Origin of the sequence: Dokdonella sp. (genome assembly GCF_017744955.1) — a bacterium.
GTDB lineage: Bacteria > Pseudomonadota > Gammaproteobacteria > Xanthomonadales > Rhodanobacteraceae > Dokdonella_A.
The window spans coordinates 112,792-169,530 of sequence record NZ_JAGIAG010000001.1; the positions used below are offsets into that span (position 1 = coordinate 112,792).

Annotated in this window: 48 protein-coding genes and 1 pseudogene (1 of these 49 only partly in view); 32 read left to right on the forward strand and 17 right to left on the reverse strand. The window is 70.6% G+C overall.

The genetic code is table 11. The features are described 5' to 3' along the window. From J7520_RS00500 to J7520_RS00515, 4 genes are all read right to left on the reverse strand, one after another. Positions 1–1,359, reverse strand: partial view of a SulP family inorganic anion transporter gene (locus tag J7520_RS00500; protein WP_291182688.1) — the 5' portion only. It extends 348 nt beyond the left edge of the window; 1,359 of the gene's 1,707 nt are visible here — the first part of the coding sequence; the start codon lies at positions 1,357–1,359; its stop codon lies beyond the left edge, outside the window. A gap of 28 nt (positions 1,360–1,387) precedes the next feature. Beyond that, positions 1,388–1,813, reverse strand: a complete 426-nt coding sequence (locus tag J7520_RS00505; RefSeq protein WP_291182690.1) for a hypothetical protein — start codon at positions 1,811–1,813, stop codon at positions 1,388–1,390. Between the two features lie 47 nt (positions 1,814–1,860). After that, the gene (locus J7520_RS00510) at positions 1,861–2,340 is read right to left on the reverse strand and encodes a YiiD C-terminal domain-containing protein (RefSeq protein ID WP_291182692.1); all 480 of its coding nucleotides are present in this window, start codon (positions 2,338–2,340) and stop codon (positions 1,861–1,863) included. Between the two features lie 89 nt (positions 2,341–2,429). Continuing rightward, positions 2,430–4,907 carry a carboxypeptidase regulatory-like domain-containing protein gene (locus tag J7520_RS00515; RefSeq protein WP_291182694.1) on the reverse strand — a complete coding sequence of 826 codons (2,478 nt, stop codon included), beginning with the start codon at positions 4,905–4,907 and terminating at the stop codon, positions 2,430–2,432. Here J7520_RS00515 and J7520_RS00520 point away from each other — a divergent pair, their 5' ends adjacent. The 4 genes from J7520_RS00520 to J7520_RS00535 are packed head-to-tail and all read left to right on the forward strand — an operon-like array spanning position 4,908 to position 8,952. Beyond that, positions 4,908–6,011 (forward strand): uroporphyrinogen-III synthase, encoded by a 1,104-nt coding sequence (locus tag J7520_RS00520; RefSeq protein WP_291182695.1) that lies wholly within the window; start codon positions 4,908–4,910, stop codon positions 6,009–6,011. Between the two features lie 58 nt (positions 6,012–6,069). Beyond that, positions 6,070–7,179 (forward strand): uroporphyrinogen-III C-methyltransferase, encoded by a 1,110-nt coding sequence (locus J7520_RS00525; RefSeq protein WP_291182697.1) that lies wholly within the window; start codon positions 6,070–6,072, stop codon positions 7,177–7,179. Further along, the gene (locus tag J7520_RS00530; protein WP_291182699.1) at positions 7,176–8,435 is read left to right on the forward strand and encodes a heme biosynthesis HemY N-terminal domain-containing protein; all 1,260 of its coding nucleotides are present in this window, start codon (positions 7,176–7,178) and stop codon (positions 8,433–8,435) included. Before J7520_RS00525 ends, J7520_RS00530 begins: the two co-directional genes overlap by 4 nt. A 25-nt stretch (positions 8,436–8,460) precedes the next feature. After that, complete coding sequence (locus J7520_RS00535) at positions 8,461–8,952, forward strand: DUF2314 domain-containing protein (protein ID WP_291182701.1); 492 nt, start codon at positions 8,461–8,463, stop codon at positions 8,950–8,952. Positions 8,953–8,971: 19 nt separating this feature from the next. On the opposite strand, the gene J7520_RS00540 is transcribed toward J7520_RS00535, so the two are convergent. Together J7520_RS00540 and J7520_RS00545 are read right to left on the reverse strand one after the other, a co-directional pair. Then, positions 8,972–9,538 (reverse strand): DUF2845 domain-containing protein, encoded by a 567-nt coding sequence (locus J7520_RS00540; RefSeq protein ID WP_291182703.1) that lies wholly within the window; start codon positions 9,536–9,538, stop codon positions 8,972–8,974. A gap of 70 nt (positions 9,539–9,608) precedes the next feature. Continuing rightward, the gene (locus tag J7520_RS00545) at positions 9,609–10,658 is read right to left on the reverse strand and encodes a CDP-6-deoxy-delta-3,4-glucoseen reductase (RefSeq protein ID WP_291182705.1); all 1,050 of its coding nucleotides are present in this window, start codon (positions 10,656–10,658) and stop codon (positions 9,609–9,611) included. A gap of 91 nt (positions 10,659–10,749) precedes the next feature. On the opposite strand from J7520_RS00545, the gene J7520_RS00550 reads away from it, so the two are divergent. The 5 genes from J7520_RS00550 to J7520_RS00570 all read left to right on the forward strand — a co-directional run bounded on the left by J7520_RS00550 (position 10,750) and on the right by J7520_RS00570 (position 15,777). Continuing rightward, positions 10,750–11,181 carry a hotdog fold thioesterase gene (locus J7520_RS00550; protein WP_291182707.1) on the forward strand — a complete coding sequence of 144 codons (432 nt, stop codon included), beginning with the start codon at positions 10,750–10,752 and terminating at the stop codon, positions 11,179–11,181. A gap of 13 nt (positions 11,182–11,194) precedes the next feature. Further along, positions 11,195–12,139: a serine/threonine protein kinase gene (locus J7520_RS00555; RefSeq protein WP_291182709.1), complete on the forward strand. Its 945-nt coding sequence runs from the start codon at positions 11,195–11,197 to the stop codon at positions 12,137–12,139. Positions 12,140–12,227: 88 nt separating this feature from the next. Further along, positions 12,228–13,868, forward strand: coding sequence for a Na+/H+ antiporter (locus tag J7520_RS00560; RefSeq protein ID WP_291182711.1), 1,641 nt, complete (start codon positions 12,228–12,230; stop codon positions 13,866–13,868). Between the two features lie 48 nt (positions 13,869–13,916). Continuing rightward, positions 13,917–14,723 carry a lysophospholipid acyltransferase family protein gene (locus tag J7520_RS00565; RefSeq protein WP_291182713.1) on the forward strand — a complete coding sequence of 269 codons (807 nt, stop codon included), beginning with the start codon at positions 13,917–13,919 and terminating at the stop codon, positions 14,721–14,723. Positions 14,724–14,787: 64 nt separating this feature from the next. After that, the gene (locus tag J7520_RS00570; RefSeq protein ID WP_291182715.1) at positions 14,788–15,777 is read left to right on the forward strand and encodes an alpha/beta fold hydrolase; all 990 of its coding nucleotides are present in this window, start codon (positions 14,788–14,790) and stop codon (positions 15,775–15,777) included. 1 nt (position 15,778) lies between these two features. Here the strand turns inward: J7520_RS00570 and J7520_RS00575 are convergent, their stop codons facing one another. Beyond that, positions 15,779–16,267 carry a hypothetical protein gene (locus J7520_RS00575; RefSeq protein ID WP_291182717.1) on the reverse strand — a complete coding sequence of 163 codons (489 nt, stop codon included), beginning with the start codon at positions 16,265–16,267 and terminating at the stop codon, positions 15,779–15,781. A gap of 27 nt (positions 16,268–16,294) precedes the next feature. Continuing rightward, positions 16,295–17,779, reverse strand: coding sequence for an AAA family ATPase (locus J7520_RS00580; RefSeq protein WP_291182718.1), 1,485 nt, complete (start codon positions 17,777–17,779; stop codon positions 16,295–16,297). A 169-nt stretch (positions 17,780–17,948) separates the two neighbouring features. On the opposite strand from J7520_RS00580, the gene J7520_RS00585 reads away from it, so the two are divergent. The 5 genes and pseudogenes from J7520_RS00585 (at position 17,949) to J7520_RS00600 (ending at position 23,124) form a co-directional block, all read left to right on the forward strand. After that, positions 17,949–20,033: a tetratricopeptide repeat protein gene (locus J7520_RS00585; RefSeq protein WP_291182720.1), complete on the forward strand. Its 2,085-nt coding sequence runs from the start codon at positions 17,949–17,951 to the stop codon at positions 20,031–20,033. 11 nt (positions 20,034–20,044) lie between these two features. Beyond that, on the forward strand, positions 20,045–21,154 hold the full coding sequence (locus J7520_RS00590; RefSeq protein WP_291182722.1) for a PQQ-dependent sugar dehydrogenase: 1,110 nt from the start codon (positions 20,045–20,047) through the stop codon (positions 21,152–21,154). Between the two features lie 2 nt (positions 21,155–21,156). Next, a complete protein-coding gene (locus tag J7520_RS00595; protein WP_291182724.1) occupies positions 21,157–21,789 on the forward strand; it encodes a YbhB/YbcL family Raf kinase inhibitor-like protein in 633 nt (210 codons plus the stop codon). A 15-nt stretch (positions 21,790–21,804) separates the two neighbouring features. After that, a pseudogene (locus tag J7520_RS19900) lies at positions 21,805–22,221 on the forward strand (tetratricopeptide repeat protein); the annotation flags it as partial. Then, positions 22,201–23,124 carry an aspartyl/asparaginyl beta-hydroxylase domain-containing protein gene (locus J7520_RS00600; protein WP_345776898.1) on the forward strand — a complete coding sequence of 308 codons (924 nt, stop codon included), beginning with the start codon at positions 22,201–22,203 and terminating at the stop codon, positions 23,122–23,124. The pseudogene J7520_RS19900 and the gene J7520_RS00600, both read left to right, overlap by 21 nt. Positions 23,125–23,149: 25 nt before the next feature. On the opposite strand, the gene J7520_RS00605 is transcribed toward J7520_RS00600, so the two are convergent. After that, a complete protein-coding gene (locus J7520_RS00605; protein ID WP_291182728.1) occupies positions 23,150–23,944 on the reverse strand; it encodes an undecaprenyl-diphosphate phosphatase in 795 nt (264 codons plus the stop codon). A 361-nt stretch (positions 23,945–24,305) separates the two neighbouring features. On the opposite strand from J7520_RS00605, the gene glnA reads away from it, so the two are divergent. From glnA to J7520_RS00640, 7 genes are all read left to right on the forward strand, one after another. After that, positions 24,306–25,715, forward strand: coding sequence for a type I glutamate--ammonia ligase (glnA, locus tag J7520_RS00610; RefSeq protein ID WP_291182730.1), 1,410 nt, complete (start codon positions 24,306–24,308; stop codon positions 25,713–25,715). A 177-nt stretch (positions 25,716–25,892) separates the two neighbouring features. After that, positions 25,893–26,231, forward strand: coding sequence for a P-II family nitrogen regulator (locus J7520_RS00615; protein ID WP_291182732.1), 339 nt, complete (start codon positions 25,893–25,895; stop codon positions 26,229–26,231). 18 nt (positions 26,232–26,249) lie between these two features. Further along, entirely contained in the window at positions 26,250–27,656 is a 1,407-nt protein-coding gene (amt, locus tag J7520_RS00620; RefSeq protein ID WP_291182734.1) for an ammonium transporter, read from the forward strand. Positions 27,657–27,727: 71 nt separating this feature from the next. Further along, complete coding sequence (locus J7520_RS00625; RefSeq protein ID WP_291182736.1) at positions 27,728–29,332, forward strand: tetratricopeptide repeat-containing sulfotransferase family protein; 1,605 nt, start codon at positions 27,728–27,730, stop codon at positions 29,330–29,332. 180 nt (positions 29,333–29,512) lie between these two features. After that, positions 29,513–29,764 (forward strand): PepSY domain-containing protein, encoded by a 252-nt coding sequence (locus J7520_RS00630; protein ID WP_291182738.1) that lies wholly within the window; start codon positions 29,513–29,515, stop codon positions 29,762–29,764. 96 nt (positions 29,765–29,860) lie between these two features. Next, on the forward strand, positions 29,861–30,574 hold the full coding sequence (locus J7520_RS00635; protein ID WP_291182740.1) for a response regulator transcription factor: 714 nt from the start codon (positions 29,861–29,863) through the stop codon (positions 30,572–30,574). Positions 30,575–30,579: 5 nt separating this feature from the next. Next, complete coding sequence (locus J7520_RS00640; RefSeq protein ID WP_291182742.1) at positions 30,580–31,968, forward strand: ATP-binding protein; 1,389 nt, start codon at positions 30,580–30,582, stop codon at positions 31,966–31,968. A 251-nt stretch (positions 31,969–32,219) separates the two neighbouring features. Here J7520_RS00640 and J7520_RS00645 read toward each other — a convergent pair whose 3' ends face one another. The 4 genes from J7520_RS00645 to J7520_RS00660 are packed head-to-tail and all read right to left on the reverse strand — an operon-like array spanning position 32,220 to position 36,962. Further along, the gene (locus J7520_RS00645; protein ID WP_291182743.1) at positions 32,220–33,395 is read right to left on the reverse strand and encodes a glycosyltransferase family 4 protein; all 1,176 of its coding nucleotides are present in this window, start codon (positions 33,393–33,395) and stop codon (positions 32,220–32,222) included. Then, positions 33,392–34,477, reverse strand: coding sequence for a glycosyltransferase family 4 protein (locus J7520_RS00650; protein ID WP_291182745.1), 1,086 nt, complete (start codon positions 34,475–34,477; stop codon positions 33,392–33,394). Before J7520_RS00650 ends, J7520_RS00645 begins: the two co-directional genes overlap by 4 nt. Further along, positions 34,474–35,556 carry a glycosyltransferase family 4 protein gene (locus J7520_RS00655; RefSeq protein WP_291182747.1) on the reverse strand — a complete coding sequence of 361 codons (1,083 nt, stop codon included), beginning with the start codon at positions 35,554–35,556 and terminating at the stop codon, positions 34,474–34,476. The genes J7520_RS00650 and J7520_RS00655 overlap by 4 nt, the downstream gene beginning before the upstream one ends. Next, positions 35,553–36,962 (reverse strand): methyltransferase domain-containing protein, encoded by a 1,410-nt coding sequence (locus tag J7520_RS00660; protein ID WP_291182749.1) that lies wholly within the window; start codon positions 36,960–36,962, stop codon positions 35,553–35,555. The genes J7520_RS00655 and J7520_RS00660 overlap by 4 nt, the downstream gene beginning before the upstream one ends. Positions 36,963–37,117: 155 nt before the next feature. Between J7520_RS00660 and J7520_RS00665 the strand changes: the two genes are divergently transcribed. The 8 genes from J7520_RS00665 (at position 37,118) to J7520_RS00700 (ending at position 46,148) form a co-directional block, all read left to right on the forward strand. Beyond that, the gene (locus J7520_RS00665; RefSeq protein WP_291182751.1) at positions 37,118–37,651 is read left to right on the forward strand and encodes a hypothetical protein; all 534 of its coding nucleotides are present in this window, start codon (positions 37,118–37,120) and stop codon (positions 37,649–37,651) included. Between the two features lie 19 nt (positions 37,652–37,670). After that, positions 37,671–39,056 (forward strand): hypothetical protein, encoded by a 1,386-nt coding sequence (locus J7520_RS00670; protein ID WP_291182753.1) that lies wholly within the window; start codon positions 37,671–37,673, stop codon positions 39,054–39,056. Between the two features lie 46 nt (positions 39,057–39,102). Beyond that, positions 39,103–39,864 carry an ABC transporter permease gene (locus J7520_RS00675; RefSeq protein WP_291182755.1) on the forward strand — a complete coding sequence of 254 codons (762 nt, stop codon included), beginning with the start codon at positions 39,103–39,105 and terminating at the stop codon, positions 39,862–39,864. Between the two features lies 1 nt (position 39,865). Continuing rightward, positions 39,866–40,576, forward strand: coding sequence for an ABC transporter ATP-binding protein (locus tag J7520_RS00680; protein WP_291182756.1), 711 nt, complete (start codon positions 39,866–39,868; stop codon positions 40,574–40,576). After that, entirely contained in the window at positions 40,573–40,839 is a 267-nt protein-coding gene (locus J7520_RS00685; RefSeq protein ID WP_291182758.1) for a hypothetical protein, read from the forward strand. The genes J7520_RS00680 and J7520_RS00685 overlap by 4 nt, the downstream gene beginning before the upstream one ends. A 2-nt stretch (positions 40,840–40,841) precedes the next feature. Beyond that, complete coding sequence (locus J7520_RS00690) at positions 40,842–43,487, forward strand: glycosyltransferase (protein WP_291182759.1); 2,646 nt, start codon at positions 40,842–40,844, stop codon at positions 43,485–43,487. Next, complete coding sequence (locus J7520_RS00695; protein ID WP_291182761.1) at positions 43,484–45,049, forward strand: glycosyltransferase; 1,566 nt, start codon at positions 43,484–43,486, stop codon at positions 45,047–45,049. Before J7520_RS00690 ends, J7520_RS00695 begins: the two co-directional genes overlap by 4 nt. A 64-nt stretch (positions 45,050–45,113) precedes the next feature. Then, the gene (locus tag J7520_RS00700) at positions 45,114–46,148 is read left to right on the forward strand and encodes a GDP-mannose 4,6-dehydratase (RefSeq protein ID WP_291182763.1); all 1,035 of its coding nucleotides are present in this window, start codon (positions 45,114–45,116) and stop codon (positions 46,146–46,148) included. Positions 46,149–46,310: 162 nt separating this feature from the next. Here the strand turns inward: J7520_RS00700 and J7520_RS00705 are convergent, their stop codons facing one another. Then, positions 46,311–48,404: a prolyl oligopeptidase family serine peptidase gene (locus J7520_RS00705; RefSeq protein WP_291182765.1), complete on the reverse strand. Its 2,094-nt coding sequence runs from the start codon at positions 48,402–48,404 to the stop codon at positions 46,311–46,313. A gap of 166 nt (positions 48,405–48,570) precedes the next feature. Here J7520_RS00705 and J7520_RS00710 point away from each other — a divergent pair, with 166 nt between their 5' ends. The 3 genes from J7520_RS00710 to J7520_RS00720 are packed head-to-tail and all read left to right on the forward strand — an operon-like array spanning position 48,571 to position 52,124. Continuing rightward, positions 48,571–49,731, forward strand: a complete 1,161-nt coding sequence (locus J7520_RS00710) for a glycosyltransferase family 1 protein (protein WP_291182767.1) — start codon at positions 48,571–48,573, stop codon at positions 49,729–49,731. Positions 49,732–49,779: 48 nt separating this feature from the next. Further along, the gene (locus J7520_RS00715) at positions 49,780–51,135 is read left to right on the forward strand and encodes a serine protease (protein ID WP_291182769.1); all 1,356 of its coding nucleotides are present in this window, start codon (positions 49,780–49,782) and stop codon (positions 51,133–51,135) included. Then, a complete protein-coding gene (locus J7520_RS00720; protein ID WP_291182770.1) occupies positions 51,123–52,124 on the forward strand; it encodes an FHA domain-containing protein in 1,002 nt (333 codons plus the stop codon). The genes J7520_RS00715 and J7520_RS00720 overlap by 13 nt, the downstream gene beginning before the upstream one ends. A 203-nt stretch (positions 52,125–52,327) precedes the next feature. On the opposite strand, the gene J7520_RS00725 is transcribed toward J7520_RS00720, so the two are convergent. The 3 genes from J7520_RS00725 to J7520_RS00735 form a co-directional block, all read right to left on the reverse strand. Then, positions 52,328–55,108, reverse strand: a complete 2,781-nt coding sequence (locus tag J7520_RS00725) for a C25 family cysteine peptidase (RefSeq protein ID WP_291182771.1) — start codon at positions 55,106–55,108, stop codon at positions 52,328–52,330. 62 nt (positions 55,109–55,170) lie between these two features. Continuing rightward, positions 55,171–55,965, reverse strand: coding sequence for a M90 family metallopeptidase (locus J7520_RS00730; RefSeq protein ID WP_291182773.1), 795 nt, complete (start codon positions 55,963–55,965; stop codon positions 55,171–55,173). Positions 55,966–56,084: 119 nt separating this feature from the next. Next, positions 56,085–56,471 (reverse strand): hypothetical protein, encoded by a 387-nt coding sequence (locus tag J7520_RS00735; protein ID WP_291182774.1) that lies wholly within the window; start codon positions 56,469–56,471, stop codon positions 56,085–56,087. Positions 56,472–56,739: the final 268 nt, after the last annotated feature.

Consider the following 56,739-nt stretch of genomic DNA (forward strand, 5'->3'; position numbering starts at 1 on the left):
TGCGCGCTGATCCGGCACCGCGTCGGAATCGGCCTCGTCGGAGTCGAGCAGGGACACGCCCGACTCCATCGCCACCACCTCGCTCATGCGATGCATGAACAGGAACGCGGCGAGCACGATGCCGACCTCGATCGCGACGGTCAGGTCGAACATCACCGTCAGCGCGAAGGTCAGCAGCAGCACGACGCGGTCGCCGACCGGACCGGTCATCAGATGGCGGAAGCTTTCGATCTCGGCCATGTTCCAGGCGACGATGACCAGCACCGCAGCGAGCGCGGCCAGCGGCACGTAGCTCATCAGCGGCGCCAGCACCAGCATGAACAGCAGCAGGAACAGCGCATGCGCGATCCCCGCCACCGGCGAGCGCGCACCGGCGCGCACGTTGGTCGCGGTGCGCGCCAGCGCGCCGGTCGCCGGCAGGCCGCCGAACAGCGCCGAACCGGCGTTGGCGACGCCCTGCGCGATCAGCTCGCCGTTCGAGCGATGCCGGCCGCCGATCATGCCGTCGGCGACCACCGCCGACAGCAACGACTCGACGCCGGCGAGGAAGGCGATCGTGAACGAGCTCGGGAACAGCTCCAGCGTGCGTTCGAACGGAATGTGCGGGATGTCGAACGTCGGCAGCGTCGCCGGAATGCCGCCGAAGCGCGTGCCGATCGTCTCGATCGGCAGATGGAACAGCGCGACCGCCAGCGCGCCGACCGCGACCGCGATCAGAAAGCCCGGCGCCGCCGGCTTCCAGCGCCGCAGGACGACGATCAGCACGACGCAGGCGAGCGCGAGCGCCGCAGCCGCCGGCGTGAGGCTCGGCAGGTGCTCGACGTAGGCCGACCAGCGCGCGAAGAACTCCACCGGCACCTTGTCCATGTGCAGGCCGAGCAGATCCTTGACCTGGCTGGAGAAGATGCTGACCGCGATGCCGGCGGTGAACCCGGTGATGACCGGCTTCGGGATGTATTTCATCAGCGTGCCGACGCGCAGCACGCCGGCCGCGATCAGCATCAGCCCGGCCAGCAGCGTGCACAGGATCAGGCCGCCGTAGCCGAACTTGTCGATGACGTTGAAGACCACCGGGATGAACGCCGCGGTCGGTCCGCCGATCTGCACGCGCGAGCCGCCGAACAGCGAGATCAGGAAGCCGGCGACGATCGCCGTGTGCAGGCCCTTCTCGGGCGTCGTGCCCGAGGCGATCGCCAATGCCATCGACAGCGGCAACGCGACGATCGCGACGGTGAGGCCGGCGAGCAGATCGTGGCGCAGGTCGGCCAGGCCGTAACCCTGGCGCAGCACGGTGTAGAGCTTGGGAACGTAGAGCTGTTGCCAGCTGGCTGCGGAACGGGTGGGATCGATCGCGTTCAAGTCGGAGGTCGTGCGCTGCCGCAGCGGCCTACTGCGCTTGCGTGATGACCGGCAAGCCGGTCATCAGCCACCAGCGCTTGGCTTCCTCGTCGTAGCGCCAGGTCTGACGGTCGATCACGCTGCGCGCGGCCTGCGTATTGACGTTGACGAGGCTGATCTCGACGGTCTGGCGCACCTCGTTGTCGCCGACGGGCAGCGCCGGCTGCTCGTTGTAGCCGGTGATCTGCACCTGCTTGAAGCGCTCCAGCTCCAGCGTGCTCGGCGGATGCTCGGCGAGCACCTTCGGATCGATGAAGGCTTGCGCGTTCTCGACGGCGCCCCAGCGGATCGTCGACGCATACGAACGCAGCGTGTCGGTCAGCAGGGTTTCCTTCGAACGCATCTTGTCGGTCGCGCACGAGGCGAGCAGAGCGCTCGCGGCGACCATCAGCAGGGCTTTGACGTGGCGGCGCATGGGGATCCTCCCTGGCCGCCGATTGTGCCGCAATCGCACGGCCGCCGTCAGCGCTTGACGAACGCGACGAAGCGCGCGTCGAGCGTCGCCGCCGCCGCGCCGTCGGCCAGCGGCACGACGCAATGCACGCTCATGCGCGCCTTGCCGCGTGCGGCCAGCGCGGCGAAGAAGTCGTCGAAGGATTCGCCCGCGGCCGGCCGCGCCACGGCGGCGAAGTCCTGCCAGATCGGCGCGAGATAGCGGATCGAGCTGTCCTGCACGTAGATGTCGCAGTCCAGCGCGCGCGCGTCGACGGCGAGCTTGATCAATCCCCAGCCGGCCAGGGTCATCAGGCTGGCCAGGCTGCCGCCGAACGCGCAGCCCTTGTCGTTGACGTTCGGCGCCAGCGGCGCGGCCAGGGTCAGCGAGTCGCCGTCGTAGGCGCTCGCCTTGAGCGCCATGGCGCGGGCGAGCGGGATGTCGGCGAGCAGTTCGCTTTCCAAAGCGGCAGCGAGCGCGGAGAAGGTCGCGCCAACGACGTTGATCATGTGGGGCTATGCATCTTCATCTCGATGCCAGTGTCTCCGAAGCAAATCGCAGACTCAACATGGCAATTCGCCCGCCTCGGATTTCGAACTCAGTTGTCGAAACCGTCGCGGAAGACGGTATGACTGCGCGGCCCTTGCAGCACGAAGTTCGCGATCGCGAAGCGGGTCGGCATGGGCGCCGCGATCGAGGTTCCCTGCACGATCGAGCACAAACCGAGGTAGGCGGAGCCTATCGGGCAGGCGATGCCGTCGTAGACCTGATCATCGTAGTCGGCGCTGCCGACGTCGGTGGAGGCACGGAAAGTTTGATTCGGGAAAGCTCCCCGGCTGCTCTGCACGTAGTAGTAGCCGTCGACGCTGCTGAAACCAACGCCCAGGTGATCGAAACCCGTGCCATCCCAGAGGTCGATTGCCACGCCCGGTATCGGCCGTCCCGTGGCGTCGATCACGCGACCGAAGAAGTAGTCGGTCGGGACGATATTGAAATTGATTCCTATAGCCTGTCCGCTCAGACCCAATGGTATCGGCGTTCCGCTGATCGCGTCGCAGGAATCGTCGGTTCCACACTCGATGCCCGAATAGATTTGCGCGAATCCCTCGCTGGAGACGACTTTGGCGTAGTACGTTCCAGGCAGCAGATCGATCGCTTCGTAGTGACCGTCAGTGTCGGCCACCGTCGCCGTGGAGACAGTCCGACCTTGCGCATCGACGACCACCACGGTTGCGTATGGCGCGGGCAGGGGACCTGCCCCGGCCGGCGCACGCAAGGCGGCATGTCCCGAAATCGAGCCACCTTTCGTCAGCGCGAAGTCGATATTCGCTGCGTTGCCGTCGGGATAAGTCGTCGTAACGATGAGTGCGGCGCTCAAATCGCATCGAGAAATCTCGTACGACTGACAGAGCGAGCCGGGATAGACAGCGTCCAGATGCGTCGCACTGCCTGCCCAGACGTAGTAACGCCCCGGTGGCACGCCGGTGACCGTGTAGCGGCCGTCCTCGTCCGTGTAGCCGTTTCCGATCGAATGAGTGCTCGACGCTACGTCGACCAGCGCGACGTTCGCCCCGCTCAACGGCGCATGGGAAACGGCGTCCGTCACGCGACCGGATACCGTCAGCAATGGCCTGAAGGAGAAGCGGATCTCCGCCTGCCCGCCGCTACCGACAGTGATCGCAGTCGCCTGCGCCATGGTCGATGGGCAGTTCGGCAGACAGGCAATGTCGTTCCACCATTGCGAGAAGTATCCGTACGCGTAGCCCGTCGCGAAATAGGTTCCGGGCGCGAGCGGCCCACTGAATGCTTCGCCTCCGCCGTAACCGGACGACACGGAATTGCCACTGCTGTCGAAGATTTCCAGCCTCAAGTAAGGCAGATCTTCCACCGGATTGGTCGCAGTCGCATGGATCGTGGCCAATCGCGGCAAGTCGAAATCGATTCCCGCGGACAACTGGTCGCGCACGACGGCGATCGCGGTTCCCGTCAGCGGAGCACACGATTGCAGTACCGGCCCTGCACAGTCCTGATGTCGCCATAGCTGGCTTCCATAAGGATTTGCGCTGGCCTGCAGGTAGTAGTTGCCGCTGAGCAGCCCCTGGATCACATAGCGCCCTGCCGCGTCGGTCAGCACGTTATCCCATGGCGACGCATTGCTGCCGTCTTCGTTGAACAATCTCAAGGAAGCTCCCGGGAGGGGAACGGACGTCGCACGATCGCGAACCGTCCCGGCGATGCGACCGCCGATGTTCAGCGCAATATCGATGCCGTCGACACTCCCATTTGCAGCCACGGTCACCCGCTGCGCACCGCGATCGACGCAATCTTGGATGCGCAGAAAGATGAGACAGGGCGTATCCGGATACAGCTCGCCCACATACCCTCTAGAATTTGCATCGGCAAAGACGTAGTAGACCCCCGGATCGACCGTGAGCGCATAGCGACCGTCCTCCTCGGACCAAAAGGTAGAACCCCAACCGTCACCCTGCGCGATCGGTAGAATTGTCGTCGAAACCCCTGCACCGGTACGCTGATCGGTAATGCGGCCCCGGATTTCCGCCGCGACCTGCAGGGTTGCCGCCGCCGTTCCGGCCTGACCGTGATTGCGCAACCGCGCGAACCAGACGTCATTGGGTGCTTCGGCCTTGATGCCGACGGCTGCGGCGAGCCCGAATGCATCATCGTTGCGCGCGACCGCTTCGGCATCCGTCTGCGGACAGCGCTCCTTGAACAACGTTAACTCGGTATCGAGCGCCGATGCCGCGGTGGTGAGGCGGAGGACTTTCGCGCTCTCCGGCCGGATGCGAAGCCACAGCTCCGATCCGGGCAGCCCGACCTTGGCGAGCGGCGCATCGAGTTCGTATCCCGCTCGCAGGCTCAGCGCGCTGGAGCAAGCGTGACCAGGCTCGCCCGAGTTCGAGATCCGAATACGCCGTTCCGCCTCGAGCCGGCGTGGAAAGGATGGGACCGGCACGTTTTGCGACGCGGCCGACTGAGCGCGCTCGACGTGTTCGACCAGTCGGCGAACTTGCTGCCACTTGCGCGCGAACACCGCATCGTCGGAGAAGCCGCGCACATGCGCGTCGCGATTGATCCCATCGAGAGCGCGCCGAAGCTCAGCTGCCGAATTCGACGTGGAGACCGATGCCGTCGGGGATTCAACCGCCTCGGCAGCCGCGTAGCTGCGCACGGCCAAACGCTGCAGTTCCACGATGGCAGGCGCCGGATCGGCTATCGTGGCTTCGGCCGCAGCGGCCACGGACGCGAACGACAGGCACATCGTGAACAACACACGACGCGAAAACTTCATGGCAGCATCCCCCGAAACGAGTTTTTGCCCGAACTGGACGTATCCCTCGGCAAAAGCATCTCACCCGCTGGCCGCAGCGGCAACATGACCGGCAACGGGGCATCGCACGTGCCGCCGGCTTCGACGCTCGCCGAAATCGCCGTGGTCGTGACGCGGCCGGCGTCGACGTCCGGACCGCTGGCTCGACGAATCGGCCTGCTCCACGGCACGCCGATTCGATTGCCCGGTCTTTCCGTGCGCGCGGCGGCAGCGCCGAGATTCCAGGCCGACCGATTCGACGCCCTGATCTTCACCAGCCCGACTGCCGTGCGCTTCGCCTTCATCGCCGACCGGGCGATGCGAATTCCACGGCGCGCCCGGATCTTCGCCGTCGGCACCGGCACGCAACGCGCGCTGGCGCGCCGCGGCGTGACCAGCCTCGCGCCGAGCCGGCGCACCGACAGCGAAGGGCTGCTCGCGTTGCCGGAGCTCGCCGAGGTGCGCGGCCGGCGTTTCGGCATCGTCGGCGCGCCGGGTGGCCGCGACCTGATCACCGCGACGCTGCGTGCACGCGGCGCGCAGGTCGAGGCGATCCACGTCTACGAGCGCGGCCCGCCGCGCCTGACGCGGCGCCACTTCGACGCGCTGGCGCGCGCGCCCGATCCGCTGATCACGTTGATTTCCAGCGGCGAAGCGCTCGCCAACCTGGTCACGCGGCTGCCGCCCGAGGCGCTCGCGCGCCTGCGCCGGCAGATGCTGGTCGTCAGCAGTGCGCGGCTGGCCACGATGGCGCGGGCGAACGCGTTCGAGGACATCCACGTCGCGGCGTCGGCGCTGCCGGCGGACCTGCTCGCGGCCGCACAGCACGCCCTCGCGCGACACCGCTTGTGACATCCCGGCGGCGCCTGCGTGGCTGCCCTCGTCACGCAGTTCCGCTAGCATGCCGGTCATGAGCGACGACACCGATACCGCGCTGCACGCGCCCGCCGTCGAATCCCCTCCGTCCGCGCCGGAATCCCGCGGCGCATCCGGTACGCCGGCACCGCGCCGCGGCGGCGGAGGCGTCACCACCCTGGTCGCTCTGATCGCGCTCGCCGCCGCCGGCGGCGCGCTGTGGTTCGCCTATTCGCTCAAGCAGGGCCAGGCCGACGCGCAAGCCGCCTTGCGCGGCGACCTGCAGGCGCGCGTCGACGAACTCGCGCGCGGCGCCGAGCAGCGCAAGCGCGAATTCGACGCGCTGAAGGCACGCCTGGCCGACGCGGACGGCGTCAACAAGAGCGTGCGCGAGGAACTGCTGGGTTTGGGCGAACGCTCGCGCCATCTGGAAGACGCGGTCGCCAATCTGGCCGAGCAGCGCATGAGTGGCCGCGACGCGCTGGCGATGAACGAGGCCGAGTTCCTGCTGCAGCTCGCGCAGGAGCGGCTGACGCTGTTCCACGACGCGCAGGCGGCGATCGCCGCCTATCGCCTCGCCGATTCCGCGCTGGCGGCGGCGGAAGATCCGGTCTTCGCGTCGGTGCGGCAGTCGATCGGCGCCGAACGACAGGCGCTGGAGGCGAGCAAGCCGGCCGAGGTGCAGGCGACGCTGACCGCGCTCGAACGCCTGCGCGGCCAGCTGCCGGCACTGGCGAAACAGACCGCCGCCACGACCGATACCGCGCCGACTTCGCGCTGGCAGGGATTTCTCTCCCAGTTCGTGCGCGTCAGCCACAGCGGCGACGAAGCGAATGCCGCGCGCGACGTCGGCCTGACGCGCTCGCTGACCGCGCTCGACCTGCGCGAGGCCGAAGCGGCCCTGCTCGCCGGCGACGCCGGCGGCTACGCGGCCGCGCTCGAGCGCGCGCGCGGAGGGCTCGCCGCCGGCTTCGACGCCGACGCGGCGCCGACCAAGGAAGCCTTGGCCGAACTCGACCGGCTCCTGAAGCAGCCGCTGGCGCCGGCGCTGCCGGAGCTCGGCACCGCGCTGAAGGAGCTGCGCAATCTGCGCGCGACGCGCGCGCTCTCTCGACCGCCGGCCACGCCCGCGGTCGAGACTCCGCAGAACGAGGCCGGCACATGAAAGCCTGGCGCACGATAACGATTCTCCTGATCGTCGCGGTCGCCGCGGCGTTCGCCTGGCACTGGCTCGCCGCCGATCCGGGCTATGTGCAGATCCGCGTGCGCGGCACCACGATCGAGACCAGCGTGGTCGCCGCGATCGCGATGCTGATCGTGTTCTGGGCCGCCGTGTCGATCCTGTGGTGGCTCCTGCGCTTCCCGTTCCGCGCCTGGGGCCGGGCGGTGCAGCGGCGTGGGCGCGAGCGCCTCGCCGGCGGCCTCACCGCGTTCGCCGAGGGCGACTACGCGCAGGCCGAACGCGAACTGGGCAAGGTCGCCAACCAGCCCGCGTTCCGCACGCCGGCCCTGCTCGTACTCGCCCGCGCGGCGCACGAACGCGGCGAGAACGAGCGCGCCGAGCGTGCGCTGGCCGACGTCGACGCCGGCGGCGCACGCGCCGCGGACGGATTGCGCGCACGCTTCCTGCTCGAACGTGGCCGCGCCGCCGAGGCACTGTCGCTGTTGAAGTCGAAGGCCGCGAACGGCCTTTCGCAGCGCGGCCGGCGCGCGCTGATCGACGCCGCGCTCGCCGACGGCGACACTCAGGCGGCCCTGGACGCGCTGCCGGCATTCGCCAAGAGCCAGTCGCTGACGCCCGAGGCGCAGGCCGCGCTGGAAACGCGCGTGCTCGACGCCGCGCTGGCCGCCGCGCCCGACGCGACGCGCCTGAACACCTTGTGGAACGGCGCCACCCGCGCGCAGCGACGGCGGCCCGAACTCATCGCCGCGTTCGCGCGCCGCTCGGCCGCGCTCGGCCAGACCCTGGCGGCGATGGACGAGATCGAATCCGCCCTGCGCCGCGAATGGAGCGAGGATCTGGCCGCGCTGTACGCCGAGCTCGGCCCGAACGAGCTGCCCTCGCGCACGACCAAGGCGGAAGGCTGGCTGGCGATCGCGCCGAACAGCCCGGCGCTGCTCACCACGATCGGACGTCTATACGTCCAGCAGGAACAGTGGACCAAGGCCGAGGAACCGCTCGAACGCGCGCTCGGCCTAGCCGAGTCGCCGGCCGCGTGGGAAGCGCTCGGCGACTGCCGCCGCGGCGAGGGCGACCTCGCGGCGGCGTGCACGTGCTACGCGAACGCGCTGCAGGTCGCGCGCGGGCTCGCCAGCACGCCGGTCGGCGCACGCCTGCCGCGCGGGCCGCTCGACACGCGGCCGGTCGCGTTCGAGGAACGCAGCGAGCACGGCGTACCGCGGCTGCCGGTCGCGAAGTGACCCGCATTCGACAAGGAGAGGTGGAATGAAGCAGTCCCTGAGCGCCGTCGCATTGGCGATGGCCGCGTCGATCTCGCTGCCCGTCTGCGCAGAGAGCAAACGCGACGAGAACGAGATCGTGCTGGTCGAGAACGACGACGCCGACATGGCCGCCGCGATCAGGCAGGCACGCGCGAAGCTGGACGAGTTCCTCGCCCTCGCGGCCAATCCGCCGCCCGGCGCTTCGGATTTCAAGCTGAAGGTGATGGTCCGCGACGGCGAGGACACCGAGCATTTCTGGGTGACGCCGTTCGCGCCCATCGGCAAGGGCTTCAAGGGCACGCTGGCGAACGAGCCGCAGGTCGTCTCGAACGTCGAGGCCGGCGAGGAGATCGAGTTCTCGCGCGCGCAGATCTCCGACTGGGGCTACACCAAGGACGGCCGCCAGGTCGGCAGCTACACGGTCTGCGTGCTGTTCAAGAAGATGCCGCCGGAGCAGGCGGACTACTACCGCAAGAACCACGGCTTCGATTGCTGAAGCCGCGCGCGCGGCGGCGTCAGCGCCCGATGGTGTCGGTGCCGCCGACGCGCCCGTTGACCAAGGTCACCACGCGCAGGAAGCGCGCGTCGCCGAAGTCGTAGACCCATTCCTCGCGGCGCTGGTCGCGCCAGCGTTCGACGCCCGGTGCCGGACGCCGGACGATGGTGTCGTTCTGCACCCGGCGCGAGGCCGGCTCGCCGCAGCGCGCGTACAGCTCGCCGGCGCTGAAGCCGGCGTAGTCGCGCATCGGATTGCAGTCCGTGCCGATCTCCTCGACGCCGTAGCCGAGCGTTTCCTCGCGCACCAGCGCGCCGTCGCTGAACAGGAACTTGCGCATGAACTGGCGCGGACCGAAGTTGTAGTACCAGACGTCGTACTGCACGGTGCGCTGGACCTCCTGCGGACCGTAGGCGCCGATGACCTCGACGCTGGTGTACTGGTCCGTCCAGAACGGCTCGCCGCAGCGCTCGCGCACCTGGAAGTCCTGCGTGCCGACGTCGACGATGCGACTGCCGCAGCGCATCGCGAACGCGCTCGGCGCGGCGAACAGCAGGAACAGGACCAGCAGGGCTCGGGTGTTCATGGAGGACATTCCGGGAGGGAGCGCGTTGCGATGGACATCGGGACGGGGAACGAGTTCTGCCGGCCTTCTTCTACCAGCCGTTCAGGCCGGCGCGGCTGCCGAGGATCTTGGCGATCACGTCCGGGGCGTAGTCGAACGAATCGTAGTACAGGCGCTCCTCCGGCAGCCCGGCCTGCACGAAGGCGCGGCGACCGGCGTCGATCATCGTCGGCGGACCGCTCATGTAGAGATCGAAGCCGGCGAGATCGGGCTGGTCTTCCAGCACCGCCTCGTGCACGAAGCCCGAACGACCGCCGTCCGCCGCCGCGTCGGACAGCACAGGGACGTAGCGGAAGCCGGCAACGTCGCGCGCCCAGCGCTCGGGCAGCGCGCGCAGGTACAGGTCGTCGGCCGTGCGCGCGCCCCAGTACAGGCTGATCGGCCGGCGCGTGCCGAGGTGCAGGAAATGCTCGATCAGCGCCTTGACCGGCGCGAAGCCGGTACCGCCGGCGACGAACAGCAGCGGCCGCTCGCTGTCCTCGCGCGGCACGAAGGTGCCGAGCGGGCCCTCGATCTTGAGCAGTGCGCCGGGCTTCATCTCGTCGAACACGTACGAGGTGAAGCCGCCGCCGGCGACGTGGCGTACGTGCAGCTCGATCTGGTCGCCTTCGTGCGGCGCGTTGGCGATCGAGAACGCGCGCCGCTTGCCGTCGGCCAGCAGCACGTCGAGGTATTGGCCCGGCAGGCGGCGCAGGCGCTCGCCGCGCGCGGTCTGCAAGGTCAGCTTGACGATGTCTGCGCCGAGCACGGCCTTGTCGAGCAGTTTCAAGGTCAGGCGGCGCAGCGGGACGTCGGCGACCGAGGCGACCTCGCGCGCGGCGACGACCAGATCGGTCACCGGCACCGCCTGGCAGAGCAGCACCTGGTGGCGCAAGCGCTCGGTCGCGTTCAACGCGCTCGGCGGATTGCGCGGATAGATGCACTCGCCCGCGATCAAGGTCGCCTTGCAGCTGCCGCACACGCCGGCGAGGCAGGAATAGGGCAGCGCCAGATGCGCGCGGCGCGCGGCTTCGAGCACGGTTTCGCCGGCGGCGACCGGGAAACGCTTGCCGCTGGCCTTCAAGGTGACGGTGAACGACATGCCGCGATTGTCGCCGATGCGCGACGCGCACGGGAACCGCGCCGCCGGCGCGAGCCGCTATAGTGCCGAGGCTGCGACACGGAGAAGGAACATGGCCATCTGGAAACAGGCGATCGACCCGGAGCGGCTCGACGCGATCGGCGCCGGCTGCATGGTCGAGCATCTCGGCATCCGCATCGCCGAGGTCGGCGACGACTTCCTGCGCGCCACCATGCCGGTCGACGCGCGCACGCGCCAGCCCTACGGCCTGCTGCACGGCGGCGCGTCGGTCGCATTGGCGGAAACGCTCGGCAGCCTCGCCGGCCTGCTCGTGCTCGAGCCGGCGCGCAACGAGATCGTCGTCGGGCTGGACATCAACGCGAACCATCTGCGCGCGAAGACCGGCGGCACGGTCACCGGCACCGCGCGGCCGCTGCACCTCGGCCGCACGACCCAGGTGTGGGAGATCCGCATCGAAGACGAGGCCGGCAAGCTGGTCTGCATCTCGCGGCTGACGCTGGCCGTGGTGCCGAAGCCGGCCTGATCCGATGACCGACATGGACACGCCGTACGCCGGCCTGTCGCCGGACACGGTGCTCGACGCGGTCGACGCCGCCGGCTACGTCACCGACGGCCGCCTGCTCGCGCTGGCGAGCTACGAGAACCGCGTCTACCAGGTCGGCGTCGAAGACGCCGCGCCGCTGGTGGCGAAGTTCTACCGACCCGGACGCTGGAGCGACGCCGCGATCGACGAGGAGCACGCCTTCGCGCTCGAACTCGCCGCCGCCGAACTGCCGGTGGTCGCGCCGCTGCAGGTCGGCGGCGCGACCCTGCTGACGCACGCCGACTTCCGCTACGCGCTGTATCCGCGCCGCGGCGGTCGCGCGCCGGAACTCGAATCGACCGAACACCTGGCCTGGATGGGACGCCTGCTCGCGCGCCTGCACGGCGTCGGCGCGCGTGCGCGGTTCCAGACGCGCGGCGCGATCGACACCGACACCTTCGTGCACGCGGCCGCGCGTGCGGTGCTGGCTTCCGGTCTGCTGCCGGAGCGGCTCGAGCAGACCTATCGTTCGCGTACCGACGCGATCGCGGACCTGATCGACGCGCGCTTCGAGGCGATCGAACCGTCGCGCCTGCGCCTGCACGGCGACTGCCACGCCGGCAACGTGCTGTGGACCGATTCGGGTCCGCACTTCGTCGATCTCGACGACGCGCGCATGGGCCCGGCGGTACAGGACCTGTGGATGCTGGCACCGTCCGCGCGCGCGCTCGACGCGCTGCTCGAAGGCTACGCCGAGTTCCGCGACTTCGACATGCGCGAGCTGACCCTGATCGAGCCGTTGCGCCTGATGCGCCAGGTGCACTGGGCCGGCTGGGTCGCCGCGCGCTGGCTCGATCCGGCGTTCCCGCGCGCGTTCGCGCACGTCGGCGAGGCGCGCTGGTGGGAGCAGCACCTGAACGATCTCGCCGAAGCGCTGCAGGGCCTGCAGGACGAATGACGGCGCGGCGCGGCCTAGCCGCGCCGCGTGGTTTGCCCGCCGGCACCGGCCGGGTTAAGGTCGATCGGTCGCTCGCACCGCGCCTTCCATGCAGTCGATCGAGATCGTCCTGACCATGCTGCTGCTCGTCCTGGCGAGCGGCTACCTGGTACGCATGCTGCCGTTCGCGGTGCCGCTGCCGCTGGTGCAGATCGGGCTCGGCGCCGGCGTGGCGGCGTTCTTCAACCGCGGCGTCACGCTCGATCCGGATTTCTTCTTCCTGCTGTTCCTGCCGCCATTGCTGTTCCTCGACGGCTGGCGCATTCCGAAGGAAGGCCTGTTCCAGGACGCGCGCACGATCCTGCAGCTCGCGCTCGGACTGGTCGTGTTCACCGTGCTCGGCATCGGCTTCTTCCTGCACTGGCTGATTCCCGCGATGCCGCTGGCGGTGGCGTTCGCGCTGGCCGCGATCGTCTCGCCGACCGATCCGGTCGCACTGTCCTCGATCGCCGCGCGCGTGCCGATTCCGCGCCGGCTAATGCACATCCTGGAAGGCGAATCCCTGCTCAACGACGCCTCCGGCCTGGTCTGCTTCCGCTTCGCGGTGGTGGCGGCGATGACCGGCCAGTTCTCGCTGGCGTCGGCCTCGCTGACGTTCCTGTGGCTGGCGCTCGGCGGCGTCGGCGTCGGCGTGCTGGTCACGCTCGGCATCACCCACGGCCACGTGCTGATCACGCGCCGCTTCGGCCAGGACGCGGGCCTGCCGATCCTGGTCAGTCTGCTGACGCCGTTCGGCGCCTATCTCGCCGCCGAGCACATCGGCGCCTCGGGCATCCTCGCCTCGGTCGCCGCCGGCATCACGATGAGCTACGTCGAGCTGTCCGGCAGCGCACCGGCCGCCACGCGCGTGCAGCGCACGGCGGTGTGGGACTCGGTGCAGTTCACGCTGAACGGCATCGCCTTCGTGCTGCTCGGCGAACAGCTGCCGGGCATCCTCGCGCGCGCGATCGCGGCGCTCGAGGAGAGCGGGCAGCACGAGCCGTGGTGGCTGCTGGTCTACGCGTTGGCGATCAACGTCGGCCTGGCGCTGCTGCGCCTGCTCTGGGTGGTGACCTCGCTGCGCGTGAACCTGGTGATCGCGCGGCAGCGCGGCAAGCAGGCCGCCGCGCCGCCGTGGCGGCTCGTCTTCGCCACTTCGCTCACCGGCGTGCGCGGCGCCATCACGCTCGCCGGCGTGCTGACCCTGCCCTTGCTGCTGCCGGACGGCAGCGCGTTCCCGGCGCGCGATCTGGCGATCTTTCTGGCCACCACGGTGATCCTGTTCTCCCTGCTCATCGCCAGCTTCGGCCTGCCGCCGCTGCTGGCCGGACTGCAGTTCTCGCCCGAGCTGCAGCACGAGCGCGAGGAGGACCTGGCGCGGCACCGCGCCGCGTCCGCGGCGCTGACGGCGATCAAGCGCGCGCAGCGCGAGCTGTCGGACCAGAACACGGCCGACACCGAGGTCTACGCCGCCGCCGCGCTGCGCGTGATGGCGCTCTATCAACGCCAGATCGACGCCGACGGCGCCAACGACGTCGACGCCGAGCAGCTGCGCAAGGCCGACGCCGCCGAACGCGCGCTGCGCCTGGCCGGCCTGCGCGCGGCGCGGCAGGAGATCTTTTCGCTGGCGCGCTACAACCGCGTCTCCGACGACATCGCGCGTCGGCTCGTGCGCGAGATCGACCTGCTCGAGGCGCGCTACTCGCCGTGACCGACGGCCGATGCGGCGGCGCACCAAACATCCGCTACCATTGCGCGCATGAGCCGTGCCGCCGATACGCCCGCCGTTTCCGTTCCGTCCGACCGCCTGCGCAGGCTGCGCTACCTGGTCCGCGTGCCGCTGCTGGTGCTGCACGGACTGATCGCGGTGCCGCTGGCCCTGCTCGCGCTGAATCCGCTGGCGGCGCGCCTGCGCATCGGCGCGGACACCTTCGAGAAGGCGATGATCCGCTGGTGGTCGGGCCGGCTGGTGCGCATCTTCGGCTTTCGCATCCGCCGCTTCGGCGAACCGCTGCCGGGCGCGGTGCTGTACGTCGCCAACCACGTCTCCTGGCTCGACATCGAACTGATGCACAGCCAGCGGCCGGTCAACTTCGTCGCCAAGAGCGAGATCGCGCGCTGGCCGTTCGTCGGCTGGCTGGCCGCGCGTGCCGGCACGATCTTCCACCGCCGCGGCAGCACCGATTCGCTGGCCAGCGTGATGGCGACGGTGGTCGAGCGCCTGCGCGCCGGCAATCCGGTCGGCGTGTTTCCGGAAGGCGGCAGCGGCCACGGCGACAAGGTCGGCACCTTCCACGCGCGCATCTTCCAGACCGCGCTCGACGCCGACGTGCCGGTGCAGCCGGTCGCGCTGCGTTACGGCCGTGACGGCCGCCAGGATCCGGGCGTGCCGTTCGGCGTCAAGGAAAGCTTTTTCGCCAACTTCCTGCGCGTGCTCGGCGGCCCGCCGCTGGACGCCGAGATCCACTATCTCGAACCGGTCGCGCCGACGCCCGACGCACGCCGGCGCATGGCCGAGGAGAGCCGCGCGCGCATCGTGCAGGTGCTCGGCTACGGCGATGCATGACGGCGAGGATGGCAGGATGGCTCCTTCCGGGCGGGAAGCCCGCGAAGCCGCTGCGCGGGCGCCGATGAGCCGCGCCGCCGAGTTCGTGCCGCCGCGCGCGCTGCGCAACGCCCATCTGCAATCGATCCTCGCCTCGACCGGACCGCGCCGCTGGCTCGCGCGCCGCGGCGGCATGCTGGAGGCGACCGCGAACGAACACCTGCTCGACTGCGGCGACGGCGTACGCCTGCAAGGCTTCCACACCGCGCAGACCGCGGCGGCGCAGGCGCGCGGACTGGTCGTGCTGCTGCACGGCTGGGAAGGCAGCGCGCGCTCGACCTACATGCTGCGCACCGGCGAACGGCTGCTCGCCGAAGGCTTCGACGTGTTCCGCCTGAACTTCCGCGATCACGGCGACACGCATCATCTGAACCGCGAGCTGTTCCATTCCTGCCGCATCGACGAGGTGGTCGGCGCGCTCGGCGAGATCGCGCGGCGCTTTCCGGCGCCGCCGCTGGCGATCGCCGGCTATTCGCTCGGCGGCAATTTCGCCCTGCGCGTCGCGCTGCGTGCGCCGGCGGCCGGCCTCGCGCTGCGCGGCGCGGTCGCCGTATGTCCGGTGGTCAGCCCGCGCGCCGGCCTGTACGCGCTGGAAGGCGGCCCGCGCTTCTACGAGCGCTACTTCGTGCGCAAATGGCGCGAGTCGCTGCGCCGCAAGCAGCGCGCGTTTCCGGACGTGAAACTGTTCACGCCGGACGAGCTGGGCGGCAACCTGCGCGAGCTGACGCGCGCGATGGTGCTGCGTCACACGGATTTCGGCTCGCTGGAGAACTACCTCGACGGCTACTCGATCGCCGGCGACGCGCTCGCCGGCATGCGCGTGCCGACCGCCATCCTGACGGCCGCCGACGACCCGGTGATCCCGGTCGCGGACTTCCGCGCGCTGCGCCTGCCGCCGCAGGTCGAGCTCGACATCGCCCCGCACGGCGGGCACTGCGGCTTTCTCAGCGATTTCTCGCTGCGCAGCTTCGCCGAGGACTACATCGCGCAGCGCTTGCTGGCGCGAATCCCTTGAGTCAGCGGCCGTCGTGCCTGGGCGTGGGCCTTTCCTCGCGCAGGAAGCGGCAGATCGCGACCACCTCGGGCGAGGGCCGCAAATCTCCGACGGCGTAGATCGAGTCGCCCGAAGCGAGCCATTGTCCGCCGAGCGCCGGGCCGGCGAAGTAGCTCACGCCCATCCGCACACCGCGCCCGCCGACGCAATCGACGCGCCACTTCTCGAGCGCCGAGCGATAGCGGTTTCCGAACACCGGCTCGGGCTCGGGCGCCTGCAAGTCGACGCGCAGGTCGACGTCGTCCATGCGCGGCATCGTTTCGAACGCCGGCGACACGGACTCGTAGCTCGCGCGCACCTGCGCGCCACCACGGTCGATCGCGATCGGCAGCCAGACTCGTTCCTTCTCCGCCGGCTGGCCGGCGGAGCCCGAGCGCACCCCGGTCGCCGTGCCGCAGCCGGCCAGCACGCACAGCACCGTCATCGTCGCAAAGCGGCGTCGTTTCGACATCGGCAGCCTCCCGCTCGAGGACGAGGTTCAGTCCGCCGGCACCGTACGGCTGCGCGCCCATTCGCGCAATGCCGCGACGCGCTCGGCCATCAACACCGACAGCGGCCGCGTGTTGTGCGTCTCTTCGAGCAGTTGCGCCTGCGTCGGCGGCGTCTTGCCGTCGGCCGCGGCGTACAGCGCGGCGACCACGACCTGCTCGATCTCGGCGCCGGAATAGCCCTCGCTCGCGACGGCGAGCGCGGCGAGGTCGTAGTCCTCCGCACGCAAGTCGCGCCTGGCCAGGTGCAGGCGGAAGATCTCCGCGCGCGTCGCCGCGTCGGGCAGGTCGACGAAGAAGATCTCGTCGAAGCGGCCCTTGCGCAGCAGCTCCGCCGGCAGCGCCTGCACGTCGTTGGCGGTCGCGACCAGGAACACCGGCGCCTTGCGCTCGGCCATCCAGGTCAGCAGGTAGCCCATCACGCGGCGCGAGACGCCGTCGTCGGCGTCGCCGCCGCCGGCGAGCGCCTTCTCGATCTCGTCGATCCACAGCACGCAGGGGGCGAGCAGCTCGGCGTTCTTCAGTGCTTCGCGCAGATTGCGCTCGGTTTCGCCGTGGTACTTGTTGTAGAGCGTGCCGACGTCGAGGCGCAGCAGCGGCACCGCGAAACCGCCGGCGATCGCCTTCGCCGCCAGGCTCTTGCCGCAGCCCTGCACGCCGAGCAGCAGCACCCCCTTGGGCGGATCGAGCTTGAGCGCGAGCTTCTCGCCGAGGAAGGCGCTCTTGCGCTGCGCGATCCAGCGCTTCAGCCGCGCCAGGCCGGCGACCTCGGCGAAGCGCGCGGTCTCGTATTCGAAGTGCAGCAGGCCGTCGCGATCGAGCAGCGCGGCCTTGGCGCGCGCCAGTTCCGGCAGGTCGGCCGCGGTCAGCGCGCCGTCGTCGTAGATCAGCTTGCGCACGATGCGGCGCGCTTCCTCCAGATCCAGCCCCTGCAGGTTGCGCACGACCGCGCGCACCGCCTCGGCGTCGACGACGACGCGGCGGCCGTCGTGCTCGCGCGAATAGGCGAACGCCTCGGCGCGCACGAGGTCGGCGAGCGCGGCGGCGTCCGGCGGCGCGAACTGAAAGCGCGTCGCTGCGGCGTCCAGTTCGGCCGGCAGCTCGTAGCCGGCGCCGACCAGCACCAGCGTGTGCTCGGCGCAGTCCTGCCGCTGCGCGATCTCGCGCAGCAGGCGCAAGGTCATCGGGTAGCGCAGGTACGGCTGGAAATCCAGCAGCAGGTACACGCCGGGCGCGCGCTGCTGCTTCAGCCATTGCAGCATCAGGCTCGCGTCCGGCGGCGTCTCGCGCTCCTCGTCGGTGTCGAGGTCGATCCGGCGCAGACCGTCGGTGATGCTCCAGCGGTACAGCGGGCGCAGCGATTGCGCGATCGCGTGACGGAAACCGTCGATCACGCGCGCTTCGGCGGCCGAATCGATCAGCAGCAGCGGCGTACGCGCACGCAGCAGCGTGACGAGATCCTGGTAATCGGACATGAACGGGGTCGAATGCGGCAACGGAACGGATCCCCGCGAGCGCGGGGCGGGCAAGCCTAGCACGCCGCCATCGGGCATAATTTCGGCCCTCGATCGCTGCCGACCGCAGCCTCCCTCACCTCGCCGTCGCGCCTCGCTGCGCGCGGCGCTTCCACGCGCAACTTCCGACATGCTCAAAGAAACGCTCGAACTGCACCGCCAGGGTCGCCTCGCCGAAGCCGAACAGGGCTACCGCAACTGGCTCGCCGAACACCCCAACGACGCCGACGTGATGCACGCGCTCGGCCTGCTCCGGCACCAGCACGGCGCAACGCCCGAAGCGATCGACCTGCTCGCGCGCGCGCACGAGATCGCGCCCGACGACGCGCGCATCGATCTCGGCCTCGCCTCGATGCGGCTACAGCTGGGCGAGCAGGACGCCGCGGCGCGCGGCTTCGAGCGTGCGCTGTCGCTGGACCCGAACCTGGCCGGCGCGCACATCGGCCTGGGCCAGATCGCGCTCGCGCGCGGCGATTTCGGCGGCGCCGAGCAGCATTTCCGCGTCGCCTTGCGCGCGGACGAGGATCCGCACGCGCTGGCCGGCATCGGCGCGCTGTCGAACGCGCGCGGCGACATGGACGCCGCGCTGCGCTACCTGACGCGCGCGGCCGAACTCGAACCGAACTCGCCGCTGATCCAGTTCCTGCTCGGCCAGGCCTTCGCCGCGCGCAACACGCCCGCGTTCGCCGAACGCGCGTACCAGAACGCGCTGAGCCTCGACCCGGCCATGCACCAGGTGCGTCCGTGGCTGGCCGAACTGCTGATCCGCGACAGCCGCGCGGCGGAAGCCGAGCCGCATTACCTGGTCCTGCGCGAGATCCCCGGCTACGAGCGCGTCGCGCAGCTCGGTCTCGCCGACGTCGCGCGCGCGGCGGGCCGCCTCGAGGAAGCGGTCGCCGGCTACCGCGCCGCGCTCGACGTCGAACCCGGCCTGTCGATGCCGACGCGCGCGCTGGCGATGACGCTGGCCGAACTCGGCCGCAACGACGAGGTGCTGGAAGCCTACGGCCGCTATCTCGCGCATGTACCCGACGACGACGAGATGCGCGCTCTGCGCGCCGACGTGGCGATGCTGGCCGGACAATGGCCGCAGGCGGCGCACGACCTGCGCCTCCTCAGCGACCGCAATCCGCTCGACGCCGACACGCGCCAGCGCCTGGCGATCGTCGAGGAATACATCGGCCAGCTCGACAGCGCGCGCGCGCACGCGGCCGACGTGCTGCGGCGCCGGCCGGACGACGCGGAAATGCAGCTGGTGCGGATTCGCGCGCTGCTGCAGGCCGGCGAGGACGCGCAGGCGCGCGACGCGCTCGAGGCGTTCGCCAAGCTGCCGCTCAGCCAGGGCCAGAACCGCCTGCGCTTGAACTACCTCGGCCGCCTGCACGACCGCACCGGCGAGACGGCCGACGCCGTGCGCTGCTTCGTCGAAGCCCAGCGCGGCACGCCGGCGATGCTGCCGCCGCTCGCCGAGCCGCGGCCGGAGCTGGCCGAGGCGCTGAAGGAAGCGCCGGGCGAGCCCTGGCCGGACGCGCCGGTGCTGCTGCTCGGCACGCCCGGCAGCGGCGTGGAGCGCATCGCCGAACTGCTCGCCGACCAGCAGCCCGCGATCGGCGTGCTGCGCGACCGCATCGGCGCCGCGATGCGCGACGACGACTTCAACCTGCCGCGCTTCCGCCACTACTGCGGCGAGCTCGACGACGGCGAACGCGCCGCGCTGCGCGAACGCTATCTCGCGCCGCTTCGCGCGAGCGGGATCGGCCCCGGACGACTGCTGGTCGACTGGCTGCCGCGCTGGGACGCGCATCTGCTCGCCCTGCTTCGCCGCGCGATGCCGGGCACGCGCCTGGTCGTCGTCGAGCGCGATCCGCGCGACGCGCTGCTCAACTGGCTCGGCATCGGCTTCATCGCCGGCATGCCGTGCGAAGACGCCCAGGCCGGCGCCGAATGGCTGGCACGCGCGCGCGTGCATCTCCATCACGGCGCGGAGCTGGACCAGCCGCAGCGCCTGGTCGTCGACGCCGACGCGATCCTCGACGATCCGCAGGGCGCCGCGGGCGGCGAACTCGCGCGCTTCCTCGGACTCGAAGAACTACGTCCGGGACCGCGCTTCGCGTTCAACATGCGCGGCCTCGGCGGATTGCCGATCCGCTTCCCGGCCGGACACTGGCAGCGTTATCGCGAGACGCTCGCCGAACCGTTCCGGCTGCTCGCCTGAAGGAGACGCCGATGCGCCACTACGCCTTGCTCGCTCTCGCTTTCGCGGCAGCGCCCTGTTCCGCCGCGGTAGCGCTCGACACGCTGAAACTCCCACCCGGCTTCACCATCGCCCGCTACGCCGACGACGTGCCGAACGCGCGCCAGCTGGCGCTCGGTGCCAAGGGCACGGTCTTCGCCGGCTCGCGCGAGGCCGGCAAGGTCTACGCGCTCAGCGACACCGACGGCGACGGCCGCGCCGACCGAGTGCGCACGATCGCCTCGGGCCTGCGCATGCCGTCGGGCATCGCGTTCCGCGACGGCGACCTGTACATCGGCGCGATCGACCGCGTGCTGGTCCTGCGCGACGTCGAGAACCATCTCGACCAGCCGCCCAAGCCGGAGGTCGTCACCGACAAGCTGCCCGGCGAGACGCATCACGGCTGGAAATTCCTCGCCTTCGGCCCGGACGGCCGGCTCTACGTGCCGATCGGCGCGCCCTGCAACATCTGCGACAAGGGCAAGGACTACGCCAAGCTGCTCAGCATGAAACCGGACGGCAGCGACTGGCGCGACGAGGCCTTCGGCATCCGAAACACGGTCGGCTTCGACTGGCAGCCGGGCACGCAGCAGCTGTGGTTCACCGACAACGGCCGCGACCTGCTCGGCGACGAGCTGCCGGCCGACGAGCTGAACCGGGTCACGCGCCGCGGCGAGCATTTCGGCTATCCGTACTGCCACCAGGGCGACTCGCTCGATCCGGAATTCGGCGCCGGCAAGTCGTGCAAGGACTACACGCCGCCGGTGGTCAAGCTCGGCGCGCACGTCGGCGCGATCGGCATGCGCTTCTACACCGGCTCGATGTTCCCGGCCGGGTACCGCGGCGCGGCGATCATCGCCGAGCACGGCTCGTGGAACCGTTCGAAGAAGTCCGGCTACCGGGTCGTCGCGATCGAACTGGACGGCGCCAAGGTGAAGGGGCAGCAGGTGCTGATCGACGGCTTCCAGAGCGACGAAGTCGCCCACGGCCGGCCGGCCGACGTGCTGGTGATGCCCGATGGCGCGCTGCTGGTTTCCGACGACTACGCCGGCGCGGTCTATCGCGTGAGCTACGGCGCCGCGGGCGCTAAAAAGGAAAAATAGACATGCAACTGCGCAGCAACGACTTCAGCGATCAGCAGCCGATTCCCGAAGCGCTCGCGTTCGGCAGGCCCGGCGCGGACGGCGAGCCGTGCGTGCTGAGCGCGAACCGCAACCCGCACCTGGCCTGGAGCGACGCGCCGACCGGCACGCGATCGTTCGCTTTGCTGTGCATCGACGGCGACGTGCCGACGGTCGGCGACGACGTCAACCAGCCCGGCAGGCGCGTGCCGGCCTCGCTGCCGCGCACCGAGTTCGTGCACTGGCTGCTGGTCGACGTGCCGGGCGATCAGCGCGAGATCGCACAGGGCGCCTGCAGCGACGGCGTGACCGCGCACGGCAAGCGCGAACCGCACGGACCACAGGGCTCGCGCCAGGGCCTCAACGACTACACCGGCTGGTTCGCCGGCGACGCCGCGATGGCCGGCGACTATCTCGGCTACGACGGCCCGTGCCCGCCGTGGAACGACGACCGCCTGCACCACTACCGGTTCGTGCTCTGCGCGCTCGACGTCGCGCGGCTCGACCTGCCGCCCCGCTTCGGGCTCGCCGACGTGCGCACCGCGATGCAGGGCCATGTGCTCGCCGAGGCGACGCTGACCGGCACCTACACGCTGAATCCGGCGCTGCGCCGCTAGGCGCGTCGTCGGGCGGATGGCGGCGCGACGATGAGTCCCGACGACCTCGCCGCACGCCGCCGCGCCGCGCGCGCACTGGCCGAGCAGGGACGCCTCGCCGAGGCCGAGCGCGCCTTCGCCCTGCTGCTGCGCGACGCGCCCGACGATCTCGACGCGCTCAACTTCCTCGCGCTCTGCGCCCACGGCCGCGGCCGCGCCGACGAAGCGCTGCGCCTGCTCGAGCACGCGCGCACCGCGCACGCCGACGATGCGGTCACGCTCGGCAACCTCGGCGTGCTGTATCGCGAGCAGGGGCGGCTGCCGGAAGCCCGCGCGGCGCTGGCGGACGCGCTGCAGCGGCAACCCGGCGCGTTCCTCTCGCGGCTGCGCCTCGGCGAAACGCTGCAGGCGCTCGGCCGCGACGCCGAGGCGTTGCCGGCCTACTTCGGCGCGATCGTCGCCGCGCAGCGGCACGGCGCCTGGCTCGACGACGCGAGCACGCCGCCTGCGCTGCGGCCGCTGGTACGGCACGCGATGCGCTTCGTCGCCGCCGGCCGGCGGGCGCTGTTCTCCGCGCTGCTGACACCGCTGCGCGAGCGCCACGGCGGCGCGGCGCTCGGCCGCGTCGAGAAGAGTCTGGCGATGTATCTGGGCGACCAGCCGATCGTCTACGCGCAGCCGCGGCAGCGGCCGAAGTTCCTGTATTTCCCCGACCTGCCGAGTCCGCGCTGGTTCGAGCGCGAGCTGTTCCCGTGGTACGCCGCGCTCGAAGCCGAGGCGCCGGCGATCCGCGCCGAGATGCTGGCGGCGCTGACGCAGTCGCAAGGCTTCGAGCCCTTCCTCGGCGCGATCGACGATCCGCAATTGCTGGGCGAGCAGTTGCGCGGCGAGGGTCGCGCGCCGGCCTGGGACGCGTACTTCTTCCATCGCCACGGCGTGCGCCAAGAAGAGCATGCACGGCAGTGTCCGCGCACCGCCGCCGCGCTCGACGCGGCGCCGCTGTGCCGCATCCGCGAGCATGCGCCGGAGGTGTGCTACTCGGTGCTCGCGCCCGGCACGCACATCCTGCCGCACTACGGCGTCACCAACACGCGCGTGGTCACGCACCTGCCGCTGCAGGTACCGGGTGGCGACCTCGCGCTGAACGTCGGCGGCGAGCCGCGGCGCTGGGAGGAAGGCGTCTGCTTCAGCTTCGACGACACCTACGAGCACGAAGCCTGGAACCGCAGCGGCGAGGTGCGCGTGGTGATGCTGCTGGACGCGTGGAATCCCTACCTGACCGAGATCGAGCGCGAGGCGCTGACGGAACTGATCGGCGCGATCGGCGACTTCAACCGCAGCGCAGGCGTCGGCTGATCGCCTCGCCGGGCCGGCGTACGCCTCAGCCGTCCGCCGGCAGCATCAACAGCAGCGCCGCGCCGAACACGATGCGGTAGATCGCGAACGGCGTGAAGCGATGCGTGCGGATGTAGCCGAGCAGCCATTTCACCGCGACGAACGCGGTGACGGCCGAAACGACGAAGGCGACGCCGAGCGCGCTCCAGTCCTCGTGCGCGCCGCCGCCGTTCTTGAACGCCTTCAGCAGCTCGTAGCCGCTGGCCGCGAACATCGTCGGGATGCCGACCAGGAACGCGAACTCGGTCGCCGCGGCGCGGTTGCTGGCACCGGCGAGCAGGGCGACGAAGATCGTCGCCGCCGAGCGCGAGGTGCCCGGGAAGATCGCCGCGACGACCTGCGCCAGGCCGACCAGGATCGCCACGCGCCAGGTGATGACGCTGCGATCGGGCTGCTTCGCGGCGAACCACTCCGCCACGATCATCCACACGCCGCCGATGATCAGCGCCCATGCCACCGGCGCGATCGACTCCGGCAGCTTGAAGCCGAGCCGGGTCGCGGCGAAGCCGAGCACGGCGGTGATCAGGAACGCGACCGCGAGCTTCGCCGCGTAGTCGCGGTTCTCCGCCTCGCCGAAGCCGGTGACCAGGCGCCACAGCCGTTCGCGGTAGATCAGCACCACCGCGAGGATCGCGCCGGCCTGGATCACGATGTTGAACACGTCCGAGCGGCGACCGAGCCAGTGTTCGGCGATCAGCAGGTGGCCGGTGCTGGAGATCGGCAGGAATTCGGTGATGCCTTCGATCAGGCCGAGCAGGGCGGGGATCAGGATGTCGTTCATGGGTCAGGAAATGGGGTGAGTCGGTGTGCGCGGCCGTCGGGATGCCCGCGAGGTGCGCTTCAACCGCCGAAGGGCCGGTCAAGCGCGCATCCATCGCGCCGTTCGGCGCACCGGAAAAGGGTTTCCCGCTTTCGCGGGAACGTGGTCGATTCGAGTTGCAAGGTTTGGACGTAAGGGACAAGACGCAGGACCTGTCAGGATACGCACCAGCATTGTGCAAATGCCCCTGGATTTGCTTCCTTGTGGTGCATTCCCTTGGTGGGCCAGTGTTTCATGTCACTGAATTTATTGATGAATCCAGAAATCACCGCTTGGCACAAGCGTTGCTAATTCCACGGCACTCCACTCCACCGAGGCTCTCATGTCCGCCCAGAACGTCCTGAAACTGATCAAGGAAAACGACGTCGAGTTCGTCGACCTGCGCTTCGCCGACATGCTCGGCAAGCAGCACCACGTCAGCTACCCGGCGCATTCGGTCGACGAGTCGCTGTTCGAGGACGGCAAGATGTTCGACGGCTCCTCGATCACCGGCTGGAAGGGCATCAACGAGTCCGACATGGTCCTGCTGCCCGATGCCGATTCCGCGATCATCGATCCGTTCACGGCCGACAAGACCCTGCTGTTGCAGTGCGACGTGCTCGAACCGAGCACGATGCAGGCCTACGCGCGCGATCCGCGCTCGATCGCCAAGCGCGGCGAAGCGTACCTGAAGTCGACCGGCATCGCCGACACCGCGTTCTTCGGTCCGGAGCCGGAATTCTTCATCTTCGACTCGGTGCGCTATCGCAACGAGATGGGCCACGTGTCCTACCAGATCGATTCCGAGGAAGCCGCCTGGTCCACCGGCAAGTCCTTCGACGGCGTCAACTCGGGCCATCGCGGCGGCGTCAAGGGCGGCTATTTCCCGGTCGCGCCGGTCGACACCTTCCAGGACCTGCGCAGCGAGATGTGCAAGGTGCTCGAGCAGGTCGGCCAGGTCGTCGAGGTGCATCACCACGAAGTGGCCAACGCCGGCCAGTGCGAGATCGGCACCCGCTTCAACACGCTGGTGAAGAAGGCCGACGAGCTGATCACGATGAAGTACGTGATCAAGAACGTCGCGCACCGCTACGGCAAGACCGTGACCTTCATGCCCAAGCCGATCGTCGGCGACAACGGCTCGGGCATGCACGTGCACCAGTCGCTGACCAAGAACGGCCAGAACCTGTTCGCCGGCGACCTCTACGGCGGCCTGTCGCAGACCGCGCTGTACTACATCGGCGGCATCTTCAAGCATGCGCGCGCGATCAACGCGTTCGCCAACTCCGGCACCAACAGCTACAAGCGCCTGGTGCCGGGCTTCGAGGCGCCGGTGATGCTCGCCTACTCCGCGCGCAACCGCTCGGCCAGCTGCCGCATTCCGTTCGTGCACAGCCCGAAGGCGCGCCGCATCGAGGTGCGCTTCCCCGATCCGATCAACACCGGCTATCTGACCTTCACCGCGCTGATGATGGCCGGCCTCGACGGCATCCTGAACAAGATCGACCCGGGCGCGCCGGCCGACAAGGATCTGTACGACCTGCCGCCGGAAGAAGAGAAGAACATCCCGACCGTCTGCCATTCGCTCGACCAGGCGCTCGACGCGCTGGACAAGGATCGCGCGTTCCTGAAGGCCGGCGGCGTGTTCAGCGACGACTTCATCGACGCCTACATCGACGTGAAGATGCAGGAGGTGACCCGCTTCCGCGCGGCCACCCATCCGCTCGAATACCAGATGTACTACGCGATCTGATCGCTTTCTCGTCGTCGGCTTCGCCGATGCCGAGAAGGGAGAACTCTCGCAGAGGCGCAGAGAACGCGGAGAAAGGCGACAGAGGGTTGCTTTTCTCTTTCTCTGCGTCCTCCGCGTCTCTGCGAGAAAACGCTTTCCCCTCCGAACGCCAGGCAGGCACTGCAGCGGGGTAGTCGCATGAAACTGATCACCGCCATCATCCGGCCGTTCAAGCTCGACGACGTGCGCGACGCGCTGTCGCAGGCCGGCGTCACCGGCGTCACGGTGACCGAGGTCAAGGGCTACGGCCGCCAAAAAGGCCACACCGAGCTGTATCGCGGCGCCGAGTACGTCGTCGACTTCGTGCCGAAGATCAAGATCGAAACCGTCGTGCCGGACGAGCAGGCCGATGCCGTGGTCGAGGCGATCGCCGACTCGGCGCGCACCGACAAGGTCGGCGACGGCAAGATCTTCGTCAGCCCGATCGGCCACGCCGTGCGCATCCGCACCGGCGAAATCGGCGACGACGCGCTCTAGGCGAAGGGAGGAACGGCGATGCGAAACCGGATACTCCTCTGCATCCTCTTCGCCGCCAGCCACCTGCTTCCCGCGCTCGCCTTCGCGCAAGGCGCGCCGGTGCCCGACAAGGGCGATACCGCCTGGATGCTGATCTCGACCGCGCTGGTGCTGCTGATGAGCGTACCGGCGCTGGCGCTGTTCTACGGCGGCCTGGTGCGCAGCAAGAACCTGCTGTCGGTGCTGATGCAGGTGTTCGTCGTGTTCTCGCTGGTCAGCGTGCTGTGGTGCGTGTACGGCTACAGCCTCGCCTTCACCGAAGGCAACGCGTTCCTCGGCGGCTTCTCGCGCCTGCTCCTGCGCGGCGTCGCCGATCCGGCCGCCGGCACGTTCGCGCTGACGGCGACGTTCTCCAAGGGCACGCCGATGTACGAGCTGGTCTTCGTCGCGTTCCAGGCGACCTTCGCCGCAATCACCTGCTGCCTGATCCTCGGTTCGCTGGTCGAGCGCATCCGTTTCGCCGCCGTGCTGGTGTTCGTGCTGGTCTGGTTCACCTTCAGCTATCTGCCGATCGCGCACATGGTCTGGTTCTGGCCGGGGCCGGACGCGTACGCGCAAGCCGGCAGCGCCGAGGCGCTGGACGCGAGCGCCGGCCTGCTCTGGCGCTGGGGCGCGCTCGACTTCGCCGGCGGCACGGTCGTGCACGTCAACGCCGGCGTCGCCGGCCTGGTCGGCGCCTTCCTGGTCGGCAAGCGCCTCGGCTACGGCCGCGAAGCGCTGCGCCCGCACAGCCTGACCCTGACGATGATCGGCGCCTCGCTGCTGTGGTTCGGGTGGTTCGGCTTCAACGCCGGCTCCGCGCTCGAAGCGAACGCCTCGGCCGCGCTGGCCTTTCTCAACACCTATCTCGCCACCGCCTGCGCGGTGCTGTCGTGGACCTTCGCCGAGTGGCTGCTGAAGGGCAAGCCGTCGATGCTCGGCGCCGCCTCGGGCGCGGTCGCCGGCCTGGTCGCGATCACGCCGGCTGCCGGCAACGTCGGCATTCCCGGCGCGTTCGCGATCGGCCTTCTCGCCGGCGTGATCTGCCTGTGGGGCGTGACCGGGTTGAAGCGCATCGTCCGCGCCGACGACGCGCTCGACGTGTTCGGCGTGCACGCGCTCGGCGGCATCGCCGGCGCGCTGCTGACCGGCGTGTTCAACGCGCCGGCGCTCGGCGGGCCGGGCCGGATCGTCGACTGGGCCGCCGGCACGACGGGCTATCCAGGCATCGGCGCGCAGGTGCTGATCCAGGCCGAGGCCGTCGGCTTCACGATCGTCTGGAGCGCGGCGGTCGCCTTCCTCGCCTACACGATCGCCGACCGCCTCGTCGGCCTGCGCGTCGACGAGGAACAGGAGCGCGAGGGCCTGGACATCACCTCGCACGGCGAGTCGGCCTACGACCACTAGTCGCGCGCGCCACCGCCCCGGTGGCGCTTTGCTAAGCTCGCGCGCTCGATTTCGTCAGGCTCCTTCGCGCGATGACGTCTCCTCACCGCTCCAAGCCCAGCGCGCCGAATGCACGCCTGCGCGGACTGGCGCCGCGCACGGCGGCGTTGCTGCAGGACGCCGCGCAGCGCCTGGACCGCAACGATCTCGACGGCGCCGAGCACGCGCTGACCGGCGCGCTCGCGCTGGCGCCGGCGCATGCGGAAACGCTGCGTCTGCACGGCCTGCTCGAGCAACGCCGCGGCCGTCGCACGGAGGCCGAGTCGATCTATCGCCGCGCGCTCGAGGCGCGTCCCGACGACGCGGCGATCCTGCTCCAGCTCGGCGAACTCGAAATCGACCGCGGCGGAACCGATGCCGCGCTCGCCGCGCTGCATCGCGCTGTCGAAGTCGCGCACGCCGACGCCGATCTGCAGTTCCGCGTCGGCGTGCAGCTCGACCGCCTCGGCCGGCACGAGGAAGCCCTGGCCTGCGGCCGCCGCGCGTTGCAACTGGCACCGGCGCATCCGCTGGCGCGATTGCTCACCGCGCGCAATCTGCAGGCGCTCGGACGCATCGAGGAGACCGCGGCCGAGTACCGCCGCCTGATCGCGCAGGGCGGTCCGCGCGCGTACCAGGCCTGGTTCAGCCTGGTCGACCTGAAGACCGTGCGGCTCGACGCGAAGGAAGTCGTCGCGCTCGAACGCCTCGCCGCCGATCCGAAGCTCGGCGACGACGCGCGCGGTCCGCTCGGTTTCGCGCTCGGCAAGGTCTACGAAGACGCGGCGCGCTACGACGACGCGTTCGCCGTGTTCGCGCGCGCGAACGCGATCGTGCGACGCGGCCTGCGCTGGGACGCGGCCGCATTCAGCCGCGAGATCGACGCGATCCGCGTCGCCTTCGACGGCGACGTCGCACAGGCGCCGGCGGATCTCGGCGCCGAAGTCGTGTTCGTGCTCGGCATGCCGCGCTCGAGCACGACGCTGATCGAGCAGATCCTCGCCGCGCACTCGCAGGTCGAGGGCGCCAGCGAGCTGCCTGACCTGCCGGCCGTGCTGGCGCAGGAATCGCAACGCCGCGGCCTCGCGTTCCCGCAATGGGTCGGCGCGGCGACGGCGGCGGACTGGGAGCGCCTCGGCCGCGACTACCTCGCGCGTACCGCGCGCTGGCGCGCGCGGCGTCCGCGCTCGACCGACAAGCTGCCCAACAACTGGATGCTGGTCGGTGCGATCCGCGCGATGCTGCCGGCGGCGAAGATCGTCGACTGTCGCCGCGATGCGCTCGAAACCTGCTGGTCCTGCTACAAGCAGCTGTTCGCGCCGGGACGCGCGAACTACAGCTACGACCTCGCCGAACTCGGCGCCTGCTGGCGCGACTACGACCGCCTCTCTCGCCACTGGCGCAAGCGCTGGCCGCAGCACCTGCGCGCGCAGGACTATGCCGCCCTGCTCGACGCGCCCGAGCGCGAGATCCGCGCGCTGCTGGAGTTCTGCGGCCTGCCGTTCGAGCCCGGCTGCCTCGACTTCCACGCCGCCAGCCGCGACATCCGCACCGCCAGCGCCGCCCAGGTGCGCCAGCCGCTGCAGCGCGACACCGCGCGTGCGGCGAAGTACGGCGAGCGCATGGCGACGTTGCGCACGGCATTGGCCGACGACTAGGCCTCCTCCGAGAACCTTCTTCTTCCCGCGACCGCGGAACGACGGGCGGCGAGATTTTTCGAGACGCCGCGCCGAGCGCGGCGGTTTCCCCCGGAGTTCAGCCGCAATTCAATGGCCGCTGCCGAGACTGCCGCGTCGTTGCGCTTTTGCGCGTGCCGGCGTGCCGGCTAAGATTCGGAGATGATGCTGATCCGACGCGGAACCCGCCTTGTTGCGTCCTTGCTGCTGATGTTCTGCGTGGCGTTCGCGCCCGCGCCCGCCGATGCGCGCGAGATCAGCGTGCAGGAAGCGGTGGAGCAGGCGCAGCGGCAGGTCGAGGGCAAGGTGTTGTCGGTGCAGACCTTGAACGTCGGCAAGCGCAAGGTCTATCGGATCAAGATGCTGACGCGCGACGGCCAGGTTCGCGTCGTGCAGGTACCCGCGGAGCAGTGACGTTCCGCCCGCTCGAAAACCAAATCCCATGAGAAGCGCGCCAAGGAAGGCGGCTCTCGAATCCCGCGATCAAGGACGAGCGCAAAGGAGAACCCCATGCGCGTACTGCTGGTGGAAGACGAAGCGCCGCTGCGCGAGACCCTGGCGGCGAGACTGAAACGCGACGGCTTCGCGGTCGACGCGGCCGGCGACGGCGAGGAAGGCCTCTATCTCGGCCGCGAGGTGCCGTTCGACGTCGCGATCATCGACCTCGGCCTGCCCAAGCTGTCCGGCATGGACCTGGTCAAGCAGCTGCGAGAGGCCGGCCAGCGCTATCCGATCCTGATCCTGACCGCGCGCTCGAGCTGGCAGGACAAGGTGCAGGGCCTGAAGAACGGCGCCGACGACTATCTGGTCAAGCCGTTCCACGTCGAAGAACTGCTGGCGCGACTCAACGCGCTGGTGCGCCGCGCCAGCGGCTGGTCGCGGCCGACGCTCGAATGCGGTCCGGTCGTGCTCGACACCACCGCGCAGACGGTCGCCGTCAACGGCAGCACGGTCGACCTGACCAGCTACGAGTACAAGGTGCTCGAATACCTGATGCTGCACGCCGGCGAGCTGGTCTCCAAGGCGGACCTGACCGAGCACATCTACCAGCAGGACTTCGACCGCGATTCGAACGTGCTCGAGGTGTTCATCGGCCGCCTGCGCCGCAAGCTCGATCCGGACAACGCAATCAAGCCGATCGAAACGGTGCGCGGCCGCGGCTATCGCTTCGCGCTCGAACGCAGCGATACGCCGGCCGAAGAAATCCAAGCCGACAAAGCCTGAGACGCATGGCGCGTCCGCTGTCGCTGCAGGCGCGCTCGCTGGCGGCGGCCGGCCTAGTGCTGGCCGCCTTTCTCGCGCTCGCCTTCTTCGCGCTCGACAGCGCGTTCTACCAGGCCGCCGAAAGCGGCCTGCGCGAACGCCTGCAAGGTTATCTTTACACCTACCTGGCCAGTTCCGACCCGAATCGCGCCGGCGCATTGATCCCGCCCGACGTCGGCCCCGACTCGCGCTTCGATCAGCCCACCGCGACCGGCCTCTACGCCGGCATCGTCGGCGGCAAGGTGGTCGGCGTGAAGGAGAAGGAATGGCGCTCGGCATCGGCGGCCGGGCGCGACCTGCCGTTCTCCGACCAGCTCGCGCCCGGCGACATCCGTTTCCGCGGCCCGGTGCAGACGCCCGAAGGCGAGCTGTTCGTGCTGTCGCAGGGCGTGATCTGGAACGCCGACGCGAAGAACGAACTGCACGTGACCTTCTACGTCGCCGAGGACAGTCGCGCGCTGCGCCGGCAGGTCGAGGTCTATCGGCGCACCCTGGCGATCTGGCTCGGTTCGCTCGGCGTGCTGCTGCTATTGCTGCTGCTGGCGGTGCTGCGCTGGAGTCTGTCGCCGCTGCGCCGCGTCGCCGCCGACCTGCGCCGCGTCGAGCACGGCGCGCAGGAGCAGCTCAACCGCCACTATCCGGTCGAGCTGTCCGGTCTCACCGCGAACATCAACAACTTCATCGAGGCCGAGCGCGATCGCGTCAAGCGCTATCGCAACACGCTGTCGGATCTCGCGCACAGCCTGAAGACGCCCTTGGCGGTGATGCGCAGCCAGTTGGAGACCGGCGCCGACGGCAAGGATCTGCGCTGGACCGTGCTCGAGCAGGTCGGCCGCATGGACGAGATCGTCGCCTACCAGCTCTCGCGCGCGGCCACCTCGGGGCACCAGACCTTCGCCGCGCCGCTGCCGCTGGAGCCGTACGCGGAGGAAGTCGTGCGCAGCCTGGAGAAGGTGTACGCGTCGAAGTCGGTGTTGTGCGAATTCGACGTCGATCCGGCCGCGCGCTTCCACGGCGACCAGGGCGACCTGCTCGAACTGCTCGGCAACCTGCTCGAGAACGCGTTCAAGTGGGCCAAGCGCCGCGTGCTGCTGACCGCGCAGGCGCAGCCGGCGACGAGCGGCAAGCGCGCCGGCCTGATCGTGCAGGTCGAGGACGACGGCCCCGGCATTCCCGACGAGAAGGTCGAATACCTCCTGCAGCGCGGCGTGCGCGGCGACGAACGCGTGCAGGGCCACGGCATCGGCCTGGCGATCGTGCAGGACATCCTCAAGGCCTATCACGGCGAACTGGTGGTCGACCGCTCGCCGAACCTCGGCGGCGCGCGCTTCACGATGCGCGTCGCGGCGCGTTGAGGAAGGCGCGAAGAATTTTGACGCGGATCGACGCGGATAAGAGCCGATAGAGCGCTTTTGATCTGCGTCCATCCACGTCGATCCGCGCCAACGTCCTTTGCTTTGCCTCATCTTCAGCGCGCCGCAGGAGAATCATGGCGTGCGGGAGAAGCAAGGCGGCTGGCTGCGGATCGGCGCCTACGAAAAAAATGCTCTATCGGCTCTTATCCGCGTCGATCCGCGTCCAACTGCTTTCGCTTCCCCGCGAACGATCAATTCGCCGCCAGCGCCTCGATTTCCGCGATCAGCCGCGCACGCACCTGCTCGCGGCTGTAGTTGCCGGTCACGTAGGCGCGCGCGGCGCGTGCCTGGTCTTCGCGCGCGGCCGTGTCGAGGGCGCGCACGGCGTCGATCGCCGCGTGCAGCTCGGCCTCGCCGCGGAACACGAAGCCGCTGCCGCTCGCCGCGACGTGGTCGGCGAGGATCTCGCACTCGCCGTTGACGACGATCGGCGTGCCCTGCGCCATCGCCTCCAGCGCGACGATGCTGAGGCTCTCGTACGGCGAGGGATGCACGAAGACGAGCGCGCCGGCCATCAGCGCCAGCTTGCGCTCCTCGCTGACGAAGCCGAGATAGCGCACGTGCTCGGACTCGCGCACGCCGAGCTTGTCGGCACCGGTCAGCAGCAGGCGCAGGTTCGACGGCTGCGCCCGCTGGTAGTTCTCGAACGCCTCGATCAGCATCGCGCAGCCCTTGTGCGTGTCGATGCGCCCGCAGTAGAGCAGGTACGGCGTCGATTCGCGCGCCGGCGCGACCGCGTCGGTGGCGACCGTCATGGCGACCAGGTTGCCGGCGTCGATGCCCCACAGGCGGCGGCCGAGGCGGCGTTCTGCCGCGGTGTTCCACAGGATGCGCGGCACGCGGCGCGCCATCTGCGCGTAGACGCCGAAGTACGCCGGCGGCTCGTCGTGCAGCGTCGGCACCAGGCCCCAGCGTCGGTGCCTGAGCGCGCGCGTGCCGTCGTAGGTGGTCGGGTACAGATAGGTCAGGAAGATCACCGCAGCGTAGTCGTCACCGTGGCGGTCGAGGTGCTCGATCAGGCCCGGACAGACCGGCCCCTGCGCACGCACGAATTCCTCCTGCAGCGCTTCCGGCCAGTCCACGCGTCCGCCGTTCGCCTCGACGTGCGCGAGCAGGCGCCGATGCAGATCGTGGAAATACAGGCCGCGCTCGCGCGCGACGCGGAAGCGCCGGATCGCGACGCCGTCGCGCCGTTCGACGCCTTCGCGCAGATCGTTCGCCCAGCTCACGTAGTCGCTCGCGGTGGTGGTCAACACGTCGACCGCGTAGTCGCCCGCGAGCAAGGTCGCGTATTGCCAGGCGTGCGCTTCGGCGCCGCCGGTCAGCGACTCGTGGCAGCGCGGCACGACGATCGCGATGCGCTTCACGACAGCGGCTCCAGTGCGCGGAAGAAGCGCTCGCGCAGCACCGCCGGCGCGAACTCGCGTTCGTAGCGCAGGCGCGCGGCGTCGCGCAGGTCGTTGCGGAAAGCCGCGTCGCCGCCGAGCCGCGCCAGGCTCGCCGCGTACAGCCACGGATCCTCCTCGGCCCAGACGACGCCGCCGCCGGCGACCGTCTCCGGGATCGCGCTCGAGGCGTGCGCCAGCACCGGCACGCCGAGCGCCATCGCCTCGATCAGCGGCACGCAGAAGCCCTCGTGGCGGCTCATCGTCAGGAACGCGTGGCTGGCGAGATAGGCGGATTTGAGCTGCGCCTCGCTCAGCGCGTCGAGCCACCACACGCGGTCGCCGAGGCGATGCGCCTCGATGCGCGCGCGGATCGCCTGGTTGTAGGCGTCCAGTCCCGGATCGGACCTGCCGACGATCAGCAGCCGCGCCGGATCGCCGTAGGCGTCGACGTAGGCGGCGAACGCGTCGATCAGCGCGACGTGGTTCTTGTTCGGCGCGACGCGGCCGACCATCAGCAGGTTGCGCGCACCGTCGTTCAATTCGTCGAGCAGGGCGAGGTCGGCTTCGGCGTCGAGCAGCGCCTGCACGCGGTGGAACGGCGCCAGTACGGCGCCGCGCGCGGCCGGCGTGCCGTTGGCGATCAGCTCGTCGAGGTTGTAGTGCGAGGCGGCCAGATAGCGTTCGCAGCCGAGGCCGGCCACCGCCGGAATCTCCTCGCGTCCCTTCGCGCAGGCCGACTCGTAGATCTTCGAGCTGCCGGCGAAGAATTCCGGGGGCGTGATGTTGTGGTAGCGCACGACGCGATAGCCGCGCACCTTGCCGAGCAGGTCCAGCGCGCGCGGCCAGCCGGTCGAGAAATGGTAGATGACCAGGTCGTCCGGGCCGCCGGCGAAGTCGGGCAGCGTGTCCGGCGCGTAGGTGGTCTCGGCGACGCCGTGGGCGACGTCGCAGAACACGCGCGTGTCGATGCCGCGCTCGCGCAGCAGCGCCGCCATCGCCAGCGTGTCGTTGCCGACCGCGTCCTTGCCGGCGAGCACCGGGAGCAGCAGCGCGGCCTTCATCGCGCGGCGACCTGCGTCAGCGCGGTGGCGAGGTCGCGTTCGAGCACGGCCGGGGCGAAGGTCGACGCGTAGCGCGCGCGGCCGGCTGCGCGCAGATGCTCGCGCAGCGCCGCGTCGCGCTGCACGCGCAGTACCGCGGCGGCGATCGTGTGCGGGTCGGCTTCGTCGAACAGCAGACCGGCTTCGCCGAGCGTCCACGGGATCGCGCTCGACGCGCGCGCGATCACCGGCGTGCCGAGCGCCATCGCCTCGATCAGCGGCACGCAGAAGCCCTCGTGCCGGCTCAGCATCACCAAAGCGTCGGCGCGTTCGTAGGCGGCGCGCAGCTCGGCGCCGTTCGCGTCCTGCATCAGCGTCACGGCGTCTTCGACGTCGCGCCGGTGGAGGTGCTGTTCCAAGGCCTCGCCGTAGCGCGACAGGTTCGGATCGAGCTTGCCGGCGGACAGGAGGTGCGCGGCATCGGCGCCCATCGCGCGCAACGCGGCCAGCGCGTCGATCAGGTCGACGTGCGCCTTGTTCGGCGCCAGCCGGCCGACCATCAGCAGCAGCGGCTCGCCGCGCGGCAGGCGTCCCGCCGACGGCGCGAGACTGCGCAACTGCTCGACTTCGTGGAACGGCGGCAGCAGCGCGCAGCGGCGCGGATCGACGCCGCGCGCGAGGAAGTCGTCGAGGTTGTACGGCGAGCAGCCGAGATACAGCTCGCAGTTCAGCGCCGCGTAGGCGTCGAGCTGGCCGCGGCCTTCGGCGCAAGCGGCGACGTAGCCGTCGGACCACTCGGCGAAGAACTCCGGCGGCGTGATGTTGTGGTAGCGCAGCACGCGCCGCGCGCGCGTGCGGCCGAACAGGGCGAGGGCGAAATCCCAGCCGACGCAGTAGTGGTAGACGATCGCGTCCGCGGGCGACTGCAGCCAGGACTCGATCTCGGCCGGCGCGCGGATCGGCTCGTCGACGCCGCGCGCATGCGGCGCGAACACGACGACTTCGTGGCCCTGCGCGCGCAGCGCGCGCGTCATGCCGAGCGTGTCGTTGCTGACCGCGTCGTGCGGAGCCAGCCCCGGCACCAGCATCGCGATCCTCATGCGCGCGCGGACTCGTCCGCCGTGCGACGCGCGAGCACCAGCGCGGCGTCGCCGTCGCGCAGGATTTCCGGCGCCCGGAAACCGGCCGCCACCAGCCAGGCGCTCCAGCGCGCCGCGTCGAGATCGCCGCCTTCGCCGAGGCGGTAGGGCTCGCGTTCGCAGCGCAGGGCCAGCCAGCCGTCCGGCTTCAACGCGCGCCGCGCATGATGCAACGCGTCGATCCGCGCCGATTCGGCACCGACGAACGCGTCGACGCCGAGGCTGATCGCGTCGAGGTCCGCATCGGCGCAACGCACGAGCGTTGCGGCCGGATCGCCTTGCGCGATGCGCGCCTGCGGCGCGCGCTCGAGCAGGTGCGCATTCGCCTCGACGCCACTGGCATCGAGGCCGCGCGCGGCCAGTGCGGCGAGCCAGGCGCCATCGCCGCTGCCGAGGTCGAGGACGCGCGCCGATGGCGGCAGGTGCTGCGCCAGCGCGGCGCTCCACTCGGCGTGACGATCGCGCCGCACCGCGGCGGAGGACGGATTTTCCGGCAGCGCCGCGGCGAACGCGTCGGCGCGTTCGCGCTCGTTCGCGGCGACGTCTTCGAGTTCGGCCAGGCTGCGTTGCAATGAGGCGACCCAGTGGTTCGCCGCATGCACGTAGTGACGCAGGTCGACCAGTTCGTGCGCGACCGCGCCGGCGCGCCCCTCGAGCGAGTCGGAACGCAACTCGAGCGCATGCGCGCGGTCTTCGAGTCGCGCCGCGCGCTGTTCGAGATCGTCGACGCGCAGTTGCAGGCGGCGGATCTCGCCGCGCAGCTCGTCGCTGCGGCGATCGTGTTCGGCGCTGAGCGCCTGATGCGCCGCCTGCGCTTCGTCGAAACGGCGGACGTTGTCGCGCTGCGCGTCGGCGACCGCGGTGAAGCCGGCGGCGGTCGAGGTGTCGGCCGCGCGCTGGTGCCGCAGCAGCAGCGGCAGGCCGGCGAAGGCGAGGCTCCATTGCAGCGCGTAGCCGAGCACCGGCACGCGCGCCAGCTTCGCCAGCGCGTAGCGCGGCAGCAGGCCGCGCACGCGCGTGCCGACGCGGCGGCCTTCCGGCGACCAGCGCAGGTTGCCGATCACCTCGGCCTTCGGCGCGCCGGCGGCGAGCAGGCGCAGCTGCAGCGTGGCACCGGCATCGTCCGGCGGGCGTTTCAGGATCGCGCGGAAGACGTGATCGACGAAGGCGATGTAGTGCGGTCCGGTCAGCTCGCCGATGGCGTAGTCGAGCCGCTCGCGCTCGATGCCGTCGGCGACCGCGGCCTTCGCCGCACGCGGCGGCGGATCGCGGCGCGGCAACGGCGCGCGCTCGCGCGCGGCTTCCGCTTCGAGGCGGATCTCGGCTTTGACGCGTTCGAGATAGTCGTCCTGCCGGTCCGGATTCACGCTTCGTCCGATCCTCTACGTGGGCGGTCGCGCATTATGGCGGCCCGCGCGACGCGAGTCGAAGGCCGCGGGCCGGCGCCGCGCGCGCGGCCGGTTGCCAGCGGCGGCGTCGGACGACTATCGTTGCCGCCCTGTCGCCGAAGCCCGGAGTCCCCATGCGTCCGCTCGTCCTGACCGCCCTGATCGCCTCCGCCCTGGCCGCCTGCAGCCCGTCGACGCCGCCGGAATCGAGCGCACCGAAGGCCGCGCCGGCGCCCGCACCGGCCAAGCCCGCCGCGGAAGCGCCCAAGCCCGCCGAGGCCGCCGCGCCGGCGAAGGAGATTCCGGAAGGCGAATGCGGCGACCAGTCGAAGGTCGCGCCGGAGCAGCGCATCGTGAACACCGCACGCTGGTCCACCGCGAGCGAGCAGAACAACTTCGGCTTCGACGTCTGGCGCGGCGACAGCGAGAAGGGTGAATTCACCAAGCTGACCAAGGACCCGATCCTCGGCGCCGGCACCTCGGACGAGACGCACAAGTACGAGTACCGCGACGACACCATCGATCCGTGCAAGGAATACTGGTACTACATCGAGCAGACCAATACCGACGGCTCGAAGGAAAAGATCTCGCCGGTGTTCAAGGCGCCGGCGAAGCGCCGCGCGGTCGGCAGCCCGGCGGTGCCGCCGGCCGAACCGGCCAAGGGATGACGGATCGCGCCGCGCCGCGATGAATGCCGCGGCGCCGGCACGTCCGCGCGAGGCGCGTCGCCGCCGCCTCGCCGCGGCGCTGTTCGTCCTGCTGTTCGCCGTTTCGCAGGCGCTGGCCTGGGCGGCCTACTACGCCTGGGGCGCCAAACGGCTGATCGGCGACGAGGCGACCTACCAGGACACCGCGCTGGCGATCCTCGCCGGCGGTGCGTGGATGCCGAGCACGATCTGGCCGCCGCTGCAGCCGCTGCTGCTGGCGGCGACCTACGCCATCGCCGGCGCGCACGTGCTCGCCGCGCAGCTGGTGCAGACCCTGCTGTTCCTCCTCTGCGGCGCGCTGCTGCGCGACCTGTGGCGGCGCCTCGGCGGCAGCGTCGCCGCGGCGAACATGGCGGCGGCGCTGTTCCTGCTCAATCCGGCCACCGCGTCGTACGCGCTGTGGCTGTGGCCGGAGATCGTGCATCTCGCCTTGCTGCTCGCCGCGCTGTGCCTGCTGGCGCGCGCCGCGTCGAGCCTGCGCGCGTTCGCCGCCGGCGCCTGCGTGGGACTGGCGATCCTCGCCAAGAGCCTGCTGTCGGCGTTCTGGCCGGTCCTGTTGCTGATGTTCTGGCGTCGCCGGAAGCCGTATCTGGCCTGGCGGCCCGCCGCGCTGTTCGTGATCGCCCTGGGGCTCGTCACCGCGCCGGCGCTGCTGCACGGCTGGCGCGAATACGGGCGTCCGATGATCGCCGACAGCTCGGTCTACAACCTCTGGGTCGGCCTGACCGATCGCTGGCGCAGCGACTACGTGCAGGACATGGGCGGCGCGACCCTGCCGGAATTCCTCGCCAGCGGCGCGACGCCGCCGCAGCGCAACGCGGCCTATCTCGACAAGGTGCGCGGGCTGGTCGCCGAACGCGGCCTCGCCGGCGTGCTCGTCGATCAGCTCGAACGCCAGTATTTCCGCCTGTTCAGCGCGAAGACCTTGCTGGTCTCGCAGCTGCCGGGGCCGGCCTGCGCCGGCCACCTGTCGGTGTACCGCACGCCGCCGTGGCTGACGCGCACGCTGACCGCGGCCAACGACGTGCTGCACGCGCTGGTGCTCGCCGCCGCGGCATTCGGTCTGGCCTGCTGGCGACGGCGGCCGGATCGCCTCGCGCTGGTCGCGGCGCTCTTTCTCGCCTATCAGCTCGCGCTGTTCGCCCTGATCCACGTCAAGGCGCGTTTCCTGCTGCCGATGTTGCCGTTCCTGTGCGGTTTCGCCGGCAGCTTCCTTGCCGCGCTGCGCGCACGCCGCCTCGACGCGGGACACCTCGAGGCGATCGCGCTGACGCCGCCGCGGCTCGTCCTCGGCGCCGCGCTCGCCGCGCTGCTGCTGTTCCTCGCCTTCGCCGGCCCCTGGCTGGACGGACTGTGCGCGGCGTGAGCGGCGAATCCGGTATCCTCGCAAGGTTCTCGACCTCGCTTCCTCCATGCGTCAGCACCTGATCGAACTCGTCCTCTTCAGCACCTACGCGGAATTGCGCGCCGAGCGCGCGCGCAGCTATCTCGGCCTCGCCTGGTGGGTACTCGACCCGGCGATGCAGATGGCGGTGTGGTGGCTGCTGATCCACGTCATCCTGCGCGCCGGCGGACCGGACTACCTGCCTTCGCTGCTGATCGGCGTGACGCTGTGGCAGTGGATGAAGTCGTGCATGATCCACGGCGGCTACGCGATCTGGAGCAACCTGAATCTGGTGCGCCAGGTGGCGCTGCCGCCGCTGGTGTTTCCCGTCGTCGCGGTGCTGTCGGACACGGTGAAGTTCTTCTACATCTTCGCCGTGCTGCTGGTGATCCTGTGGGTGTCCGGCTATCCGCCGAGCTGGGCCTACTTCGGGCTGCTGCCGCTGTTCGTCGCGATCCTGCTGCTGTCGGCCGGCGTCGGCTTCATCATCGCCGCGATGGTGCCGCTGCTGCCGGACCTGCGCTTCGTCATCGAGCAGGTGCTGAACGTGGTGATGTACCTGTCGGGCGTGGTGTTCATGCTGTCCAACATCCCTTCGCCGCTGCGCGAGGTGCTGGCGCTCAATCCCATCGCGGTGATCATGGATGCCGCGCGCGGCATCCTGATGCACGGCCTGTGGCCGAACTGGGTCGGCCTGACCAAGGCCAGCCTGATCGCCCTGGTCGCGTGCGCGCTCGGCGCGTTCGTGGTCGCGCGCCTCGCGCCGCGCTATCCGAAGCTGGCGGCCTGAGATGGGCGAGATCCTCGTCGAGCTGCGCAACGTCGGCGTCGCGTTCAGCGCGCAGCGGCGCATGAACGACCATCGCTTCTGGGCGCTCGAGGACGTCGACCTGACCCTGCGCCGCGGCCAGCGCCTCGGCGTGATCGGCCGCAACGGCGCCGGCAAGAGCACCCTGCTGCGCGTCATCGCCGGCATCCTCGCGCCCGATCGCGGCACGGTGAAGCGCGGGCCGGTGTCGTGCCAGCTGCTGTCGCTCGCGCTTGGCTTCGTGCCGCACCTGTCCGGCCGCGACAACGCCGTGCTGTCCGGCCTGATGCTCGGCCTGCGCCGGCGCGACATCACCGCGCGCCTGGCCGCGATCCACGAGTTCTCCGAGCTCGGCGACTTCTTCGAGCAGCCGATCGCGGCGTATTCCTCCGGCATGATGATGCGGCTGGCGTTCTCGGTCGCGATCCAGGTCGAGCCCGACGTACTGCTGATCGACGAGGTCATGGCAGTCGGCGACGCCGAGTTCCAGCAGAAATCCGGCGCCGCGCTGCGCGCGCGCATGGGCGAAGGCCACACTGTCGTGCTGGTCAGCCACGACGAGACCCAGATCGCCTCGCTGTGCGATCGCGTGCTATGGGTGGAGCACGGCAAGAGCATCCTCGAAGGCGACCGCGACGAGGTGTTCGAGGCCTATCATCGCGACCTGCACCTGGTTCCGACGCCGAAGGCATGAAGGGCCTGGACACCGCACGTCTCGATACCCTGGCGCGCCGCCTCGGCCTCGCGCCGCGCCAGCTCGCGCTGGCCGCCGCGCGCCTCGCGCACGACGAGGCGGCCGGCGCGCAGCGCCGCCGTGCCGTGCTCGCCGAAGCGCACGCGCCGACCGCCGCGATGGAACACGTCGCGTCGCTGATGGCGACGCCGATCGCCGGTTACGCGCTCGACGAGGTCGATCGCGCGCTGGCGTCGCTGTGGCCGACGACGACGGACACCTAGCGGTGCGCGGCGCCACCCTGATCGTGCTCGCCTGGAACCAGTGGCCGCTGACGCGGCGCTGCCTGGATTCGCTGCTGGCCAGCGAACTCGACTTCGCCGAAGTGCTCGTCGTCGACAACGGCAGCGAGGACGACACGCCGAGCGGCCTGGCCGGGTACGCCGGCCGTGTGCGCGTGCTGCGCCTGCCGGAGAACCTCGGCTTCGTGCGCGGCATGAACGCCGGCATCGCCGCCGCGCGCACCGGCGACGACGTCGTGCTGCTCAACAACGATCTGTTGTTCACGCAGGCCGACTGGCTCGGCCGCCTGCGCGACGCGGCCTACGCGGACCCGGCCACCGGCATCGTCGGCTGCCGCCTGCTCGGCCCGGAGGCCGACGGCCGCGTCTACCACGTCGGCGGCTACATCGAACCGGACGACCTGCACGGCGAGCAGAACGAATCGGGCCAGGTCGAGCGCGAGGTCGGCCAGTACCCGCGCACGCGCCGCGTGCAGGCGGTCGCGTTCGCGCTCGCGTACCTGCGCCGCGACGCGCTCGCGCGCCTCGGCGGCCTCGACGAGGCCTTCCACAGCTATTTCGAGGACACCGACTGCTGCCTGCGCGCGGCCGACCTCGGCATCGCCAGCGTGATCGCCGGCGCGGTCACGCTGCGCCACGACCAGCACGGCTCGACCGAAAGCGACGGCGGTTTCCGCGCGCGCCTGTTCGCGCAGAGCCGCGCCGCGTTCGCCGCGCGTTGGCGCGAGCGCCTGCGCGAGGACTATCGCGGCGACGTGCTCTGGCACGGCGCCACGCGCAGCTCGGGCGCACCGGCGCAGCTCGCGCGCCTGCTCGTGCGCCGGCTCGACGCACGCGGGCTGCGCATGGGCTATGCCGCGTCGACGCGCGAACTCGGCGACCTGCAGGACGGCCGCCTCGATCTCGCCGCGCGGCGACGGCTGCCGGCGCTGCCCGACGCCGCGCTCGCCTGCGGCATCGACGCCTTCGCGCAGGCGCGCGGCCGCTGGCGCGTCGGCCTCGGCTTCAGCGAATGGGAGACCGCGCCGGCGCGGGCCGCGCAGGCGGCGCGCGCGCTCGACCTGCTGCTGGTCCCCGACGCGTTCCAGCGCGACGCCTTCGCGCGCGCCGGCGTGCGTACGCCGATCGAACGGCTGCCGCTCGGCGTCGATCGCGACTACTGCCATCCCGACGTCGCCGCGCCACGTCATCCGCGCGGCGACTTCGTCTTCCTCGCCGTCGCCGAAGACCTCGCGCGCGATGCGCCGGAAGTCCTGGTCGAAACATTCCGCGCGACTTTCCGTGCCGACGAGCCGGTGCAACTGCTGCTGCAGATCGCGCCCGGCCGCGATGCGCTGGCGATCCGCGCCGCGCTGGATTCGCTGCCTGCGCACGCGACGCACGGCCGCGTACGCCTGCTCGACGGCTGGGGCTTTCCGTGGCACCAGCGCGCGCAGCTGCTGTCGTCGGCCGACGCCTACGTCTCGGCGCGCCGCGGCGGCGGTTGGGACCCGCGCGCGGCCGAGACGATCGCCTGCGGCCGGCTGCTGCTGGCGACCGACTTCGGCAGCCAGGCGGCGCTGGCGCGCGAGCACGGCCTCGCCGTCGCGGCGCGCCTGGTCGACGCCGGCGACGGGCGCCGCTGGGCCGAACCGGATCGCGCCGCGCTCGCCGCGTGCTTGCGCGACGCCGTCGACCGGCGCGCGGCGCTGCTCGCCGTGGCACGCGCACGCGCCGACGCGTTCGCCCGCGAACACGACATCGACACCGGCGCCGATCGCCTGGTCGAGCTGCTCGCGCGCGGCGGCACGCTGGCGCCTGCGCGCACGGCGCCGACGCCGCATCGTCCGAGTCGCGTCGCGGAAGCCGCCAGCGGCCAGATCGTCGTGCTCGGCATGCACCGCTCCGGCACTTCCAGCGTCGCCGGCCTGCTCGCGCGGCTCGGCGTCCACGCGGGCGACGACGCCGAGCTGATGATCGGCCCCGACAATCCGAAGGGCCATTACGAACTCGCCCGCCTGCACGGCGCCTGCCTGCGCCGGCTCGAAGCGGCCGGCGGCGATTGGAAACAGCCGCCGACGTCGGCGCCCGGGGCCGCCGTCGACGCGTTCCGTCGCGACATCGCCGAGCTGCTGCGCACGCTCGAGCCGCGGCGCCCGTGGCTGATCAAGGAACCGCGCCTGTGCCTGCTCGCGCGCGAACTGCTGCCGCTGCTGACGCGACCGGTGTTCGTGCACGTCGTGCGCGATCCGCACGCGGTCGCGCAATCGCTGGCTGCGCGCAACGGGCTCGCGCGCGACCACGCGCTGGCGCTGTGGCGGCAGTACACGCAAGCCGCGTTCGAGGCGAGCCGCGGCTGGCCGCGCGTGCTGGTCGACTACGCCGAGGTGCTGGCCGATCCGCTCGCGCTGGCGCGGCGCCTGTACGACACCCTGCGCGGTTTCGGTATCGAAGGCTTGCGCGCGCCGGATGCGGAAGAACTGCGCGCCTGGATCGACCCGGCGATGGCGCACGCGCGACCCTCGACGGAGAGCGCGCTCGACGACGAGACGCAGGCCCTGTGGGACGCGATCCGCGACGGCCGCGTCCTCGACCCGGACGTCGCGTTCGACGTCGCGACTGCGCCGTTGCGGCGCGCGGGCGGCCGATGAGCCTGCTCGATTTCCTGCGGCCGCGCCGGCGCGCCGCCGTGCCGCGCCTGCATCCACCGTTGCGCGAAGCGACCTGGGACGGGAGCACATTCACGCTCGCGTTCGAGCGCAACGATCTCTCCGCCGTCGCGCTCGACCTGGACGGCACGTATTTCGCCGATGCGCCGATCGACGCCGACGGCCGCGCGCAGTTCGCGCTCGCGTTCTCGCCGTCCGGCCAGGCCGCGATCGCGGCGATGCCGCGCGCGCGCCGCGACGGCGACCCGCTGGCCGCGGAGCCTCTGTGCCTGCGCTTCGGCCAGGCCGGATTCGCGCGCGAACCGATCGCGTCGGAACTGCTGCCGCTGGTCGACGGTGCGCAACTGGTCCCGTTCGGCGTCGACGCCGCCGCGGCGCACGTGGTCGTCGTGGTGCCGGTCTACGACGCGCCGGAACTGGTCGAGCGCTGCCTCGACTCGGTGCTCGCGCACACGACCGGCCGCGCGCGCCTGATCGTGGTCGACGACGCCAGCCCCGATCCGCGCATCGCGCCGCTGCTCGCGCGCTACGCCGGCCTCGCCGGCGTCGAGGTGCTGCGCAACGCGTCCAACCGCGGCTTCACCGCCAGTGCGAACCGCGGCATCGACGCCGCCGGCGGCGCGGACGTGGTGCTGCTGAACGCCGACACCGAGGTCGGACCGAACTGGCTCACCGGCCTACGCCGCGCCGCCTATTCGCGTGACGACGTCGGCACCGCGACGGCGGTGTCGGACAACGCCGGCGCGTTCTCGGTACCGGAACTGGAGCAGGCCAACGCGTTGCCGTCCGGCTGGAGTGTCGAGCAAGCCGCGCGCGCGCTGTGGTTGCAGGCCGGGCTGGCCTATCCGCAGCTGCCGACCGGCAACGGCTTCTGCCTGTACCTTCGCCGCACAGCGATCGACCAAGTGGGAAAGCTGGACGAAGCCGCTTTTCCGCAGGGCTACGGCGAGGAGAACGACTTCTGCCAGCGCGCCGCGCAGGCGGGCCTGCGTCACCTGATCGCCGGCAACGTGCTGGTCCGGCACGCGCGCAGCGCAAGCTTCGGCGAGGAGCGCCGACGCGTCCTGGGCGAAGCCGGCATGGCCGTGCTGCGCCGTCGCTGGCCGGACTACGAGGCCGAGGTCGGCCGCACGCTGTTCTCGTTCGAGCGCCGCGCGCTCGACTGGCGCGTGCGGCGCGCCTACGCCGGGAAGCCTCCATTGCCGCGGCTGCTGTGGGTCGGCGCCGGCGCACCGACGCTGCGCGAAGCGGCGGTATGGAACCTGCGCGCGAACGGCGATCGCAACGAGCTGGTCGCCGGCGACCGTGTGGTCGCCGCCAATACCTGGCGCGCCGACGATGCGGAGAGCTCGTACCGCGCGCTGTGGAACTGGCTGCAGCTGTACGCGTTCGAGGGGTTGCTGATCGCCGCGCGCAAGGAATCGGCCGCTGAGATCCTGTGCCGGCTGCTCGACATTCCGATCCTCGAGATCGGTGCCGCGCACGACACGACGCTGGCCGACGCCTTCGCGCGCGTGCGCAGCTTCGAGAGCCCATCCGCGTAGCGCCCGTGGCGGTCTGCGCGCAGACCATGCGGACTGCGCAGACGCGCTCTGCGACAATGCCGCCATGACCCTCGGCTACGCACGCGCGCTGATCACCGGACTCGGCGGCCAGGACGGCGCCCTGCTGGCGGCCCATCTCCTGCGCGCCGGCGTCGACGTGATCGGCACGCACCGGCCGCAACGCGCGTTCGACGCCTGGCGCCTGCGCGAACTCGGCATCGACGCGCATCCGCGCCTGCGCCTCGCCGCGCTCGATCCGACCGACGCCGCGGCCTGCGCCGAACTGGTCGCGGCGACGCAGCCGCAGGCGCTGTTCCATCTCGCCGGGCAGTCGCGCGTGGCCGAATCGTTCCGCGACCCGCAGGCCAGCCTCGTCGCGAACGGGCTCAGCACCGTGCACCTGCTCGACGCGGTGCGCGCGCACGCGCCGGCGGCGCGCCTCGTGCTCGCCGCCAGCGCCGAGATCTTCGGCGTGCCGACGACCGCGCCGCAGGACGAAGCGACGCCGCTCGCGCCGCAGTCGCCGTACGGCCTGTCCAAGCTGCTCGCGCACGCGGCGGTCGGCAGCTGGCGCGCGAGCTACGGTCTGCGCGCGTCGAGCGCGATCCTGTTCAACCACGAATCGGAATGGCGCGACGAGGCCTTCGTCACGCGCAAGCTCAGCCGCGCGGTCGCGCGCATCGCGCTCGGCCGCATCGATCGGGTCGAACTCGGCAATCTCGATGCGCGGCGCGACTTCGGCTACGCGCCGGACCACGTCGCCGCGATGGCCGCGATGGCCGCGCGCGACGCCGGCGCGGACTACGTGCTCGCCACCGGCGTGGCGATGAGCGTGCGCGACTTCGCCACGGCCGCGTTCGCAGCGGCCGGCATCCGCATCGACTGGTTCGGCGAGGGCGCCGACGAGGTCGGCGTCGAACACGGCAGCGACCGCGTACGCGTGCGCGTCGACGCCGATCTGTTCCGCCCGGTCGACGCGCCGCTGCGGGTCGGCGATGCGACGAAGGCCCGGCGCGAACTCGGTTTCGCACCGAGCCTGGATCTCGCCGGGCTGGCGCGGCGCATGGTCGAGGCCGATCTGGCGCGCGAGCGGGCGTAGGACTTCGGGTCGCTCTCGTGGGGATCGCTTGCGAGGAGCTTTTCTCTCGCAGAGACGCAGAGAACGCAGAGAAAGCTCTGGAAAAATTCTTTTACTCTGCGTTCTCTGCGCCTCTGCGAGAAACCGGCTTGCGCCTTTCCCGCAGACGCACGCCGAAAAACATCAACGCCGCTTGCCTTCGACGAGCTGCCGACGGAAGAAGTCGGCCGAGCGCCGATACACCTCGAGCCAGCTCGCGTGGCGCAGGAACATGTGTTCCTCGCCGGGCAGCACCAGCGTTTCGATCGGCACGCCGCGTTCGCGCAGGCGTGCGGCAAGGTCGGTGGTCTGCGCGAACTTGACCGCGCTGTCGTCGTCGCCGTGCACGAGCAGCACCGGCGAGCGCCAGCCGTCGAGCTTGGCGACGGGCGAGGATTGCCAGGCCAGTTCCAGTTCGCCGGGCTTCAATCCCCACAAGCCGCTGTTGTCGCCGCCCTTGGCGCTCTCGCGCCAGTCGTGCACGCCGTGGCGGTCGACGCCGGCGGCGAAGCGGTCGGAGTCGCGCGCCAGCGCCTGCGCGGTCAGGTAGCCGCCGTAGGAGCCGCCGTAGATGCCGATGCGCGCGGGATCGACGTCGGGCCGCGCGGCGAGGTAGGCGTGCGCGGCGAGCACGTCCTGGTATTCGCTCATGCCGCGCGGCCCCTGCTTCGCCGCCAGGCGGAAGGCCTGGCCGTAGCCGGTGCCGGCGCGATAGTTCAGCGACAGCACGACGTAGCCTTGCGCGGCGAGCCATTGGTTGTTGGCGTAGTCGTGCGCGTAGTAGTCCACCGGCATCCAGCCCGGCAGCATCTGCCGGATCGGTCCGCCGTGCACGTAGACGATCGCCGGTCGGCGCTTGTCGCCGTGCTTCGGCTCGAACAGCTGCGCATGCGACACGACGCCGTCGGCCGCGCGCAAGGTCAGCGTCTTCGGTTCGACCAGCGCGGCCTGCGGGAAGTCGTCCGGCAGCTTCGCCGGGAAGATCCGACGCACTTCGCCGCCGCGCGCGGGCAGCACGGCGATCGCGGTCGGCAGGCGCGCGTCGGAGTGGCGCAGCGCGATCCAGTCGCCGCCGGCGACGACGGCGGGATCGGTTTCGATGTCGTCCTCCGCACGCGTCAGCCGCCGCTGGCGCGACGCCTCCGCGGCGAACAGCTGCGGCCGCTCGATGTCGGCGCAGTTGCCGCTGAAGACCAGCGCGCCGTTGCCGGGCGTCGCCGCGCTCGCGGCCTCGCAGTCGCCGCGGCTGAGCGCGCGCGGCGCGCCGCCGTCGGGCGACAGCGCGTACCAGTGCAGCCAGCCGTTCTCCTCGGACGCGAACACCAGTCCGTCGCGCGTCCAGCGCAGCGGCTGGTCGACCGCGAACTGCGCGTAGCCGCCGGCGTCCGGGCCGGATTCGAACAGGCGCTCGGCTCGACCGCTGGCGGCGTCGGCGCGCCGGATCTCGAAGCGGTTGGCCGCGATCAGGTCGAACTTGTCGTCGTTGCGCAGCCCGGCGCTGCGCAGGAACGCGATGCGCTTGCCGTCCGGCGACCAGACCGGCGCCGAGTCGCGGTTGAAGTCCGGCGCCATCCAGCGCACCTCACGCGTGCCGAGGTCGAGCACGCCGACGTAGGCGCGGTCGCCGCGATCGCTGACGAACAGCAGGCGCGTGCCGTCGGGCGAAAACGCGACGGCGGCGTTCGCGCCTTGCAGTTTCAGCAGGGTTTCCCGGCACCACGCCGGCGCCGGGTCGGTGAGCGCGTGGCAGCCGACGACGCCGGCGCGGTTGAACAGCAGCGCATCGCCCTGCGGCGCGAACAACGGCGCGCGCGCGCCGGGCAGGCTGGTCGGCTTGCCGCTGCCGTCGGTGGCGATCACCCACAACGCCCGCTCGGCGCCGTCGGCGTCGTTGGCCGGGTTCAGCGACTGTCCGCTCGCGCCGCTGCTCGGTGCGCCGCGCACGTAGGCGAGCCAGCGGCCGCCGGCGCTGAGCTGCAGCGCGGTCAAGGTCTGGCCGTCGTCGCGGTCGTAGACGGTGAGCTTGCGCGGCGCGAACTCCGGCGCGCGCGCGGCCCACAGGTTGCGCACGCCGCGCTCGTTCGCGCTCCAGGCGATCAACGGCGCGCGCTCGGCGGCGACCGGCGCGTCCGGGTACGGCGCGCCGAGCGCGGCGTCGATGTCGAACGCCGGCGCGGCAGCGGCGGCGGACAACCAGACGGACGACGACCACAGGCAAGCCCGGACGATGTTCTTCATGTGCGCGGCCTCGGATGGCGAGCCCGCAGGGTAGCCGCAACGCCGGGCGCGAAATGCGGGCCTGGGTCGAAATTCCGCATCGAGGCGACGAAGCGCGGCCGCGACGGCTTGTGTACGCTTCGTGGTTCAATCCCCGCTTTCCCGTTTCGCCAGGAATCCGCCGCGCATGCGTGTGATCTTCAACGTCGACGCGATCACCGCACCGCTGACCGGCATCGGCCGCTACGCGCTGGAGCTGGCGCGCGGGCTGGCGCGGCATCGCGAGATCGAGGCGCTCAAGCTGTACTCGGCCTATCGCTGGGTCGACGATCCGGAGCACGCGCTGCACGCGAACGCGACGATCGCCGCGGTGCGGCGCAACGTGCCGTTCAAGACCTTCGCGCTGGAGGCGTACACGCAGCTGCGCTCGGCGTTGTTCCGCCTGCACACGCGCCGCCTCGACGGCTGGCTGCTGCACACGCCGAACTACGTGCTGATGCCGTTCGACGGCCCCGCGCTGACGACGGTGCACGACCTGTCCTGGCTGAACCATCCCGAGACGCATCCGATCGAGCGCGTGCGCTTTCTCGACCGCCATCTGCCGCGCAGCCTGGAGAAGGCCTTCGCGGTGCTGACCGACTCGCAGTCCATCGCCGACGAGATCGAGACCAAGCTGTCGGTGCCGCGCGCGCGCCTGCGCGTGGTGCCGCTCGGCGTCGACGCGACGTATCGGCCGCGCCCGCCGGACGAACTGCGCGCGACCTTGCGCAAGCACGCGCTGGACGATCGCGCCTACCTGCTCGTCGTCGCCACGCAGGAGCCGCGCAAGAACCTCGCTCGCCTCGCGCGCGCCTACTCGGCGCTGCCGGCGGCGCTGCGCGCGCGGCATCCGCTGGTGGTGGTCGGCGCGCGCGGCTGGCTGCAGGCGGAGCTCGAACGCGCGCTGGGACCGCTCGAAGCGCGCGGCGAGGCGCGCCGCCTCGGCTACGTCGCCGAGGAAGAGCTGCCGCTGCTCTACGCCGGCGCCTACGCGTTCGCGTTTCCGTCGCTGTACGAAGGCTTCGGCCTGCCGCTGCTCGAAGCGATGGCGAGCGGCGTGCCGGCGCTGACCTCCGATCGCTCCTCGATGCCGGAAATCGCGCGCGACGCCGACGGCGAGATCGCGCTGACCGTCGACCCGCTCGACGAGGACGCCTTGCGCGACGGCCTGCAGCGCCTGCTCGAGGACGCCGGCTGGCGCGCCGACGCCGCCAGGCGCGGTCCGCGGCATGCGCAGGCCTACACCTGGCAGCGCTGCGTCGAGGAAACGGTGGCGGTGTATCGCGAGGCGAGCGCGCACGCCCGTTGAACCGGGACCGAGGCAGACGATAGGCTCGGCTCTCGTCAGGAGAACTCGATGAAGGAACGGAACCTCGCGCTGCGCCTGGCCTGCCTGATCGCGACCGCGACCGGCGCGCCGATCGCGTCCGCGCAATTGCTGCAACCGCAACCGCCGCCGGATTCCGCGGCGCCCGTCTCGGCCGCGGCCGAGGGCATCTACGCCGGCACGCGGCCGAGCCTCCTGCAGGTGCGCACCCTGGTCGAGGCGGCCGGTCGCCAGTCGTCGATCGGTTCCGGCTTCCTGGTCGGCGCGGACGGATTGGCGATCACCAACTACCACGTCGTCTCCCAGTACGCGCTGGAGCCGAAGACCTACCGCCTCGAATTCGCGCGCCCCGACGGCACGCAGGGCGCGCTGACCCTGCTCGCGATCGACGTCGCCAACGACCTCGCCGTGGTGCGCGTCGAGGGCGCCGACCTGCCGCACCTGGAATTCGACCCGACCGCGCTGGCCGGCGAGATCCCGCGCGGCGAACGCGTCTACGCGATGGGCAATCCGCTCGACATCGGCTTCACCATCGTCGAAGGCACCTACAACGGCCTGGTCGAGCGCAGCTACAACGAGCGCGTGCATTTCACCGGCGCGATCAACCCGGGCATGAGCGGCGGTCCCGCCGTCACCGCGGCCGGCAAGGTCGCCGGCATCAACGTCGCCAAGCGCCTCGACGGCGAGCTGGTCAGCTTCCTGGTGCCGGCGAGCAAGGCCGCCGCGCTGCTCGAGCGCGCGCGCAGCGGCGCGCCGTTGAATCCGGCGCAGACGCGCGAGGAGATCGACCACCAGCTGCTCGCCTGGCAGGAGGGCTTCTACCGCAAGCTCGACGAACAGGGTTTCCGCGCGACGAAGTTCGGCCCCTACCAGGCGCCGGAAAGCGCGGCGAGCTGGTTCAACTGCTGGGCGCGCACCAACGCCGAGCAGACACCCAAGCCACGCGCGCAGATGGACAGCTCCAGCTGCAGCTCGCAAAGCTCGCTGTTCGTCGCCGAGGACATCGAGAGCGGGCGCGCCGAGCTCACCCATGCCTACGTGCGCAGCAGCGATCTCAACGCGTTCCAGTTCGCCGCGTTCCTGTCGCAGTACTACGCGTCCGCCTCGATGAGTCGATCGTGGTCGCGCAAGCGTCTGACCCAGCCCGAATGCCGCGAGGAGTTCGTCGCGCCGGCCGACGCCGCCGCGGCGCCGGTGCTGCGCGCGGTCTGGTGCGCGCGTGCCTATCGCGACTTCGCCGGCCTCTACGATGTCTCGCTGACCACCGTCACGCAGGACCGCGACCGCGAGGCGCTGGTCTCGCGCCTGGCGATGCAGGGCGTGAGCTACGACAACGCGCTGGCGCTCGGACAGCGCTTCCTCGGAGCGATCGCATGGACCCGATGAACGACAAGACGAAGCCCGAGACGGTGTGGATCGAGGTGCTCGGCCGCCATCGCGAGGTCGCGCTGCGCCAGCGCATCGACGCCGCGTCGATCACGCTCGGCCGCGCCTACGACAACGACGTCGTGCTCGACGACCCGCACGTCGCCGCGCACCACCTGCGCATCGCGCGCGGCGAGGACGGCCGCTGGATCGCCGAGGACCTCGGCAGCCGCAACGGGGTGTACGCCGAGGGCGAGACGAAGCGGCGCGAGCGCATCGCGCTCTCCGGCGCCGAGGCGCTGCGCATCGGCCACACCGTCGTGCGCCTGCGCTCGTCCGCCGAGGCGGTGCCCGAGGAACAACCGCTCGGCAGTCGCCGTTCGCCGTGGCCGTTCGCGCTCGGCGCGATCGCGATCGTGTTCGTGCTGGAACTGCTCGGCCTGTGGCTCAACGAAACCGCCGAGCCGAAGCTGATCCGCTACCTGACGCCGGTGCTGACCGTGGTCGCCATCGTCGCCGTGTGGACGACGCTGTGGAGCGTGCTGTCGCGCGTGTTCAGCGGGCATGCGCGCTTCGGCCTGCATCTGGCGATCCTCGGTGCCGGCCTGCTGGCGTATTCGTTGTACGACCAGATCGGCGAATTCGGCGCGTTCGCGCTGTCGTGGACCGCGCTGACCACCTACCAGTACGTGATCGGCTGGCTGATCCTCGCCGCGATGTGCTTCTTCCATCTGCGCGCGATCGGCCCGACGCGATTGCCGGCGAAGGCGATCGCTCTGGCCGCGCTGGCGGCGCTCGGCATCACGATGCAGAGCCTGAAGCTGTCGGAGTGGCGCTCGACCTACGGCCAGGCGGTCACCTTGCAGCGGCTCGAACCTCCGTCGCTGCGCCTGGTCGGCGCGGAGAATCCGCAGACCTTTTTCACGCGCGTCGCGGCGCTGAAGGCGACGCTCGATCAGGCGCGCAGCAAGGAACCGGAGGAAGGAGCGGAGTCGGAAGCCGAGGAATGATCTTTCCTTCTCCGTACCTCGGCGAGAACACCCTTTCCCTCACGGGGGAAAGGGACGCGCAGGTCGGCCGGGCTGCTGTGCCTTCCGGTCGATAGAGCGGATTTCTCGCGGAGACGCAGAGAGCGCAGAGAAAAGAAATCGAGAGTGCTCTTCTCCGCGCTCTCTGCGTCTCTGCGAGAAAAACGCTTCTCGCGCGCCAGCAACTACGGAGAAGCAGCCGTCGCCGTCTTCGACGGCGCGCCCGGCGTCTTCTGCTCGGCACGCGCGGCGGCCGTGCGCGCCGGATCGGGGTCGTCGAAGTCGATCTGCATGATCGTGTCGGGATGCCATTCGGGGGCCCGGTACGCCGGGCGCCGCAGTTCGCGCCACCAGTCGGCCAGCGCGACGCGCAGCGGCCTGGCCTGCTTGCCTGCTTTGACCGGCTCGAAGTCGACGCTGCCGACCATGTCGCGGCCGCTCGCCGGCGAGGCGGCGTAGACGCGCACCTGCGCCAGCTTGCCGCGCGCGGCGGCCGGCACCGGCAGGCGGAAGCGCGATTCGTCGACGCGATAGTCGGCCGAGCTCAGCTTGGCGCCCTTCGCGTCGAGCCAGTCGACGCGCACGTTGCCGGCGAAGTCCGGCTGCTGCAGGTCGACGGCGACGCCCTCGTTCCAGCGCCCGCCGTCGCGCACGACGCGCGCGTTGTCGCGCGGACGCTCGAGCACTACGGCCGGATCGCCGAGCAGGTTGTACATCTCCACCAGCACGCGGTCCTTGGACTGCTTCTTGCCGCGCACGATCGCCTCGCCGATCGTCGCGCCCGGCGTCAGCAGCTCGCTGATGATGCTCTTGCTGAACGCGGGCGAGGGCGAGTTGCGCCACGAGGCCGCGAACACCGCGACCGCGCCCTTGCCCGGTTCGCGCAGGAACTTCTCGCCGATCGAGTCTTCGGTCGGGTTGTCGAACGGCGCCGAGTAGCAGGTCATCGACAACACCATCGGCAGGCGCTCGGCGTTGCTCAGCGCGCCGACGTCGTCGAGGGTGAACAGGTCGTGGTTCTTGCGCAGGTCCGGCGGGCCGGTGCGCCAGATGTAGCGCCCGCCGTGGCCGATGAAGTGCACCAGCAGGCGGCCGTCGTCGATGCCGTCGCGGATCGCGGTCTGGTGCGCCTGGTTGTCCGATTCCTTCGGGCTGGCGTAGACCTTGTCGGCGAGGAAGCCTTCCTTGCCGAGCGCGGAGGCGATCTCGTCGGAGGCCTTCTTGAACGAATCGATCTCGTCGGTGATGAACATCACGTCGCGGCGCCAGGCGCCGAGCTGCGGCTTGCTGACGTAGTCGATCGTCTTGTCGACGATCGCCTTCACTTCCTCCGGCTTGACCACCGGGAAGCGCCCGACCGCGATCACCGGATGCCAGTCGTCGCCGTCGACCGCGGCGAACCAGTTGTCGCTGGCCGACTGTCCTTCCGGCGAAGGGAACTGCCAGGTCGGGATCAGGTTGCGCTCGGACAGCTTCTTCGGCAGCTCCTTGTAGTGCGCGCTGGCGATGGTGCCGAACGCGTTCGGATAGAGCAGTTCCTGGTCCACCCATTTGGCGTAGGCGCCGTCGCGGTACTGGTCGCTGCGGATGTCGAAGCTGGCGTCGCCGACCAGCAGCAGGAAGCGCGGACGCGGCGACGGCCAGGAGTGGTAGGCGACGTCGACGAGGTTGCGCACCGCCTGCGGGTGGGTGATGCCGTGGTTGAACTCGTCGTAGACCGCGTCGATGTCGAGGACCGCGACCTTGAGACCGCGCTTCTCGTGAAACTCGGCCAGCGGCTTGATCGACTCGATCAGGCTCGGATGACTGACGATCAGGTAGTCGTAGGCCTGCTCCGGCTGGCGCCAGTGGTTGTCGGCGACCGCGCGCAATGCGACCGGCTTGGCCAGGCCGGCACCGAGCACCGGGAACAGCTCGGTTCCCACCGCTGCCGGCGCGAACGCGTAGCGGCCCGCGCCGAGCGCGCGGCCGGGTCGGCGCACGCCGTCGCTGCCGTACAGGACCGGAACGTTCTCGCCGCGCCAGGTGAGCTGCAGCGGCGCCTGTGCGTCGGCGCGCACACGCAGCGGCAACGTACCGGCGTCCAGGTCGCCGGCCAGCGGATAGTGCGTCTCCAGCCAGTTGAACATCACCACGTCGACCGCGTCCTGCTTGCCGTCCCACGGCAGCGGGCGCTTGGGCACGCGCAGGCCCAGCGTGTTCTCGCGCGCCTTCAGCCAGCCGCCCGGCACCTCCAGCGTGCGCCGGATCTCGTCGCGGCCGTTCCAGCGCAGCGTGGTCAGCGCCTTGCCGTTGACCAGCACGTCGACGGCGTGGTCCTCGAGCGCGTCGCCCTTGTACTTGTATGGCGGGTTCAACGCGGACAGGCCGCGGAAATTCAGCTCCAGCTTCACCGTCGCGGCGCGCGCGTCGAGATCGGGAAGATCCAGGCGCGTCTCGAACGGCTTCGCGTCGACCTGGGTCAGCTTGGCCCATTGCCAGACGTCGGATTCCTGCCCCGGCTTCTGCTGCGACTGATCGAGCCGGATCATCAGGTTTTCCTGCTCGAGGTGCAGCTGGCGCTCCAGCGCCGCGCGGCCGGTGCCGGCGGCCTCGACGTCGCGCAGGCGCGCGTGCGTGCCGGACGCGGCGCCGAGCAGGTAGACGTTGTTGACGCTGTAGGGGTCGTACCAGCTTTCCGGCCCGTGCAGCGGCTGGCCGATCCATTCGATGCGATCGCCGCTCGCGAACCGCTCGCCGGCTGTGACGATGCGGATCGGCACTTCCTTGCCGTTCTGCGTCAGCACGAGCTCTTCGGCCTTGCAGTCGGCCAGGCCAGGCTGCGCGGCGACGATCGCGGCGTGGTCCAGCGTATAGACGCCGGCGTGCTCGAGTTCGATGTGCAGGCGGCCGTTGCAGGCCAGCGCGGACAATGGGGCGGCGAACAGGGTCAGCGCGAACGCGCGGATCGGGAAGGCGGATGGCATGTCGGGAAAGGCGCTCGCGGAGAACGTTCTGCGCGGCGGAAACGGCTGTGGAACCGCGCAGGCTACCGGTCTGACCGCGACGCCGCAACCGAAGTTTCCGGCGCCCGCGCGCCGTAGAAGCGCGCCAGCAGCGCCGCCACCGCCGGCGCTTCGCGCGCCAGCGTGGCCGGGTCGGAGAAGTGCAGCTCGCTGACCACGGCGAAGTATTCGTCGGCCGATTCCGCCGCGTAGGGATCGATCGCGGTCTCACGGCCGCGCTCGACCGCGCGCAGCAGCGCGTCGTAGGCCGACTGCATCGCCTCGACCCAGTCGCGCCGCGCGATCGACGGCGGCAGCCGCGGCGTGCCGTTCATCGCGCCGTCCAGCGCGTCGAGCTTGTGCGCGATCTCGTGCGCGACGACGTTGAAGCCGTCGAACGGTCGTTCCAGATCGGTGGCGACGTCGGCCCAGGACAGGATCACCGGTCCGTGCTCCCAGGCCTCGCCGATCAACTCGTCGTCGCCCTCGGTGACCACGCCGCTGTGTTCGTCGTGGTGCTCGCGACGCACGCGGAACTCGCCCGGATAGACGATGACCTCGCGCCAGCCGGCTAGATGATCGAACCCCAGATGCAGCACCGGCAGGCAGGCCAGCGCCGCGATCGCCAGGCACTCGGCGTCGTTCAATACGTGGCCACCGGCGGCGCTGAAGGTCTTGCGCGCGAGAAAACGCTCGCACAGCGCGCGCAAGGCGACGCGCTCGTCGGCGCCGAGCCGGTCGAACAGCGCCGAGCGCGCCAGGAGCGCGTTCCAGTCGGCGTCGCCGATGCGCGGCGCCGGCGCGAACGCCTCGCGCAGGCGGCGCAACCAGTTCGTCATGCGGGTTCCGCGGGAAGGATCAGGAGCGGATTAGAGCGGCATCGCGCGGCGGTGCGCAACGCGCGGTCGCTCGATGGCATGAAAGGCGAGTGCGGGATCGCGGGGTCAGCGGTGCCGATTCACTTGATCGCGCCGGGCACCAGGGATTGCCAGCGATAGGTCGGGCGCTTCGGCGTCGCCACGATCGGTGCGGCCGGGTCGCCGGTCGGCGCGATCGCATTCGGCGGCAAGGCATCGGGCGACTTCACGGGCGCGCTGCGATTCGGCGCCGTGTCGCCGCCGCCCCGCAGGTTGCGCGGCGTGCTGCCGCCGCCTTCGTCCGGTACGTCGACCATCATGCCGCGCGCGCCGGACGAACTTCCGCCGCCCAGGCCGCTGCTGTCCGAGTCGCCCGACGCGTTCAGCGCGAGCAGCCCGACGCCGCGCAGCGGCGCGTCCTGCGCGAACGCGTTCACGCAGCAAGCCGCGGCCGCAACGAACGCAAGAGCGAGGACGGACTTGTTCATGAAGGGATTCCCGGCGCGGGGAACGGCAATGCTCGCACGATCCATGGGTCGACTCCAGTGCCTGCCTTTAGCATGTTCCGTGCCACCCCGCCAAGGGTCTTCGGTCGCGCTTTCGCCCGGCTGGACAGTGTCCGACGGACACCGGCGGACACTCGCGGACGTTCGACGCGGACAGAAGGCGTGGCGGACGCGGCGCGTCCTCCTTCTCGGATGCGCACCGGCGCCCGCGGGTTGCAGTCGCGTCGATCGACGTCGTTCGCACCGTTTC

Bases quoted from the DNA above. Each gene is read 5' to 3' on its own strand.
- J7520_RS00565 (WP_291182713.1), top strand. From the start codon at position 13,917: ATGAGCCGTGCCGCCGATACGCCCGCCGTTTCCGTTCCGTCCGACCGC.
- J7520_RS00520 (WP_291182695.1), top strand. From the start codon at position 4,908: ATGCGCGTCGCGATTGATCCCATCGAGAGCGCGCCGAAGCTCAGCTGC.
- J7520_RS00570 (WP_291182715.1), top strand. From the start codon at position 14,788: ATGAGCCGCGCCGCCGAGTTCGTGCCGCCGCGCGCGCTGCGCAACGCC.
- J7520_RS00700 (WP_291182763.1), top strand. From the start codon at position 45,114: ATGACCCTCGGCTACGCACGCGCGCTGATCACCGGACTCGGCGGCCAG.
- J7520_RS00525 (WP_291182697.1), top strand. From the start codon at position 6,070: ATGAGCGACGACACCGATACCGCGCTGCACGCGCCCGCCGTCGAATCC.
- J7520_RS00670 (WP_291182753.1), top strand. From the start codon at position 37,671: ATGAATGCCGCGGCGCCGGCACGTCCGCGCGAGGCGCGTCGCCGCCGC.
- J7520_RS00625 (WP_291182736.1), top strand. From the start codon at position 27,728: ATGACGTCTCCTCACCGCTCCAAGCCCAGCGCGCCGAATGCACGCCTG.
- amt (WP_291182734.1), top strand. From the start codon at position 26,250: ATGCGAAACCGGATACTCCTCTGCATCCTCTTCGCCGCCAGCCACCTG.
- J7520_RS00585 (WP_291182720.1), top strand. From the start codon at position 17,949: ATGCTCAAAGAAACGCTCGAACTGCACCGCCAGGGTCGCCTCGCCGAA.
- J7520_RS00615 (WP_291182732.1), top strand. From the start codon at position 25,893: ATGAAACTGATCACCGCCATCATCCGGCCGTTCAAGCTCGACGACGTG.
- J7520_RS00730 (WP_291182773.1), bottom strand. From the start codon at position 55,965: ATGACGAACTGGTTGCGCCGCCTGCGCGAGGCGTTCGCGCCGGCGCCG.
- J7520_RS00665 (WP_291182751.1), top strand. From the start codon at position 37,118: ATGCGTCCGCTCGTCCTGACCGCCCTGATCGCCTCCGCCCTGGCCGCC.
- J7520_RS00650 (WP_291182745.1), bottom strand. From the start codon at position 34,477: ATGAAGGCCGCGCTGCTGCTCCCGGTGCTCGCCGGCAAGGACGCGGTC.
- J7520_RS00685 (WP_291182758.1), top strand. From the start codon at position 40,573: ATGAAGGGCCTGGACACCGCACGTCTCGATACCCTGGCGCGCCGCCTC.
- J7520_RS00545 (WP_291182705.1), bottom strand. From the start codon at position 10,658: ATGTCGTTCACCGTCACCTTGAAGGCCAGCGGCAAGCGTTTCCCGGTC.
- J7520_RS00510 (WP_291182692.1), bottom strand. From the start codon at position 2,340: ATGATCAACGTCGTTGGCGCGACCTTCTCCGCGCTCGCTGCCGCTTTG.
- J7520_RS00725 (WP_291182771.1), bottom strand. From the start codon at position 55,108: ATGCCATCCGCCTTCCCGATCCGCGCGTTCGCGCTGACCCTGTTCGCC.
- J7520_RS00580 (WP_291182718.1), bottom strand. From the start codon at position 17,779: ATGTCCGATTACCAGGATCTCGTCACGCTGCTGCGTGCGCGTACGCCG.
- J7520_RS00710 (WP_291182767.1), top strand. From the start codon at position 48,571: ATGCGTGTGATCTTCAACGTCGACGCGATCACCGCACCGCTGACCGGC.
- J7520_RS00590 (WP_291182722.1), top strand. From the start codon at position 20,045: ATGCGCCACTACGCCTTGCTCGCTCTCGCTTTCGCGGCAGCGCCCTGT.
- J7520_RS00505 (WP_291182690.1), bottom strand. From the start codon at position 1,813: ATGCGCCGCCACGTCAAAGCCCTGCTGATGGTCGCCGCGAGCGCTCTG.
- J7520_RS00655 (WP_291182747.1), bottom strand. From the start codon at position 35,556: ATGAGGATCGCGATGCTGGTGCCGGGGCTGGCTCCGCACGACGCGGTC.
- J7520_RS00550 (WP_291182707.1), top strand. From the start codon at position 10,750: ATGGCCATCTGGAAACAGGCGATCGACCCGGAGCGGCTCGACGCGATC.
- J7520_RS00695 (WP_291182761.1), top strand. From the start codon at position 43,484: ATGAGCCTGCTCGATTTCCTGCGGCCGCGCCGGCGCGCCGCCGTGCCG.
- J7520_RS00735 (WP_291182774.1), bottom strand. From the start codon at position 56,471: ATGAACAAGTCCGTCCTCGCTCTTGCGTTCGTTGCGGCCGCGGCTTGC.
- J7520_RS00605 (WP_291182728.1), bottom strand. From the start codon at position 23,944: ATGAACGACATCCTGATCCCCGCCCTGCTCGGCCTGATCGAAGGCATC.
- J7520_RS00705 (WP_291182765.1), bottom strand. From the start codon at position 48,404: ATGAAGAACATCGTCCGGGCTTGCCTGTGGTCGTCGTCCGTCTGGTTG.
- J7520_RS00560 (WP_291182711.1), top strand. From the start codon at position 12,228: ATGCAGTCGATCGAGATCGTCCTGACCATGCTGCTGCTCGTCCTGGCG.
- J7520_RS00530 (WP_291182699.1), top strand. From the start codon at position 7,176: ATGAAAGCCTGGCGCACGATAACGATTCTCCTGATCGTCGCGGTCGCC.
- J7520_RS00675 (WP_291182755.1), top strand. From the start codon at position 39,103: ATGCGTCAGCACCTGATCGAACTCGTCCTCTTCAGCACCTACGCGGAA.
- J7520_RS00540 (WP_291182703.1), bottom strand. From the start codon at position 9,538: ATGAACACCCGAGCCCTGCTGGTCCTGTTCCTGCTGTTCGCCGCGCCG.
- J7520_RS00680 (WP_291182756.1), top strand. From the start codon at position 39,866: ATGGGCGAGATCCTCGTCGAGCTGCGCAACGTCGGCGTCGCGTTCAGC.
- J7520_RS00630 (WP_291182738.1), top strand. From the start codon at position 29,513: ATGATGCTGATCCGACGCGGAACCCGCCTTGTTGCGTCCTTGCTGCTG.
- J7520_RS00535 (WP_291182701.1), top strand. From the start codon at position 8,461: ATGAAGCAGTCCCTGAGCGCCGTCGCATTGGCGATGGCCGCGTCGATC.
- J7520_RS00720 (WP_291182770.1), top strand. From the start codon at position 51,123: ATGGACCCGATGAACGACAAGACGAAGCCCGAGACGGTGTGGATCGAG.
- J7520_RS00635 (WP_291182740.1), top strand. From the start codon at position 29,861: ATGCGCGTACTGCTGGTGGAAGACGAAGCGCCGCTGCGCGAGACCCTG.
- J7520_RS00555 (WP_291182709.1), top strand. From the start codon at position 11,195: ATGGACACGCCGTACGCCGGCCTGTCGCCGGACACGGTGCTCGACGCG.
- J7520_RS00595 (WP_291182724.1), top strand. From the start codon at position 21,157: ATGCAACTGCGCAGCAACGACTTCAGCGATCAGCAGCCGATTCCCGAA.
- J7520_RS00715 (WP_291182769.1), top strand. From the start codon at position 49,780: ATGAAGGAACGGAACCTCGCGCTGCGCCTGGCCTGCCTGATCGCGACC.
- J7520_RS00640 (WP_291182742.1), top strand. From the start codon at position 30,580: ATGGCGCGTCCGCTGTCGCTGCAGGCGCGCTCGCTGGCGGCGGCCGGC.
- glnA (WP_291182730.1), top strand. From the start codon at position 24,306: ATGTCCGCCCAGAACGTCCTGAAACTGATCAAGGAAAACGACGTCGAG.
- J7520_RS00575 (WP_291182717.1), bottom strand. From the start codon at position 16,267: ATGTCGAAACGACGCCGCTTTGCGACGATGACGGTGCTGTGCGTGCTG.